This is a genomic window from Streptomyces sp. URMC 129 (assembly GCF_051386415.1).
Taxonomy (GTDB): Bacteria; Actinomycetota; Actinomycetes; order Streptomycetales; family Streptomycetaceae; genus Streptomyces.
In genome coordinates this window covers 1-43,608 of record NZ_JBPQTQ010000036.1, presented here as the reverse complement: position 1 = coordinate 43,608, position 43,608 = coordinate 1, and the positions used below count along the sequence as shown (strand labels likewise).

The window sequence follows — 43,608 nt, the reverse complement described above, 5'->3', positions numbered from 1 at the left end:
CACCCCCGCACCCCCCGCAGCCCCACGCCTCCCGGCTTCCCACGGCCTGGGACGACAATGACAGCGGCGTCACCCGCCGCCGCCACGCCGCCCGGACGACAGGGGGCCACCGACCATGACCAGCCACCCCACCGTGCTCGACGATCTCGACCGGAAGATCGTCGCCGCGCTCATCGCGAACGCCAGGAGCAGCTTCGCCGAGATCGGCGCCGCGATCGGGCTGTCCGCGCCCGCCGTCAAGCGGCGCGTGGACCGGCTGCGGGAGGCGGGGGTGATCACCGGGTTCACCACCATGGTCAGCCCGTCCGCCCTCGGCTGGCGCACCGAGGCGTACGTCGAGGTGTACTGCGACAGCGCCGCCCCGCCCCGGCGGCTGGCCGAGGTCGTGCGGGACTACCCGGAGATCACCGCCGCCATGACCGTCACCGGCGGCGCCGACGCGCTGCTGCACATCAGGACCACCGACATCGAGCACTTCGAGGAGGTGCTCGAACGCATCCGCGCCGAGCCGTTCATCCGCAAGACGATCAGCTTCATCGTCCTCTCCCACCTCATCGCGGGAAGCCCCGAGGCCGGTGCCAGCCCGCCCACCCGTCCGGACGAAACGATCGGCCGCTGAACGGCCCAACGGCGCAACACCGCTGCGCGCACGCGCAATCGTGGTTTCTTGTCGCCCGCCCTGCCCGTTCCTACCGTTGCTCTCATGGCACCCTCACGCGCGCGGCGACCCCGGCGCTACCTGACCTGCGAGCCACGGCACTTCGACGTGCTGTACGCCATCAACCCCTGGATGCGCGCGGGCACCCCCGTCGACACCGCGCGGGCGCTGGCCCAGTGGCGGACGCTCGTCGCCGCCTACCGCGAGCACGGGCACACGGTGGAGACCGTCGCGCCCGTTCCCGGCCTGCCGGACATGGTCTTCGCGGCCAACGCGGCGCTGGTGCTCGGCGGCCGGGTCCTCGGCTCGCGCTTCCACGCGCCGCAGCGGCAGCCGGAGAGCACGGCGTACGAGATGTGGTTCAAGGCGGCGGGCTTCGACGTCCACGAGCCGCTGGCGGTGTGCGAGGGGGAGGGCGACCTGGTGCCGGCCGGCCCGTACGTCCTGGCCGGCACGGGATTCCGCACGGTGCCCGCCGCCCACGAGGAGGTGCGGGAGTTCTTCGGCGTGCCGGTGATCGGCCTGCGGCTCACCGACCCGCGCTTCTACCACCTCGACACCGCGCTGTTCTCCCTGGAGGACGAGGGGGAGCGCGGCGGGAACGTGGCCTACTACCCCGGCGCGTTCTCGCCGGGGAGCCGCGCGGTGCTGGAGCGGCTGTTCCCCCGGGCGGTGATCGCGACCGAGGACGACGCCCTGGCGTTCGGGCTCAACTCCGTCTGCGACGGCCGCCACGTCTTCATCGACCCCGGCGCCCGGGGCCTGATCGGCGAACTCGCGCGCCGCGGTTACGTCCCCGTCCCCGTCGACCTCTCGGAGTTCCGGAAGGCCGGCGGCGGCATCAAGTGCTGCACCCAGGAGATCCGGCCATGACCAGCGCCCCCACCGCCGTGCCCGCCCCCCACCCGGCCCCGCGTTCCTCGGCGGACCTGATCCGCGCGGAGGAGTCGGCGCTCGCGCACAACTACCACCCGCTGCCCGTGGTCGTCGCCCGCGCCGAGGGCGTCTGGTTGGAGGACGTCGAGGGGCGCCGCTACCTCGACATGCTCGCGGGCTACTCGGCCCTCAACTTCGGCCACCGGCACCCCGACCTGGTGGCGGCGGCCCACCGCCAGCTCGACCGGCTCACGCTCACCTCCCGTGCCTTCCACAACGACCGGCTGGCCGGTTTCGCCGAGGGCCTGGCCGAGCTGACCGGGCTGGACATGACGCTGCCGATGAACACCGGGGCCGAGGCGGTCGAGAGCGGCATCAAGGTCGCCCGCAAGTGGGCCTACGAGGTCAAGGGCGTCGCGCCCGACCGGGCGACGATCGTGGTGGCCGCCGACAACTTCCACGGCCGCACCACCACCATCGTCGGCTTCTCCAGCGACCCGGTCGCCCGCGACGGCTTCGGTCCGTTCACGCCCGGCTTCCGCGTCGTCCCCTACAACGACCTCGCCGCGCTGGAGGCCGCCGTCGACGCGACCACGGCGGCCGTGCTGATCGAGCCGATCCAGGGCGAGGCGGGCGTCATCATCCCGGACGACGGCTACCTGGCCGGGGTGCGCGAGCTGACCCGGCGCACCGGCACCCTCTTCGTCGCCGACGAGATCCAGTCCGGGCTGGGCCGCACCGGCACCACGCTCGCCGTCGACCACGAGTCGGTCCTGCCGGACCTGCTGCTGCTCGGCAAGGCCCTGGGCGGCGGCATCGTCCCGGTCTCCGCGGTCGTCGGGCGCCGCGACGTGCTGGGTGTGCTGCGGCCCGGCGAGCACGGCTCGACGTTCGGCGGGAACCCGCTGGCCGCCGCGGTCGGCTCGGCCGTCGTGGACCTGCTGCGGACCGGTGAGTTCCAGCGGCGGGCCGCCGGGCTGGGCCGGGTGCTGGACGCCGGGCTGGCCGCCCTGGTCGGCAAGGGCGTCGTCGGCTACCGGTGCCGGGGGCTGTGGGCGGGCGTCGACGTGGACCCGTCCCTCGGCACCGGCCGCGAGGTCAGCGAGCGGCTCATGGGGCAGGGCGTGCTGGTGAAGGACACCCACGGCTCGACCATCCGGCTGGCGCCGCCGCTGACGATCAGCCGCGAGGAGCTGGAGTGGGCGCTGGACGTGCTGGCGGGCGTCCTCGGCTGAGCCACGACGACACGCGCCGGGCGGGGAGGGGCGGGTCAGGGGCCCGCGTCGCCACCGTTGCCGCTGTCACCGCCGCCGCCACCGCCACCGCCGTCACCGGCCTGTGTCTCGTAGGCGCGCATCGTCCGGACGAACATCGCGCGCTCGGCGGGGGAGAGCGGCGCGAAGGCGCGGCGCCAGGAGTCCGCGCCGTTGGCCAGCCAGGCGTCGATGGCGGCGCGGGTCTCCGGGTCCCGGGTGATGGCGACGATGGTGCGCCTGCCGTCCGAGGGGTCGGGATGCCGTTCCACGACGCCCTGCCGGCTGAGGTCGCTCACCATCAGGCTCACCGTCGTGGGGGCCACCTCCAGCCGGGCGGCGAGGTGGCTGACCGGCATGGGCCCGTCGAACAGCAGGTAGGACAGGAGCGACAGATGACGGGGCGCCAGCTGGAAGGAGCGCAGCGGCTCGGGGAGCGCGGTGCGCTTGAGGCGGGCGACCACGCGCGGCATCAGCAGCAGCATCGCCCGGACCGCGTCGTCGGGGCTGAGGCCCTCCTCCAGCGGTTCGCCCTCTGCCATGCCGCCGCATCCCCTCGTGCCGTGCCGTTCCCTGCCGTTCCGTGTGCCCCGCCCTTCACCGCGCCGGAGGCGACCGCAGGACACGTCCGGGCAGGGTCACGTTATCGGACGGCGTCCCCGGCACCTCGTGTCGCCGGTCCCGGGAAGGGCGCGGTGCGACGGCCGCGCGGAACAGGGCCCCGACCGCCGCCGCCCTGGCCGGGGTCGGCCCGCGTCCCGGAGTCCCGCGCACCCGGCGGGTGTCACCCCGGCCGCGCTCGCGGAGGCCACCGGCGTCTTCGCGAGCAGCCTGTCCCGTCCGGAGGCGGGCCGGGGCCGCCCGTCGGCATCGGGGCGGAGAGATCGCTTTGGGACCAAAAATATCGACTCGTGTGGGTGAACGGCCGCCCCATGGACGGGGGATGGGTGAGCGAACGGGTCCCTCGAACGGGGGGCACTCGGCGTGTGGTCCGTCACGGTGGGTAGCAATGCCAGGACGAAGCGTCGGTCCACAGGAGGGGAAAGCATGCGCATCCGACATGCCGTGGGGACCGCCGTCGCGGCGGTGCTCCTCGCGATCGCCGGGCCGGCCGCCATGGCTCAGGCCGGCACCGGGACCTTCTCCTATCACACGGTAGGGGGGAACGAGGGCGCCCTCGACGGCGTCGAGCCCTACCGTTGCTATGAGTTGGGGGATTCCGACGAGCCGGTGATGAGCGGGTTCAACGGCACGGTGTTCATCGCCGCGCTCTACGGCGACACCCGCTGCGACACCGAGCTGGACCGCATCGACCGGAACACGGGGTTCGAGTCGCCCCCGGTGAGCAGCGTGCAGTTCTTCCCGCCCTGCGCCGCCACCGACTCGGCCACCGAGCCCCCGGAAGAGCCGTCCCCGAGCGGCGATCAGGCCGCGCGCGCCAGCTCCGCCCGGCCGAACAGCAGGGCGTAGCCCGGTGGGAGCGCGCCGATCACCCGGTTCACCAGCTCGTCGTCCGCCGCCCGCGCGACCACGCACAGCACCGAGCTGACGTCCCAGCGGGCGGTGGCCTCGGCGCAGCCGCCCAGCCGCGTGGCCACGTCCCGGACGAACGCGGCGGCGGCCAGCGGGCGTTCCGCCGGTGCCCCGCCGGTCAGCAGCGCCGCCGCCTCGGTCGGCAGCGAGCGGGCCAGATCGGCCCGCTCGTCGCCCGTCAGATGGCAGCCGAGTTCGGTCAGGACGACGCGGGTGACCCGCTCGGCCTCCGATCCGGACGCGTACTGCCCGTACTGCCTCACCTGGTTCACAAGTTCATTCCAGCCCATGTGGGCCAGTTACCCCCATCCGGGAGTTCTATGGAAAATGCGGCCCGCGCCACACTCCGCCCCGCCGCGGGCCCGCGCGGACCGGGCCCGGTGTCACGGCACCAGGATCAGGCGGACCGGGTCGCCGGTCTTGTGCTCCAGGCGGGACACCGCCTCGGCCGCCTCGGTCAGCGGCAGGTGGCCGCTGACCGAGGGCGCGAGGTCGAGCCGTCCGGTCGACGCCAGCCGGACGAGCTGTTCGACGTGCTCGGGGTCCGAGCCGTAGTGGCCGCGCACCTGGTTGCCCCGGTAGCTGAACAGGGTGCCGTTGGCCAGGGACAGCGGCTGCGGGGTGAGCCCCACCAGCACCAGGACGCCCCCGGTGGCCAGGGCGCGGGCGGCCTGCTCGCGCACGGCCGGGACGCCCGCGAAGTCGAACGCGACGTCCAGGCCCGCCCCTTCGGTCGCCCGGCGCAGCTCGTCACCGAAGTCCGGGGCGGCCGGGTCGAGGGCCAGGTCGGCGCCGAACGCCAGGGCGCGCTCGCGGGCCCCGGGCAGCGGGTCGATCGCGATCACGGGCGCGGCCCCGGCCAGCCGCGCGGCGCGCACGCCGTGCGCGCCGAGGCCGCCCACGCCCCAGACGCCGACGGCCTGCGCGGGCCGGACCCCACCGGTGGCGACGACGGCGGCGTAGGGCGTCGAGACGGCGTCGGGGATGATCGCGGCCTGGTCGAACGGCAGGCCGTCGGGGATGCGCAGCAGCGTGTCCTCGCGGGCCAGCGCGTACTGGGCCCAGCCGCCGTCGTAGTCCACGCCCCGGGTGAGGGTGCGCGGGCAGGGGCCGCGCCGGCGGCGGCAGGCGGCGCACGCGCCGCAGCTCTGCCCGGCGACGAGGACCACCCGCGTGCCCGGGCTCCACTCCGCGTCGACCCCGGGGCCCGGGGTGTGCACGACGCCCGCGACCTCGTGCCCGAGGGTGACGGCGTCGTCCGGGTTGAACATCGGGCGCAGCGTGCCGTCGATGAGGTGCGCGTCGGACAGGCAGACCCCCGCGGCCCGCACCTCGACCAGCACCTCCCCGGGCCCGGGCTCCGGCACGGGCACCTCCTCCACGGCGAACCGCCTCGTCGCCAGGTGCAGGCGGCCGGCGAGCATGGTCTCCACGAGCGGATCCCTCCTGTGGGCCGATACTCCGGTGTATCCGTGCGGCATCGTAGGGCGCCGCGCTTCCGGCAGTCGAGCAATGCTCAACGGGCTAGGGTTCTCGCATGACCGCCGAGCCCGCCCGCCCCCGCGTGCGCCGCACCGCCGAGGAGCGCCGGCGGCAGCTCATCGGCATCGGGCTGCGGCTGCTGGCGACCCGCCCCATCCACGAGCTGTCGATCGACGAGGTGGCCGCGGAGGCGGGCATCTCGCGCGGGCTTCTCTTCCATTACTTCCCCACCAAGCGCGACTACTACGTCGCCGTGGCCCGGGCCGCCGGGCGGCGGTTGCTCAAGCACGCGACCGCTCCCGACAGCGACGACCCGGCCGAGCGGCTGAGCGGCATCATCGAGGGATTCGTCGGCTTCGTGCGGCGCCGCCACGACAACTACGTGGCGCTGGCCCGGGCCGGGGCGGGCGCGGACGACCAGGTGCTGGAGGCGTTCGGCGGTGTCCGTGCCGAGCTGACCGACCGTGTCTTCGCGGCGATGGGGGAGCCGGCCGCGCCGCCCCCGGTGCGGTACGCCGTCCGGGGCTGGCTGGCGATGGTGGAGGAGATGGCGATCGAGACGCCCGCCGACGTCATGTCCACCGAGGAGCTGACCGCCTTCCTCGTCGGCAGTCTCGACCGGATCCTCTCCGCCCTGGCGCCCCGCTGACCTCGCGCCGCCCCCGCTCCCGCCGGGCTCGTCCCGGCCGGTCTGCCCATTGAGCAAAGGTCAGCAGGGCGCTAGCCTCCCTATCGAGCAACAGTCAATAAGGCGAGGGGTTCGGTCATGGACTTCGCACACTCCGCCCGCGGGCGGGAGTACCTCACCTCGGTCGGCGGTTTCATCGAAACCGAGATCCTGCCGCGCGAGCGTGAGTACTTCACGGAGCTGTCCCGGCAGACCGACCGCTGGCAGGTGCCGCCGCTGATCGGTGAGCTGAAGGCCAAGGCCCGCGCCGCCGGCCTCTGGAACCTCTTCCTCCCCGACGAGCGCTACGGCCCCGGCCTCACCATGACCGAGTACGCCCCGCTGGCCGAGCTGATGGGCCGCTCGCCCATGGCTCCCGAGATCTTCAACTGCAACGCCCCCGACACCGGCAACGCCGAGGTCCTCCACCTCTACGGCAGCGACGAGCAGCGCGCCCGCTGGCTGGAGCCCCTGCTCGCCGGCGAGATCCGCTCCGCGTTCTGCATGACCGAGCCCGCCGTCGCCTCCTCCGACGCCACCAACATGCAGGCCACCGCCGTCCTCGACGGCGACGACGTGGTGATCAACGGCCGCAAGTGGTGGTCCACCGGCGTCGGGCACCCGGACTGCGAGTTCGTCATCTTCATGGGCCTCACCGACCCCGGCGCCCACCGCCACCACCGGCACTCGATGGTCCTCGTCCCCATGGACACCCCCGGCGTACGGGTCGAGCGGATGCTGCCCGTCTTCGGCCACTACGACGAGCCCTACGGCCACGGCGAGGTGACGTTCACCGACGTCCGGCTGCCCCGGGACGCCATCATCGCCGGCCCCGGCCGCGGCTTCGAGATCGCCCAGGGGCGGCTCGGCCCCGGCCGCATCCACCACTGCATGCGCCTGATCGGCCTGGCCGAACGCGCCCTGGAGCTGGCCTGCCGCCGCGCCGCCGAGCGCACCGCGTTCGGCAAGCCCCTCGCCAACCTCGGCGGCAACCGCGAGCGCATCGCCAAGGCCCGCATCGCCATCAACCAGGCCCGCCTCCACGTCCTGCACACCGCCTGGCTGCTGGAGACCTCCGGGCCGCTCGGCGCGCTCAGCGAGCTGTCCCAGGTCAAGGCCTCCGTGCCCACCATGGCCTGCGAGGTCGTCGACATGGCCATCCAGCTCCACGGCGGCGCGGGCCTCTCCGACGACTTCCCGCTGGCCGCCGGCCTCGCCACGGCCCGCGCGCTGCGCCTGGCCGACGGCCCCGACGAGGTCCACCTCGGTGTCGTCGCCAGGATGGAGCTCGCCGCCCACCGGGACCCCGCGTGAGCGCCCGCCCCGGCCGCCGCGATCGGCCGACGAGCGCCCCGAAGCCCGCCGCCGGCAAGGTCCGCGACGAGGACGCCTTCGACGTTCCCCGGCTCGACGCCTGGCTCAAGGAGCGGCTGGACGGCCTGACCGGCACGCCCGAGATCAGCCAGTTCACCGGCGGCGCCTCCAACCTCACCTACCTGCTGCGCTATCCCGGCACCGACCTGATCCTGCGCCGGCCGCCCGCGGGGCGGAAGGCGTCGTCGGCCCACGACATGGCCCGCGAGTACCGGGTGCAGCGCCAGCTCAAGCCCGTCTTCGGCCACGTCCCCACCGTCCGCGCCCTGTGCCAGGACCCCGGCGTCATCGGCGGCGACTTCTACGTCATGGACCGCGTGCCCGGCCTCATCCTGCGCCGCGACCCGCCGCCCGGGCTGTCCCTCGGCCCCGCCCGCGCCCGCGCGCTCGCCGAGACCTACGTCGACACCCTCACCGAGCTGCACGGCATCGACCCCGTCGCCGCCGGGCTCGCCGACCTCGGCAAGGGCGCGGGCTACGTGCGCCGCCAGGTCGAGGGCTGGACCCGCCGCTACGAGCAGGCCCGCACCCGCAATGTGCCGCGCTTCACGCGCGTGACGGCCTGGCTCGCCGACCACCGGCCCGACGACGTCGCCACCCGCGTCATCCACAACGACTGGCGGCTGGACAACATCGTGCTCGACGAGGAGGACCTCGGCGTCCGGGGCGTCCTGGACTGGGAGATGGCCACCCTGGGCGACCCGCTGATGGACCTCGGCGGCGCGCTGGCCTACTGGGTGGAGCCCGGCGACGGCGTCCTCGCCCGCCGCACCCGCCGCCAGCCCAGCGACCTGCCCGGGATGCTCACGCGGGCCGAGATCGTCGAACGCTACTGCGACCGGATGGGCCTGGCCACCGACAACTGGGCCTTCTACGAAGTGTTCGGCCTCTTCCGGCTCGCCGCGATCGCCCAGCAGATCTACTACCGCTACCACCACAAACAGACCCGGAACCCGGCGTTCAAGAACCTCTGGATCTTCGTGCACCACCTCCACGGGCGCTGCCGCGCCACGATCCGCCGGACCGGCCGCCGAGAGGGCTGAAGAAGACACCCCATGCCCGTCATCCACCTACTCCGCCACGGCCAGGCGTCCTTCGGCAGTCCCGCCTACGACGAGCTGTCCGACCTCGGCCGCCGCCAGGCGGTCATAGCCGGCCGGGAGCTGGCCCGCCGTGAGCCGCGCCGCCCGCTCATCGTGAGCGGCACGCTCACCCGCCAGCTCGACACGGCCGGCATCGTCGTCGGCAGCGGCGGCTTCGCCATGGAGCCGCAAATCGACGCCCGCTGGGACGAGTACGACTTCCTGGCGGTGCTGGAACGTTACGCCGTGCCCGAGGAGCCCATCGGCTCCGTGGGCGTGCAGGACGTCCTGGACCTGGCGCTGCTCGCCTGGATACAGGACCCCGCCGAGGACGGCTGGCCCGCGTTCTCGGGCGGCGCGATCGCCGCGCTGCAGGACCTCGCGGGGACGCTGACCGCCGAGCGCCGCGACGCCGTCGTCGTCACCTCCGCCGGCGTCGTCGCGGCGCTGTGCGGCTGGCTCCTCGACCTGCCGCCGTCCGGGGTCGTGGCCCTGCACCGGGTCGCGGTCAACGCGGCCATCACCACCGTCGCCGTGGGCCGGTCCGGCACCAGCCTCCTGGCGTTCAACGACCACGCGCACTTCGCCGGCCAGGGCCGCGAGCTGCTCACCTACCGCTGACGCGGACCCACGGGACCACGCGAGAAAGAGAGACATCACCATGCGCGCCGTACACGTGACCCGGCTCGACGGGCCCAAGGCCGTGCGGATCGTGGATCTGCCCGAGCCGGAGCCCGGCGACGGCCAGGTGCTCATCGACGTCCACGCCGCCGGGGTCTCCTTCCCCGACGTGCTGCTGACCCGCGGCCTGTACCAGATCAAGCCGGAGCTGCCGTTCGTGCCCGGCTCCGAGGTGGCCGGCGTGGTGCGCTCCGCGGCCGAGGGCACCGGGTTCGCGCCGGGCGACCGGGTCGCGGCGTTCCCCGCGTTCGGCGGCTTCGCCGAGCGGGTCGCGGTGGACGCCCGGCTGGTCTTCCCGCTGCCCGGGCGGCTGTCCTTCGAGGCGGGCGCCGCCCTGCCGATGAACTACCTGACCGTCCACTTCGCCCTCAGCCGCCGCGGCGGGCTGCGCGCGGACGAGACCGTCCTGGTGCACGGGGCGGCCGGCGGCGTCGGCACCGCGGCCGTCCAGTACGCCCGCGCCCTCGGCGCGCGGGTGATCGCCGTCGTCTCCAGCGAGGCCAAGGGCGAGGTCGCCCGCCGGGCCGGCGCGCACGACGTGGTGCCGGTCGACGGCTTCCGGCAGGCCGTCGCCGAGCTGACCGGCGGCCGGGGCGCCGACCTGGTGGTCGACCCGGTCGGCGGCGACCGCTTCACCGACTCGCTGCGCAGCCTCGCACCCGAGGGCCGCCTGCTGGTGATCGGCTTCACCGGCGGCGAGATCCCCACCGTGAAGGTCAACCGGCTGCTGCTGAACAACATCGCCGTGATCGGCGTCAGTTGGGGAGGCTTCTGGCTGCCCCGGCCCGCCTACCTGCGCGAGCAGTGGGCCGAGCTGACGCCGCACCTGGAGGCCGGCCGCCTCGACCCGCTGCTCGGGGCCTCGTACGACCTGGCCGGGACGGCCGAGGCCCTGGCCGAGCTCGACGAGCGCCGCGCGCTGGGCAAGGTCGTCGTCCGCGTGCGGTGAACCCGGTGAGCCGGTGAACCAGCAGGTGAACGCGGCGCGGGCACGAAGTTGTCACGATCGTGACAGGGCTGACCGCGCCGTGCGCGTCCCCGGCAGGAATAACGGCGGCACCCCTTTTCGCGTGCTCCGACCGCCGGACACACTCCGAACCCTGTCGAGTGGGCGCAGACGCCCAGAAGGAGTGCAGCCCGATGCCACCCCGCCTCACCCCCCGCTCGCCCCGCGTCTCCAGGACGCGGCTGAAGATGGCCCTGACCTCGGTCGTCGCCGGTGGTCTCGCGCTCGGTGCCCTCGGTGTCACGGACGTCACCGCGACGGCCGCCCCCACCGCCGCCTCCAGCACCCAGGTCGCGGCCGAGACCGAGTACCGGCGCGGCCCCAACCCCACGGCGCAGAGCGTCGACGCCGCCACCGGCCCCTTCGCCATCCAGCAGACGGCCGTCCCCGCCGGCAACGGGTTCGCGGGCGGCACGATCTACTACCCGACCGACACCAGCCAGGGCACGTTCGGCGCCGTCGCCATCTCGCCCGGCTTCACGGAGAACCAGTCGGCGATCTCCTGGTACGGACCGAAGCTCGCCTCCAACGGCTTCGTCGTCATCACCATCAACACCAACAACATCTTCGACTTCCCCGACGCCCGCGGCACCCAACTGCTCGCGGCGCTGGACTACCTGACCACCAAGAGCCCGGTCGCCAACCGCGTCGACAAGAACCGGCTGGCCGTGGCCGGGCACTCGATGGGCGGCGGCGGCACCCTGCGCGCCGCGGCGGCCCGCCCGGAGACCATCCAGGCGGCCGTCCCGCTCGCCCCGTGGGACGCCAGCAAGGACTGGTTCTCCGTCCGGGTCCCCACCCTGATCGTGGGCGCCGAGAACGACTTGATCGCCCCGGTGGGCTCGCACGCCGAGCCGTTCTACGAGAGCCTCACCAACGCGCCCGAGCGGGCGTACCTGGAGCTGGAGTCGGCCGGGCACATGGCGACCAACTCCGCGAACACGACCACCGGCCGGTACGTGCTGTCCTGGCTGAAGCGCTACGTCGACAACGACACCCGGTACGAGCAGTTCCTCTGCCCCGCGCCCGCGCCCAGCAGCACCATCTCGGAGTACCGGAACTCCTGCCCCGGATCCTGACGAAATGAGACGCGGGCCACACTTCCCGGTCCGCATGTCACACTCCGGGGGGCGCGGCCCCTCTAAAGGGGGAACGCGCACACAGGAGGTCCACCATGATCGACGGTTCGGCGAGGAGCCTCGCGGGCGGCCGGGGCGACGCCGCTGCCGGGGAGTCCGCCGGTCACCGGCGCTCGCTGGAACCCGGCGCGTTCCTCCCGGGCAATCCGGGAACCGGAGGCCGCACGGCCCCGCCACGCGGCGGCGCCCCTCGTCGCCGCCGACGCGCCGTCATGGTCCGTTCCGCCGGACCGTCCGGGTGACCGCGCGGGCGGCGTAGTCAGCTCGGGGCGGCAGCCGCCGGGCGGTGGTCGTGCCCGCTCTGCCTGCCATCCGCGTCAATCAAGGGGGGATTCCCCCGCCCTCCTGAGCGCGGATGGCAGGCGGAGCACCACATCACAGTGATTGCACCCTGCAATGGAGGTTTATTCCCGGGGCGGCCGGGATTCGGACGACGAAGCCGCGAGAAGTTCCATCAGTTCGTCGAGATCGTATTGGGCTCTGTTGGGACTGCCGTAACGTGTGATCTTCCCGCGGCTGGCCCATTTCCGTATGGTCGCCTGGGACACGCCCGCGGCGAGTGCCGCGAGTTCCGTGGGAACGAGCCTGGCGCCGTTTCTCGGTCCCTCACTCATGCGGCACCCTCGGACGGGTGCGAACGATTCGTGGTCCTTCCGTTTCTCGACTGCTGAATCTGCCGGGACAGGTGGAGCCACTGATGCGGCGCCCACGTGTGGCCGGCGGTACAGCGCACCTCCCGTATGCGCTTACCGTCGCGGCCGGATGTCGCCGGGCTCATCGGCGCCGTGCAGCCCGGGTGTATGCATTGGCCGAGCTCGATGCGGAGCCCGGGCTGGGTGTAGGCCGAACGCTGGGCGTGGCTCGTGATCTGGGCCATTTCCTCGACGAAGTCCGCCGCGGCCGGGTGGTCGACCAGCCAGTGCAGGTGACTGACGAGGAAGGACGCCAATTCGGCCGGCTGTCTTCGGGCCGGTCTGGCGACCGATCGCTCGTCGGCCACCAGGGCCGACCAGGAGGCGAGGAAGCCGATGATGCGCGAGCGGGTGGTGATCACTTCCTCGTCCAGCAGGATTCCGGTGGCGCCGCGGCTGCCGCTGACCCGCTGCAGCGCGGGATTGCGGCGGGGCAGCAGCGCCGACTCGCAGTCCTCGTAGATCTGGGGAAGCTCCAGCAGGTCGGCGCGCAGGGTGTGATGGCAGGTGGCGCACAGCCGCGGAGGCGAGCCCGCGGACCGATGGGGACGTGGTGCCTGCGGACGGCTGCCGCAGGTTTTTCCCAAACACAGCGAAGTGTTCATTTCCTCACCTGATGGTCAATCATGGCGGAAAGAGGTTGTCGCGTCGCGGGATATAGCGGTCACTCGTGATGACCTCGGAGTTTTCTGCCTGTATCCGGGCATGCCGAAAGACGCCATGTGTTCTGCGGTGGGACACCTGGCCGTTGCCTGCCCGTTATCGGCTGCTCGTCGCGGTTTTCGTCACTGGTCACCGCGGAATCCGCGCCGAAGGTTAAACACCGGGGCGAACATGATCGTTCTGTTTCTGGCGCGTTAAATCGGTGTCATAATGATCCGGAACCCCCGCTCCCGAGTCATGGCCTGGCCGTGTATGGCGATCTCCAGGTTTTGAGGTGGAAGGCTACTCACAAACCACGCCGCCCGTCCATACCTGTCCGACCTCCGGAGAAATCGGGGAAGGATGGTGTCAGAGTCGCGCTCTGTCCTCCCGTGGGCCGCTCCACCCCATGTGCGAGTCTTGTCCGATTCCGGGGTGGAATAACGGAGTTCCGGATTCCGTTCGCGGTTGCGTGGCCGCGGCGCTGCGGCGCGCGCAAACATGTTCTGACATTAGGTCAGCGGACCTGCATGCGCTCTCCGATGGTTCGCATCTGCGAAAGTTATCGCTCCGTTACCTTTTCTCGATCCCGCGCAGGTTCCCATGCCCAGGCGTACGGAAGCCAACCGTCCGGCGGCACATAGCCATGAACTGCGTAAATGCTGTGGAGGAGGAGCGCGCGGTTGACATCGGCGGTGTGAAGCTGTCACGATGTTTTTGGCGGCAGGCTTATGCCCGGATTCGGTTTCCGTGGATTGACCCCGAATCGGGTGCCTGCCCTTCTTCATGTCCGGAAGTCCGCCGGCGCGCCGGCGCGCGGACACCGGGCATGCCCGGCGCCGCACGACAAGCGCCCGTGTGTTCCAGATCACATGAATTCCCGTGCTGCCCGCTCGCACGACGCCGGGCGGCACTCCGGGAACCGACTCCGCCGACGCGAGCGACTCGGCCGCGCACCTGACCGCGCGCGGGCCGGAAGGAGCCTTTGAGGCGTATGGACAGAATCGGCTTCGTCTTCCCCGGGCAGGGCTCCCAGCGCGTGGGCATGGGGCAGGACCTCGCCCACGAGCGCCCGGAACTGGTCGGACGGTACTACCGTCCGGCCGAGGACATCCTCGGCCTCCCCCTCTCCCGGCTCTGCTGGGAGGGTCCGGCGGAAGCCCTGAAGGACACCTCGATCACCCAGCCCGCCGTCTTCCTCACCAGCCTGTGCGTGCTCGACACTCTGCGTGAGCGCGGCCCGGCCCCCGATGTCGTCGCCGGGCACAGCCTCGGCGAGTACACCGCGCTCGTCGCGGCCGGAGTCCTGGAGTGGACCGACGCGCTCCGCCTGGTCCGGCTGCGCGGACAGCTCATGGCCGGCGTCAACGAGCGCGTGCCCGGCGCGATGGCCGCGATCGTCGGCCTGACCCTGGAGGACGTCGAGAAGATGTGCCTCCAGGCCGGCGACGCCACCGGCCAGGTGGTCGAGATCGCCAACGACAACGAGCCCGGCCAGACCGTGGTGTCGGGTCAGGTGGACGCCGTCGGCGCGGTCATGACCGCCGCCCGGGAGGCCGGCGCCCGCCGCGCGGTGCCGCTGGAGGTCGGCGCCCCGTTCCACTGCTCGCTGATGGGCGCGATCGAGGAGCGGTTCGCCGCCGCCCTCGCGGAGGTGGAGTTCCGTGAGCCCGCCGTCGGCATGATCTCCTCCGTGACGGCCGAGCCCGTGACGAGCGCCGCGGGTGCCCGGGAAGTCCTCACCCGCCAGCTCGCCGGACGCGTCCGCTGGACCGGCACGGTGACCCGCATGTCCGGGGACGGCGTGGGGCGGTTCGTCGAGGTCGGGCCGGGCAAGGTGCTGGCCGGACTGTGCCGCCGGATCGCACCCGGAGCCGCCGTGCACACCACCTACGACACGCGGCAGATGGCCGCGACCCTGGACGCGCTCAACCCCGCGGGCTGACCCGCCCCACCACGCGCCCCGGGGGCGCGCGGCGTTGCGCCGGGGGCCCGTCCGTGTGGTCGTCTACGCGCGGAGCGCGCCCGTGGCGGGCCGTGGCGCGCGGGGCCGCGCCGGGCCGGGAGACCGGGGCGGAGATGCCTTCCCGGTGTTTCCCGGCGGAATCCGGCGTTCCACGGAATGGCGTTCCGCGCTGCATCACCAGGGATTTCCCCGGATTTCACCGCATGCGCGCGCCGACCGCCCGGCCACCTGTTGACACGAGCCGCGAAGACGTGTCACGCTTTTCCCGGCGGTCGAACTGTGCCCAAATCCAGGATGGGGCCGCCCGCCTCCCCGGTGAGGCCTCCGATTCCCTTCATTGTCCTTCGCGACAGGCTCTGCCACGCCCTTTTGCGGCGGCCGAGCCTTTTTTCATGCCATTTTCCCGCGGGCGCTCACGCACTGTTTTCCCAGGTCAAGGAGAGAAGCATGGACGTTCCGGTCATCGTCGTGGGCGCCGGGCCTTCGGGGCTCGTGCTGGCGGCCGAATTGCGGCTGGGTGGCGTCGAGGTCATCGTCCTCGACAAGCTGGCGAAGCCCTCGGGAGAATCCCGCGGCCTCGGCTTCACGGCCCGCGCGGTCGAATTGTTCGACCAGCGCGGCCTGCTGCCCGGATTCGGGGAGAACCTGGAGCTGGCCCCCATCGGGCACTTCGGAGGCATCCCCATGGACTACACCCAGCTCGACGGCGCCCACTTCGGCGCCCGCGGCATTCCCCAGGCGAAGACCGAGGAGGTCCTCATCGCCTGGGCCACCGACCTCGGCGCCGACATCCGGCGCGGCTGGGAGGTCGTCGGCGTGACCGACGACGGCGAGGGCGTCGACGTCGAGGCCGAGACGCCCGACGGCCGCACGACGCTGCGCGCCCGCTACCTGGTGGCCTGCGACGGTGGCCGCAGCACGGTCCGCAAGCTGGTCGGCTTCGACTTCCCCGGCACCCCCTCGACCATCGAGATGTACCTCGCGGACGTCTCCGGCCTCGACCTGCCCGCCCGCCACATCGGCGAGAAGGTGCCCGGCGGCATGATCATGAACGCCCCGCTGGGCGACGGCGTCGAGCGCATCATCGCCGCCGAGCGCGGCAACGGACCGCGCGAGCGCACCGGGCCGCCCACGTACGAGGAGGTCGCGGCCTGCTGGGAGCGCCTGTCCGGCCAGTCCATCGCCCACGGCGAGGCGTCCTGGGTCAGCTCCTTCGGCGACGCGACCCACCAGGTCACCGAGTACCGCAAGGGCAACGTCCTGATCGCCGGCGACGCCGCCCACACCCACCTCCCGGCCGGCGGCCAGGGCCTGAGCGTCAGCGTGCAGGACTCCTTCAACCTGGGCTGGAAGCTCGCCGCCACCGTGCGCGGCTGGGCCCCGCCCGGCCTGCTGGACACCTACCACGCCGAGCGCCACCCGGTGGGCCGGCGGCTGCTGATGGCGACCCGCGCGCAGGGCATGCTCTACCTCGGCGGGTCCGAGATCGAGCCGCTGCGCAACGTCTTCGCGGAACTGCTGGAGTTCCCCGAGGCCGCCCGGCACCTCATCGGCATGGTCAGCGGCTTCGAGGTCCACTACGACGTCGGCTCCGGCGGCCACCCGCTGCTCGGCCGCCGCGTCCCCAAGCAGGACCTGGTCGGCACCGGGGGCAAGACCACGACGGCCGAGCTGCTGCACTCCGGCCGCGGCGTGCTGCTGGACTTCACCGACCACGCCGACCTGCGCGCCGTCGCGGCGCCCTGGTCGGACCGGATCGACATCGTCACCGCCCTCCCGCACGCACTGCCGGAGACCAGCCCGCTCGCCGGGGTGACCGCGCTGCTGGTCCGCCCCGACGGCTACGCGGCCTGGGTGGAGCCGGACGGCGGGGGCGAGGCCCTGTCGGCGGCGCTGAACCGCTGGTTCGGCGCGCCCCGGTAGACCGTGTCGACGCCCGGTCACGGGCACGGACTTTTGTGAGCGATTGGGGAGCAGGGGGCGGGCGGGTGTCCGCGCGGAATTCCGGCCGTTCGGAAACCGCCCGTCCCCTGCCGATCGATCGAGAAGGCACGGTCTGAGCAGACAACCTCAGAAAAAGGAGAAACCCGATGCACAGCACGTTGATCGTGGCACGGATGGCGCCCGACGTCAGTGGTGACGTCGCGCGGATCTTCGGGGAATTCGACAAGACCGAGATGCCCGGTCTGATGGGCACCAGGCGCCGCCAGCTCTTCTCCTACCGGGGCCTGTACTTCCACCTTCAGGACTTCGACGACGACCACGGCGGCACCGTCATCGAGGAAACGAAGACCCACCCGCTGTTCGTGAAGGTCAGCGACGACCTCAAGCCGTTCATCGAGGCCTATGACCCGGCGACCTGGCGTTCGCCCGCCGACGCCATGGCCACGCGTTTCTACCACTGGTCCACGTCTTCGTGACGCATTTCTGCCCGAAGGGGGCGACGTCCACATGCGACGGCGAGTAGTGATAACCGGCATCGGGGTCGTGGCGCCCGGCGGTATCGGCGTCAAGAACTTCTGGGGCCTGCTGAGCGAGGGCCGGACGGCCACCAGAGGGATCACGTTCTTCGATCCCACCCCATTCCGTTCCCGCGTGGCGGCCGAGGTCGACTTCGACCCCGAGGCCCACGGGCTCAGCCCGCAGGAGATCCGGCGGATGGACCGCGCGGCGCAGTTCGCCGTGGTCTCGGCCGCCGAGGCCGTGGCCGACAGCGGCCTCGAACCGTCCGACCTCGACCCGTACCGCACGGGGGTGACCGTCGGCAGCGCCGTCGGCGCCACCATGGGGCTCGACCAGGAGTACCGCGTCGTCAGCGACGGCGGCCGGCTCGACCTCGTGGACCACGAGTACGCGGTCCCGCACCTCTACGACTACTTCGTGCCCAGCTCGTTCGCGCGCGAGGTGGCCTGGTCGGTGGGCGCCGAGGGCCCCGCGACCGTGGTCTCGACCGGCTGCACCTCCGGTCTGGACTCGGTCGGCTACGCGACCGAACTCATCCGCGAGGGCAGCGCCGACGTGATGATCGCCGGCGCCTCCGACGCGCCGATCTCCCCGATCACCGTGGCCTGCTTCGACGCCATCAAGGCGACCACGCCGCGCAACGACGACCCGGAGCACGCCTCCCGGCCGTTCGACAACTCCCGCAACGGCTTCGTCCTCGGCGAGGGCGCGGCGGTCTTCGTGCTGGAGGAGTACGAGCGGGCCAAGCGGCGCGGCGCGCACATCTACGCGGAGATCGCCGGGTTCGCCAGCCGGTGCAACGCCTTCCACATGACGGGGCTGCGCCCCGACGGCCTGGAGATGGCCGAGGCCATCCGCACCGCCATGGACGAGGCCCGCATGAACCCGGACGAGATCGACTACATCAACGCCCACGGTTCGGGCACCAAGCAGAACGACCGCCACGAGACGGCGGCCATGAAGCGCAGCCTGGGCGACCACGCCTACCGCACCCCGGTCAGCTCCATCAAGTCGATGGTGGGGCACTCGCTGGGCGCGATCGGCTCCATCGAGATTGCGGCCTCGGCGCTGGCCATCGAGAACAACCTGGTGCCCCCCACCGCCAACCTGCACACCGCCGACCCCGAGTGCGACCTGGACTACGTCCCGCTCCGGGCCAGGGAGTGGCAGACGGACGCGGTGCTGACGGTCGGCAGCGGCTTCGGCGGCTTCCAGAGCGCGATGGTCCTGCGGAGGACGGCGTGAGCACTTCGGTAGTGGTGACCGGCGTCGGCGTCACGGCCCCCAACGGGCTCGGCACCGACGCGTACTGGGCGGCGACCCGGAGCGGGAAGAGCGGCATCGAGCCGGTCAAGCGGTTCGACGCGACGGCCTACCCGGCCGTGCTGGCGGGCGAGGTCCCCGGCTTCGTCGCCGAGGACTACCTGCCCAGCAGGCTGATGCCGCAGACCGACCACATGACGCGGCTGGCGCTCGTCGCGGCCGACTGGGCGCTGGCCGACGCCGGCGTCCAGCCGTCCGAGTGGCCCGCGTTCGACATGGGCGTCATCACCGCCAGCTCCTCCGGCGGCTTCGAGTTCGGCCAGAACGAGCTGCAGGCGCTGTGGAGCAAGGGCGGCCAGTACGTCAGCGCGTACCAGTCGTTCGCCTGGTTCTACGCGGTGAACACCGGTCAGATCTCCATCCGCACCGGCATGAAGGGCCCCAGCGGGGTCGTGGTGTCGGACCAGGCGGGTGGCCTGGACGCCGTCGCCCAGGCCCGCCGCCAGATCCGCAAGGGCAGCCGGCTGATCGTCACCGGCGGCGTGGACGGCTCGATCTGCCCCTGGGGCTGGGCCGCCCAGCTCGCCGGCGGCCGGCTGAGCACCAGCGCCGACCCCGGCCGGGCGTACCTGCCGTTCGACCCGGACGCCGCGGGCCACGTGCCCGGCGAGGGAGGCGCCCTCGTCATCCTGGAGGACGCCGACTCCGCGCGGGAGCGCGGCGCCCGTGTCTACGGCGAGGTCGCCGGCTACGGCGCGACGTTCGACCCGAAGCCGGGCAGCGGGCGCGAGCCCGGCCTGCGGCGGGCGATCGAGCTCGCGCTCGACGAGGCGGGCCTGCGGCCCGGCGAACTCGACGTCGTGTTCGCCGACGCCGCCGCCGTGCCCGAGCTGGACCGTGCCGAGGCCGAGGCGATCCGCGCGGTCTTCGGGCCGCGCGGCGTCCCGGTCACCGCGCCCAAGACGATGACCGGCCGGCTGCTGTCCGGCGCCGCCTCGCTGGACCTGGCCGCCGCGCTGCTGTCCATCCGGGACGGCGTCATCCCGCCCACCACCAACGTCTCGCCGCTCCCCGCGTACGAGCTGGACCTCGTCGTCGGCGAGCCGAGGACCGCCGACGTCGCCTCGGCGCTCGTCCTCGCCCGGGGAGAGGGCGGCTTCAACTCCGCCATGGTCGTGCGCCGGGTCGCCGGCTGACCACCGGCCCCGCCACCAGGCTCGCGCGGCCCGCCGGGCCCGCGAGGCTTACGAGAACGAAGGATTGAGATGGCCTTTCAGGAACTCACCATCGAAGACCTCCGGCGCATCCTGCGGGAGGCCGCCGGCGAGGTCGAGAGCGTCGACCTCGACGGCGACATCCTCGACGTGACCTTCGAGGAGCTGGGCTACGACTCGCTCGCCCTGCTGGAGACCGGCAGCCGCATCGAGCGCGAGTACGGCATCGCGCTGGAGGAGACCTCGGTCGCCGACGTCGAGACGCCCGGCGCGCTGCTGACCGTCGTCAACAAGCAGCTCGCCCAGGAAGCAGCGGCCTGACCGTCCCACCCCACCGGCTTGCGCCGCCGGGCGCTCCGCACGCGCCCGGCGGCGGAGCCGTGTCCCGGGCCGCCGGCCCACGCCGGCACCCGGGCACCACCCATTCCCATCTGGAGAGACTTAAGGAGCAGGCATGGCCGTTGAGGGGCAGCGGGTCGCTCTCGTCACGGGGGCCACCAGCGGTATCGGGCTCGCCGTCACCAGGGCTCTGGCCACGCAGGGGCACGCGGTGTTCATCTGCGCGCGCAGCGCGGACAGCGTCGAGGTGACCGTGAAGGAACTGCGCGACGAGGGCCTCGAGGTGAACGGCACCGCGTGCGATGTCACCTCCAAGGACGACATCAAGGCGTTCGTCCGGGCCGCCGTCGACACCTACGGCCAGGTCGACGTCCTGGTGAACAACGCGGGCCGCAGCGGCGGCGGCGTGACCGCCGACATCGAGGACGACCTCTGGTTCGACGTCGTCAACACCAACCTCAACAGCGTCTTCCTGATGACGCGCGAGGTGCTCAACACCGGCGGCATGCGGCACCGCGACCGCGGCCGGATCATCAACATCGCGTCGACGGCCGGCAAGCAGGGCGTCGTCCTGGGCGCCCCCTACTCGGCGTCCAAGCACGGCGTCGTCGGCTTCACCAAGGCCCTCGGCAACGAACTGGCCCCGACCGGCATCACGGTCAACGCGGTCTGCCCCGGCTACGTCGAGACGCCGATGGCCGCGAAGGTGCGCGCGGGCTACGCCGCCGCGTTCGACACCACCGAGGACCAGATCATGCAGAAGTTCACGGCCAAGATCCCGCTCGGCCGCTACTCCACCCCCGAGGAGGTGGCCGGCCTGGTGGGCTACCTCGCCACGGACACCGCCGCCTCCATCACCGCCCAGGCGATCAACGTCTGCGGCGGTCTCGGCAACTTCTGAGGCCACCGCGCCCTGGGCCGAAACAACGTGGCACCCGAATCATTCGAGGGATTGGGAGACTTGACCATGACGGAGTCCGGCCACCGCGAGGTGGAGCACGAGATCACGGTGGACGCCCCGGCCGCCGACGTCTACCGGCTGATCGCCGAGGTGGTGAACTGGCCGCGGATCTTCCCGCCGACCGTGTTCGTCGACCACGTCGAGCGCTCCGGGAACACCGAGCGCATCCGCATCTGGGCCACCGCCAACGGCGAGGCCAAGAACTGGACCTCGCGCCGCGTGCTCGACCCCGGGAAGCTGCGCATCGAGTTCCGCCAGGAGGTCTCCACGCCGCCGGTGGCCGCGATGGGCGGGGCCTGGCTGATCGAGTCCATCTCCGCCACCCGGTCGCGGGTGCGGCTGCTGCACGACTACCGGGCCATCGACGACGACCCGGACAGCCTGGCCTGGATCGACCAGGCCGTGGACCGCAACAGCCGCTCCGAGCTGGCCGCGCTGAAGCGGAACGTCGAACTCGCCACCGGCGCCGACGAGCTGTACCTGGCCTTCGAGGACACCGTGCAGATCAACGGCTCCGCGAAGGACGTGTACGACTTCCTCAACGAGGCGCAGCTGTGGGAGGAGCGGCTGGCGCACGTCGCCCGCGTCGAGCTGACCGAGGACACCCCGGGCCTGCAGATCCTGGAGATGGACACCCGCACCAAGGACGGCTCCACGCACACCACCAAGTCGGTGCGCGTGTGCTTCCCGCACAGCAGGATCGTCTACAAGCAGATCACCCTGCCCGCGCTGATGACCCTGCACACCGGCTACTGGAAGCTGGAGGAGAACGCCGACGGCGTCGCCGCCACCTCCCAGCACGCGGTGGTCATCAACACCGAGAACATCACCAAGATCCTGGGCGAGGACGCCGGCCTGGCCGAGGCCAGGACGTTCGTCAAGAACGCCCTGAGCACCAACAGCACCGCCACCCTCGGGTACGCCAAGGCGTACGCGGAGGGCAAGCGCTGACATGGACGCCCAGGTCATCATCGTCGGCGCGGGGCCGGTCGGCCTGATGCTGGCCGGTGAACTGCGGCTCGGCGGCGCCGGGGTGATTGTGCTGGAACGCCTGGCGACGCCGACCACCGAGTCCCGCGCCTCCACGCTCCACGCCCGCACCATGGAGATCCTGGACCAGCGGGGCCTGCTGGCCCCCCTGGGAACCCCGCCGCACGACCCGGTGAGCCACTTCGGCGGCCTGCCGCTGGACCTCGGCGGGCAGCCGTCCCGCTACCGGGGCCAGTGGAAGGTGCCGCAGGCGCGGGTCGAGGCCCTGCTCGCGGAGTGGGCCGGCGGCCTCGGCGCGGACATCCGGCGCGCGTACGAGGTCACCGGCCTGGTCGCCGGCGAGGACGGCGTCGAGGTCGAGGCCGCCGGCCCCGGCGGCCCGGTCCGGCTGACCGCCGCCTACGTCGTCGGCTGCGACGGGGAGGACAGCGTCGTGCGCCGCCTCGGCGGCTTCGGCTTCCCCGGCCACGACGCCACCCGCGAGCTGGTGCGGTCGGACGTCACCGGACTCGGCATCCGCAACCGCCGCTTCGAGCGGACCCCGAACGGGCTGGCCATCGCCGCCACCCGGGACGGCGTCACGCGCGTCATGGTGCACGAGTTCGGCCGCCCGCCCGGAGTGCGCGACGGCGAGCCCGAGTTCGCGGAGGTCGCCGGGATCTGGTCCCGGGTCACCGGCGAGGACATCAGCGGCGGCACCCCGATCTGGGTCAACGCCTTCGGCAACACCACCCGCCTGGCGGCCCGTTACCGCCAGGGCAGGCTGCTGCTGGCCGGCGACGCCGCGCACCGGCAGATGCCGGTCGGCGGCCAGGCCCTCAACCTGGGCCTGCAGGACGCGGTGAACCTGGGCTGGAAACTGGCCGCCGAGGTGACCGGCCGCGCCTCCGCCGGGCTGCTGGACACCTACCACACCGAGCGGCACGCCGTCGGTGAGCGGGTCCTGGGCAACATCGAGGCCCAGGCGCTGCTGCTGCTCGGCGGCGGCGAGGTCGACGCGCTGCGCGCCGTCACCGGCGAGCTGATGGGCCACGCGGCCGTCCGCGACCGCCTGGGCGCCATGATCAGCGGCCTCGACATCCGCTACGACATCGGCGGCGGACCCCTCGTCGGGGCCCGCCTGCCGCACCTGGACCTGGTGACGGACTCCGGGGTGACCAGCACCACCGCGCTGCTGCGCGGCGGCCGGGGCGTGCTGCTCGACCTGTCCGGCGACCCGGCGCGGTCCGCGGCGCTGACCGCGCTCGCCGCCGGCCGGGTGGACACGGTGACGGCCGCCGCCGCGCCCGACGCCCCGCTGGAGGGCCAGGAGACGGTGCTGCTCCGCCCGGACGGATACGTCGCCTGGGCCGGCGACCGCGCGGCCGACCCTTCCGCCGCTCTGGACCGCTGGTTCGGCGCCGCCCGCACGGCCGGCACGTCCCGTTGGCACGAGACACGGAAACGCGATTCCGAAGAGAGAGGCGGGCTGATGCCCAGCAAGATCAAGGCAACGAGTGAGGCCAGGAGCCCCGAACAGGCGCAGACCTGCGACGTGCTGATCCTGGGGTCCGGCCTCGCGGGTTCGGTGGCCGGGGCCTGCCTGGCCCGGCAGGGCGCGAACGTGGTGCTGGTCGACGCCGGGCAGCACCCGCGGTTCGCCATCGGCGAGTCGATGACGCCGCAGCTCGTGGAGTGGCTGCGCATCTGCGAGAAGCGCTTCCAGGTGCCGGAGATCGGCTACCTGCTGGACGCCAAGTCGGTCGCGAAGAACATCGGCCCGCACCACGGGCGCAAGCAGAGCTTCGGGTTCATCAAGCACAACGTGGGGCAGGAGCCCGACCCGGACGAGGCGACGATGTTCGTCATCCCGAAGGTGCTCACCGACGCCAGCCACCTGTTCCGCCAGGACACCGACCAGTTCTTCTTCAACGTCGCCGCCAAGTACGGCTGCACCACGCGCCAGAACTGGCGCGCGGCCGACCTGGACTTCGACGACGACGGGGTGACCGTCACCGGCCAGAACGGTGAGGTCTTCCGCGCCAAGTACCTGATCGACGCCAGCGGTTTCCGTTCCCCGCTGGCCGAGAAGTTCGACCTGCGGGAGAAGCCGGCCCGCTTCAAGCACCACGCCCGCTCGATGTTCACCCACTTCATCGACCTGAAGCCGTTCGACGAGGTGTCCCACCACCCGGTCAGCAAGCGCCCGCCGGCCAAGTGGCACGACGGCACCCTGCACCACCTCATCGACCGCGGCTGGTTCTGGATCATCCCGTTCAACAACCTCAAGGGGTCGGCGAACCCGGTGGTCAGCGTCGGTCTCACCATCGACGAGCGGACCTACCCCAAGCCCAAGGACATGTCGCCCGAGGAGGAGTTCAACAAGTTCCTCGACATGTACCCGGCCGTCAAGCGGCAGTTCGCCGGCGCCAAGCGGGTGCGCGAGTGGATCTCCACCGACCGGCTGCAGTACTCCTCGAAGCGGTCGATCGGCCACCGCTGGTGCCTGATGTCCCACGCGGCCGGCTTCCTCGACCCGCTGTTCTCCCGCGGCCTGTCCAACACCTTCGAGGTCGTGTACTCGCTGTGCACGCGCATCCTCGACGCGCTGGAGGACGACGACTGGTCGGAGGAGCGGTTCGAGTACGTCGAGCGACTGGAGCGGGGTCTGCTCCAGTACAACGACGACCTCGTCAACAGCTCCTACATCTCCTTCTCGCACTTCCGGCTGTGGAACGCCATGTTCCGCGTCTGGGCGGGCTACCTCACGCCGGGCGTCATCCGGCTGGTGCGGGCCGTGGGCGAGTTCGAGCTGACCGGTGACGACAAGTACCTGCGGGACCTGGAACACCCGCCGTACCCGGGCCTGTGGTTCCCCGAGAGCCACAACCTCAAGAAGCTGCTCGACCTGGCCGCCGAGACCTGCGAGAAGTACGAGGTCGGGGAGATCGACGGCGACACCGCCGCCGACATCATCTTCGACCAGATGCGCAAGGACCCGACGATGAACCCGGTCTTCGGCTTCAAGGACCCGGAGTCGACCCGCTTCATCTGGCCGACGTCGGCCGACATCGCCAAGTTCATGTGGTGGGCCAACACCAAGGCCCCCGAGGGCGAGATGCGGCAGATGGCCCGCCAGATGGTCAAGGTCGCCGCGCGCGCCACGGCGAAGGGCAAGCGGCTCATCTAGCCGGTTCCCGCACGGCCTTCGCCCGCACCGCCCTTCCCACGTGAGCAGCACACCGGAGCAGAAAAGGAAATGCGACTCATGGCCGACACCATGGCCTCCGCACCGGACCGGGCGGCCCCGACCGCCCCGCTGTCCATCTCGGACCTGGAACTGAACACCAACCCGTTCATCAAGGCGTTCATCCGGTTCAACGTGTACATGTACTCGAAGCCGCCCCGCAAGGGGCAGCTCGCCTTCAGCAAGCTCGGCCTGAAGATGCACATCGCCCTGTACAAGGCGTCCAAGGGCAAGATCATGGGCAAGTTCGGCGATCTGGACGGGATGCTGATCACCACCCTGGGCCGCAAGTCCGGCCTCAAGCGCACCGTGCCCGTCGGCTACATCTACGACAAGGGCCACTTCTACTCGATGGCCGCGCCCGGCCACTTCGACGTGCCCGGCGGCCCGAAGGGCAAGCACCCCGGCTGGTTCGTGAACCTGCGGGCGACGCCCGAGGCCACCATCAACATCGGCCCGGAGACCATCGAGGTCGTCGCCGAGGAGCTGAAGGGCGAGGAGCGCGACATGATGTGGGAGCGCTTCTGCGAGGTGTTCCCCTTCATGCGGTACTTCCAGTCCCGGTCCAGCCGGCTCATCCCCGTGGTGCGGATGACGCCCAAGGACATGCTCCCCGCGAAGGAGATGTGACGATGCCTCAGGTCGCGCACCTCGACCCGTCGACGCCCATGCCCGCCCAGCTGCGGGAGAAGACCGGGCCCGTCGTCCTGGTCAACACGTTCTTCGTGCCCCGCGAGGTGACGGACGAGTTCCTGGAGCTGTGGGCGCAGGACGCCCGCGTCATGAAGGCCCAGCCCGGCTTCGTCTCCACCCAGATGCACCGGGGCACGGCCGGCAGCCAGCTCCTGGTGAACATCGCGGTCTGGGAGTCCACCGAGGCGCTCGCCGCCGCCCACGCCAACCCGGAGTTCCGCAAGGCCTCCAGCCGGCTGCCCGAGGGCGTGATCGCCCACCCGCACGTCTTCGAGAAGATCGCGGTCGAGGGCGTCTGCGTCGCGTAACACCGCTGACGCACGGGGGGCGGTGCCGCCGGGCACCGCCCCCCGCCGCTGTTGTCGACCGCGCACGATCCATACAGGGAGTCATGGTGTCCGTCAAAAGACGACTGGCGCGCTTCAACCGCCTTGTCGCCAATCGCATCATCGGGCAGGTCATCTCGCGCATGCCGGGCTTCGGCGCCGTGTACCACCGCGGTCGCAAGTCGGGGCGCCAGTACCGCACCCCGGTCAAGGTGTTCCGGGTGGGCGACAAGTTCATCCTCTCGCTGCCCTACGGACCCGATTCCGACTGGGTGAAGAACGTGGTGGCCGCCGGCGAGTGCGAGCTGCTGACCCGCTGGCGGAAGGTGCGCCTGGTCGAGCCCAAGGTGTACGTGGACACCGTGCAGGCCGACATCCCGCGCCCGCTGGCCGCCGCGCTCAAGAAGATCAAGGCGTACGACTTCATCGAGCTCCACGTGGCCGGGGCCGCCGGAAAGCCCTGACCCCGCCACCGCCCCGCGTCCGTCACCGAGCCACGCCCCGCTCCGGGGCCGGGCCCCGCTCCGCGTCCTGCCCGGGGTCACCGGCGAGCCGGACGTGGGCCAGCTTCTCCGGGTTGGTCACGGCGTAGATCTCCTGGACCCGGTCGCCGCCGGGCGCGAGGTCCATGACGACCACCGCGAACGGCGTGTCGCCGGAGAACACCACGGCCGACTCGTCGTCGCCCACCCGCCCGTAGCGGACCGTGAGGTCCGCGGGCGGCCGGGAGGCGTAACCGGCCATGAGCCGGGCCACCTTCTCGGCGCCCCGGACCGGACGCACCGCCGCCGACCGCACCTTGCCGCCGCCGTCGGTCCACATCGTGACGTCCGGCGCGAGCAGGTCGAGCAGCGAGCCGATGTCGCCGCCGAGCGCGGCGGCCACGAAGCGCTCGGTGACCTGCCGCTGCAGCGCCGGGTCGGCCCGGAAGCGCGGCCTGCGGGCGTGGACGTGCTCGCGGGCCCGGCGGGCCAGTTGCCGCACGGCCGGGGAACTGCGGCCCAGGATCTCCGCGACCTCGGCGTGGGCGTAGCCGAACACGTCGTGCAGCACGAACACCGCGCGCTCCAGCGGCGACAGGGTCTCCAGCACCACCAGCAGCGCCATCGACACCGACTCGGTGCGCAGGGCGCGGTCCCCGGCGTCGGAGGTGTCGGCGACCAGCGGCTCGGGCAGCCACGGCCCGACGTACGCCTCGCGCCGCCGGGTGATGGCCGCCTGCCGGGCCAGCGCGTGGTTGACGGCGATGCGCACCAGGTAGGCCCGCGGATTGCCGATCTCCGGTGCCGACGGCCGTGCGTGCGCGCGGGCCCACGACAGCCACGTCTCCTGCAGCACGTCCTCGGTGTCCGCGACGCTGCCCAGCATGTTGTAGACGATCGAGAACAGCAGCTCCCGGTGGCCGACGAAGACGCGCGTCGCCGCGTCGACGGACGTGTCGGCCGGGTCTGCCGCCGGAGTGTCGGACATCGTGCTGCCTTTCCTGCGGCGCGCCCCCGCGCGGGAGGGACGGCGCCCACCGGAGGGTGACGTGCGCTCCGGCGAGCATAGCGGCCCCCCGTGACCTCGGCCGACCGCTTCCCCGCACCCCTTCATCCCCCCACAGCACCCCCAACGGCGGACCTTTTCTCGTACCGGGAGGAACACGACAGCATGAACACAACCACCACGGACTCGCAGGCGCCCGAGCCGTACGACGTCGCGATTCTCGGCGCGGGCATGGCCGGCGGCATGCTGGGCGCGGCGCTGGCCCGCAACGGGGTCAAGGTCCTGCTGATCGACGCGGGCGTCCACCCCCGCTTCGCGGTGGGGGAGTCGACGATTCCGTACACGTCGTCGATGACCCGGATCATCGCCGAGCGCTACCAGGTGCCGGAGATCGAGCCGCTGGCCAGTTTCCAGGGCATCCAGGAGACCGTCGGCCGGATGAGCGGCCGGAAGCAGAACTTCGGCTTCGTGTACCACCAGGAGGGCCGCCCCCAGGATCCGGAGCAGATCAACCAGTTGGTCGTCCCGGAGTGGCAGCGCACCGAGAGCCACCTGTTCCGGCAGGACATCGACAGTTACCTGTTCAACGTCGCCGTCCGCTACGGTGCCGAGCCGCGCACCAACACCCGGATCAAGGACATCCTGATCGAGCCGTCCCTCGGTGTCCTGCTCCGGGCCGACACCGGCGAGGAGTTCCACGCCAAGTACCTGGTGGACGGCAGCGGCTTCCGTTCGCCCGTGGCCGACGCGTTCGGGCTGCGCGAGACCCCGACCCGCGCGCGGACCCACTCCCGCACGATCTTCACCCACATGATCGGCGTCACCCCGTTCGACGACGCCGCGGCGGCCAAGTCCCACGACCAGCCCAGCCCATGGCACCACGGCACCCTGCACCACGTCTTCGACGGCGGCTGGCTGTGGGTGATCCCGTTCGACAACCACGACGGGTCGCTCAACCCGCTGTGCAGCGTCGGCCTGACGCTGGACCCGCGGAAGTTCCCCAAGCGGGAGGGCGTCGGCCCGCAGCAGGAGTTCGACGACTTCCTGCGGCGCTTCCCGGAGATCGCCGAGCAGTTCACCGCGGCCAAGGCCGTCCGCCCGTGGGTGGCCACCGGCCGCCTGCAGTACTCGTCCACCACGACGGTCGGCGACCGGTACGTCCTGACCGCGCACGCCGCCGGCTTCATCGACGCCCTGTACTCGCGCGGCCTGACCAACACGCTGGAGGTCGTCAACGCCCTGGCGTGGCGCCTGATCGAGGCGTCCCGCGACGACGACTGGTCCACCGAGCGGTTCGCGTACGTGGACCGTCTCCAGCAGGGCCTGTTCGACGTCCACGACGACCTGGTCTTCTGCTCCTTCGTCGGCTTCCGGCACTACGACCTGTGGAACGCCGTCCTGCGGGTGTGGGAGTCGACCAGCATCCTGCCGACGGTCACCATCGACCAGGCGTACCGGCGGTACCTGCAGTCCCGCGACGACCAGATCTTCCGCGACCTGGAGAAGCGGGACGTGCCCGGCCTGCCGGCCGCCGTCGGCGCGGACATCAACGGGCTGCTGACGTTCGCCCGGGAGACCTGCCTCGCCGTCGAGGAGGGCTCGCTGGCGCCCGACGAGGCGGCCTCGCGCCTGTTCGCCCGCCTGCAGGAGGCGGCGTTCCTCCCGGCGCCGTTCGAACTGGGCTCGCCGGCCAACAAGTGCTTCAACGCGACGCAGGAGATCGTCGGGAAGGCCGTGCAGTGGGCCGCCACCGACGCTCCGGAGAACATCGCCGCGCTCTTCCGTCCCTGAGGGCGGGCCGTCGTCCGGCCCGCACCCGGGCGGCCCTCGGACCCCGCACCCACCCCTCCCGGGTGCGGGGTCCCTCCGGCGTGTCAGGGGTCCGTACCGGGCACGGGGAGCCCAGGGGCTGAGCCGGGGGAGCGGTGTCCCGTCCGGCGGCCGGCGGCCGGAGCCGACGGCGTAGCATGCTGCCGCAGTCGAGCCGCCTCCCACCTGACTCCCAAGGACACCAGGAGATCTCCCGTGACCGGTTCCGCACCGACCTCGGACCTCACCGGCTGGCGCAGCGCCCCCTTCACCGGGGCCTCACTCACCCACGACGTCTACGAGAAGGGCACCGGGCCGGGCGTCGTGCTGATGCCGGAGATCCCCGGCATCACGCCCCATGTCCTCGGTCTGGCCGACCACTTGGTGGAGCAGGGCTTCACCGTCGCGATGCCCTCCCTGTTCGGCAGGCCGGGCCGGCCCGAGACGCCGCTGTCCTTCATGGGCGCGTTCGCCAGGCTGTGCGTCTCCTCGGAGTTCCGCGCCTTCGCCCTCGACGCGCGTCGCCCGGTGGCGGACTACATCCGCGCGCTGGCCCGCGACCTCAACGCCCGCACCCCCGGACCCGGCGTGGGCGTCATCGGCATGTGCTTCACCGGCGGGTTCGCCCTGGCGGCGGCGGTGGACGACGCGGTCCTGGCCCCCGTCGTGAGCCAGCCGACCGTCCCGTTCCCGTTCGGCGGCGCCCGCAAGGCCGACCCCGGCCTGTCGGAGGAGGAGCTGACCGCCGTCGCGGCCCGCGCCGGCGGCGAGAACCTGTGCGTGCTGGGCCTGCGGTTCAGCGAGGACGGCATCAGCCCGCGGGAACGTTTCACCACCCTGCGCGCGCGCCTGGGGGACGCCTTCGACGTCATCGAGCTGGACTCCCGCAAGGGCAACGCCGCCGGCTTCGCGAAGGGCGCCCACCAGGTCCTGACCGCCGAGGTGCGCGAGGAGCCGGGCCACCCGGCGCTGGCCGCCCGGGAACGCGTCGTCGCGTTCCTGCGCGAAAGGCTCGCGGGAACCGCCGCCTGACACTCGCAACGTCCCGGCAGAGTTCCTGACACGTCGCGTTTATATCCCGTCAGCCAAGCGTGTGACATACGTCTCAGCGGTCGCCGGGATGTCACACGCACCTGGGCCATGGCCCTCTTGGGGGCATGGACCTGAATCCGCGCGGTCGGGAAGCTGACCCCGACGCGCGCGGCGACGAGACCGTGAGCGCCATTGCCGCCCACGGCAAGGAGGATTTGTGTTGAGGAAATGGCACGGCAACCCGTGGGCGATTCTTGCCGTTCTCTGCCTCGGGTTTTTCATGACCCTGCTGGACCTGACGATCGTGAACGTCGCGATCCCGGATCTGACGGATGACCTGGACGCCTCGCTGGACGATGTCCTGTGGGTTGTCAACGCCTACTCTCTCGCCCTGGCAACGCTGATCATCACCGCCGGACGCCTGGGCGACCTGCGCGGAAAGAGGAACATATTCCTCGCCGGCGTGGCCGTGTTCACCATCGCCAGCCTGGCCTGCGGCCTCGCCCAGGACCCCACCCAGCTCATCGCGTTCCGCGCGGTGCAGGGTGTCGGCGCCGCGATGCTGATGCCGCAGACGCTGTCGATCGTCGCCGACGTCTTCCCCCCGGAGAAGCGCGGCGCGGCCCTGGGCATCTGGGGCGCGACCGGCGGTGTCGCCGGCGTCGTCGGCCCCACGCTGGGCGGTGTGCTGACCACCCACCTCGACTGGCGGTGGATCTTCTACATCAACATCCCGCTGGGCCTGCTCGTGCTCTTCATGGGCCTGCGGGTCATGCCGGTGACCGGCCGCATGGTCAAGCACCGGTTCGACATCCCCGGCGTGGCCCTGGCCTCCGCGGCCCTGTTCTGCCTGGCCTTCGGCCTCACCGAGGGCGAGAAGTACGACTGGAACGGCGGCATCTGGGCGCTGATCGGCGCCTCCGGCGTCCTGTTCCTGGTCTTCCTGGCCTACGAGCGCACCCAGCAGGACAACGAGCCGCTGGTCCCGTTCTCCCTGTTCAAGGACCGGAACTTCTCCATCGTCAACTTCATGGGCATCGCCGTCTCGTTCGGCGTCATCGGCTTCTTCCTGCCGACCACCATCTACATGCAGTCGGTGCTCGGCTTCAGCGCCCAGAAGACCGGCCTGGTGCTGCTGCCGCTCGCCCTGGCCACCATGATGGTCGCCGGCCCGGCCGGTGTGCTGTCGGAGAAGTTCGGCGGCAAGTACGTGCTGACCGTCGGCCTCGGCGGCTTCGCGGCCGGCCTGACCTGGCTCGTCGCGTCGGCCGAGACCGACAGCGAATGGACCACCTTCATCGGCCCGCTCCTGGTCATCGGCGTCGGCGTCGGCTGCACCTTCGCCCCCATGGCCTCCGAGGTCATGCGGAACGTCCCGCCGCACCTGACCGGCGCCGCCTCCGGTGTGAACAACGCGCTGCGGCAGGTCGGTTCGGTGCTGGCCGGTGCCGTGATCGGCGCCGTGCTCCAGGCGCAGCTCGCCTCCTCGCTGGTGGAGGAGGCGGAGAAGGGCGCCGAGGCGCTGCCGCCGGAGTTCCGTGACGGCTTCGTCGGCGGCTTCGAGGAGGCCGGCGACGAGGGCCTGGACGTGGGCACCGAGCAGGGCACCGAACTGCCCGACGGCATCCCCGCGGACATCGCCCAGACCATCCAGGAGCTGTCCGGCCAGGTCTTCGGCAACGGCTTCGTGGACGCCTTCGGTCCGACGGTGATGGTCTCCGCCGGCATCCTGCTGGCGGGCGCCCTCGCCACGTTCGTCCTCAAGGGCGGCGCGACCCCCAGCGGTCACGGGCACGGCATGCCCGCCGCCCAGCCGCAGCCGGAGAGCGGCGAGAGCGCGGCCGTTCCCGGCTGACCCCGCCACCGGTCCGGCCGACGCCGGTCCGGCCACCGGCCCCACCCCCAGGCCGTGACCGGGGGACTGGCATTCACCCGCCGGTCCTCCCGGTCACGGCCTGGTCCGCTTGCCGGGAAATCACAGGGTTGACACCGGGCTTGAGAGCGTGTCACGCTTTTTCCGGCGCTCGAAGTATGCCTGTTTGCAGGCCGGTTCGCGCACTTCACTCGAAAAGATCCGCGAAATGGCGCCGCTTCCCGTACAGGCTTCCGATCGCAGGCCGGACGAATTCCCGTTTCCGGCCGCTCACTTGGTATTCATCCGGCGCGCATTCACACGCCGCGTTCTTTCCGCCGCCGCCGGGAGCCGCCGGGCACATTCCCGCATCGCCGCGGCCGGTCCGCTAGCTCGCTCATCAGGAGGGCGTCATGACGGAGAAGGCAGGAAGAGTCATCCACCTGGATGACGTCAGGCCGATCAACTACGGCGGCGGCGAGGAGACGCGCATCCTGCTCCGCGCCGAGGACACCGGCGGCGCCTACTCGTTCTACGAGGTGTTCATGCCGCCCGGCGAGGGCTCGCTCTACCACGTCCACGAGGCCATGGACGAGACGTTCTACGTCATCGAGGGCGAGTTCGAGATCAAGATCGACCAGGAGATCCACAAGGCGCCCGCCGGGACCCTGGTGTACGGGCCGCGCGGCGTGGCCCACTCCTTCTTCTGCGTCTCCGAGCGGCCCGGCAAGATGCTCTGCACCACGACTCCCGGCGGCATCGAGGTGTTCTTCGAGGAGCTGAGCGCGCTGCTGGCCTCGGACACCCGCCCCGCGTGGGAGGACCTGCGCCGCCTGGGCGAGCGGCACGGCATCGTCGCCCACCCGCCGCAGGGCGGCCCGCACGGCGGCCCGCCGGCCGACCCCCGGTAGCGGACACGACGTCGAGCGTGGCCGCGGACCGGACGCCACGGCCCGTCGGCCGCGCTCATTCCCTTCTCTTCTGGAGGTGACATGGCAGCGGCCGACGGCCTGCCCATGGAAGCGATCGTCATGGCCGATGTCGCGATCGTGCTGCTCGCGGGGGCCGTCATGGTCAGGCTGAGCAGACGGCTCCACCAGCCTCCGGTGGTCGCCGAGATCGCCACCGGCATCATGCTGGGGCCGAGCGTGCTGGGGCTGCTGCCGGGCGACCTTCCCGCGCGCATCTTCCCGGACGGCGGCCTGCCCATGCTGTCGGCCATCGCCCAGGTCGGTCTGGTCCTCTTCATGTTCCTCGCCGGGTGGGAGCTCGACCTCACCCGGCTGCGGGGCCAGGGCAGAACGGTGGGCAGCATGGCCGGGCTGGCCATGGCCGTCCCGTTCGTCCTCGGCCTGGGCGCCGCCGCGCTGCTGTTCGGCGCCCACGGGGCCGACGGCGTCAGCGCGCTGTCCTTCGTGCTCTACCTGGCGACGGCCTTCTCCATCACCGCCTTCCCGGTGCTGGCCCGCATCATCAGGGACAGCCGCCTGTCCCGCACCCGGGTCGGCACCATGGCCATGGCCTGCGCGGCCATCGGCGACGTGGTCGCCTGGTGCGTGCTGGTCCTGGTGGTCGCCATCGCGGACGCCAGCGGCGTGGGCCAGTTCGTCACCGTGGTCGCCTGGACCGTCGCCTACGGAACGGGCATGGCGCTGATCGTGCGGCCGGTGCTGCACCGCGTGGTGCGGCGGGCGGCCCGGCGCGGCGACACGGCCTCGCTGCTGATCCTGATCGTCTCCGGGGTGTTCCTCTCCTCGTACGCGACGTCCTGGATCGGCATCCACGCCATCTTCGGCGCCTTCGCGTTCGGGCTGATCATGCCGCACGACCCCGGCGGGGCGGCCGAGTTGCACGAGCACGTCGCCACCCCCCTGGAGCGGGCGGCCGGGATCCTGCTGCCGGTCTTCTTCGTCATCACCGGCCTGTCCGTCGACATCGGCGCGCTCGGCACCGGCGGACTGCTGTCGCTGGCGCTGGTCGTCGGCGCCGCCGTGGTCGGCAAGTTCGCCGGCGCGGCGATCCCGGCCCGGCTGTCGGGGATGAGCTGGCGGGAGGCCGGCGCCTTCGGCGCGCTGATGAACACCCGCGGCCTGACGGAGATCGTCATCCTCGACATCGGGCGCGAACTCGGCCTCATCGACGCCGAGATGTTTACCATGATGGTGGTGATGGCCCTGCTGACCACCACCATGGCCGGGCCCCTGCTGCGCGTCCTGCGCGTCGGCCCCGCGGCGCCCGGGGCCACCGGCCCCCCGGCCGCCCCGGCTCCGGACCTGGCCGCCCACCTGGACGCCGTCGCCTCGGGCACCGGCCGCGTGCCGGAGACCAGGGGCCCCGCCTGATCCGTCGCGCGACCCACCGCGCGACCCGTTCCTCCAGCCAACCGCAACGGACCCCAAGGGGGATGCGCGTGACCACTACGGACCCCGAGGCCCTGCACCGGGCGAAACCGGTCGAGGGAAGGACCCTGCGCGACGTGTGCGGGCACTTCGTCACCGGCGTCACCGTCATCACCGCGGGACGGGGGGAGACGGCGGCCGGTACCACGGTCAACTCGTTCACGTCCGTCTCGCTCGAACCGCCGCTGGTGCTGTTCTGCCTGCACAACGAGTCGCGGCTGCGCCCGGTCGTGCAGGGCGGCGGCGCCTATGTCGTCAACTTCCTCTCCAGCCACCAGGAAAAGCTGGCCCGCGCCTTCGCGGGCAAGTCCACCGCCGCCATCACGGACGTGGCCCACCACGCCTCCGTGACGGGGGTGCCCGTGCTCAGCGAGGCGCTGGCGTTCCTGTCCTGCCGGCTCGTCAACGCCTTCGACGGCGGCGACCACACCATCTTCGTCGGCGAGGTCGTCGAACTGGGCGTCCCGCGGCAGGCCCAGGAGCCGCTGATCTTCTTCCGCGGCTTCCTCGGCGCGCTGGAGGAGGAGCCGCGCGGCGTCCACCCGATCTTCGACGGCTGACCCCGGCCGCCGCCGGCCCCAGTGCCGCGCCGGCCGGGGCCCGCCCCGTCGCGGCGCGCCCGGACGTCGTCCCCGGGGAACGAGAGCGATCCGGCGCCCTGGCGACCGCCCGCACCGCACGCCGCTCCTCGACGGGCACACCCTGACCGACGCGGCACCAGACCATCCACGACCCAGGGGGTACATGTGACCGCAGCGGACACCCAGGCGCCACAGCAGGCGCGGCCCGTCGCGGGCCGCACGCTCCGCGACGTGTGCGGACTCTTCGTCACCGGTGTGACCGTGATCACCAGCGGAACCGGGGAGGCGGCGGCCGGTACCACGGTCAACTCGTTCACGTCCGTCTCGCTCGAACCGCCGCTGGTGCTGTTCTGCCTGCACAACGAGTCGCGGCTGCGCTCGGTGGTGGAGACCACCGGCGCCTACGCCGTCAACTTCCTCGCCAGCCACCAGGAGAAGACGGCCCTCGCCTTCGCGGGCAAGTCCACCGCCGCCATCACGGACGTGGCCCACCACGCGTCGGTGACGGGGGTGCCGGTGCTCAGCGACGCCTTGGCGTTCCTGTCCTGCCGGCTCGTCAACGCCTTCGACGGCGGTGACCACACCATCTTCGTCGGTGAGGTGCTCGAACTCGGCGTGCCACGTCAGTCGCAGGAGCCGCTGATCTTCTTCCGCGGCTTCCTCGGCGCTCTGGAGGAGGAGCCGCGCGGTGTTCACCCGATCTTCGACGGCTGACCGGACCGTTCTCGTCACCGGGGCGACCGGCACGGTGGGGCGCGCCCTCGTGGCGTCCCTGCTGGCCGCCGGCGCCCCGGTCCGGGCCGTGACCCGCGACCCGCTGACCGCGCGGCTGCCGGGCCGGGCCGAGATCGTCGCCGGCGACCCCAACACGCCGGACACGCTGGCCGACGCCCTCGACGGCGTCGCCGCCGTCTTCGTCAACCCGGCCGCCGCCGGTGAGTTCACCGGCCGGCTGCTGGCCCTGGCCCGCGCGCGGGGAGTGCGCCGCGCCGTGCTGCTGTCCTCGGCGGCGGTCCGCGACGAGGCCGCCCAGGACGCCGATCCGCTGGTGTTCTGGCACCGGCTGCTGGAGGAGACGGTCACCGCCTCCGGCCTGGGGTGGACGATCCTGCGGTCCTCCGAGTTCGCCGCCAACGCGCTGACGGCGTGGGGGCCCGGCATCCGCGCCGCGGGCGTGGTCCGCGAGACCCACGCCATGGCCGCCGCGGCACCCGTCCACGAGCGGGACGTCGCGGACGTGGCCGCCCGGCTGCTGCTCTCCGGCGAGCATACGGGACGGACGCTCACGGTGACCGGGCCCGAGTCCCTCACCCGCCGCCGCATGGTCCGTGTCGTCGCCCAGGCGATCGGGCGGCCCGTCCGGTTCGAGCGGATCCCGCGCGAACAGGCCGTCCGGCACCTGATGGCCGTGCGTCACCTGCCCGAGGGCATCGCGGAGTCGGTGCTGCGCCTCCAGGAAGAGGCGGTCGGCCGGCCCGCGTTCGTCACCTCCGAGGCGGAACGGATCACCGGCCGCCCGGCGCTGACGTTCGCCCGGTGGGCGGCCGACCACGCCGCCGACTTCGCCCGCGTTCCCGCGCAGGCCCCCTCGCCCGCGCCGGTGTCCCTGACCGTTCCCGACCGCCCCACCGTGGGCAGTGGAAGGTAGCACCCGATGCAGCTCGAAAGCCTGGACCCCGCGACGCCGTTGCCGGTCCAGCTCCAGGAGAAGACCGGCCCCGTGGTGCTGGTGAACACCTTCGTCGTGCCCGAGGGAAAGATGGACGAGGTCATCGCGGCCTTCCGGGCCGACGCCGCGTTGCTCAGGAGCCGGCCCGGCTTCCTGTCGGCGCAGATCCACCGGGGCACGGCCGGCAGCAACCTGCTGCTGAACGTGGCGGTGTGGGAGTCCACCGAGGCGCTGGCCGACACCCTCGCCGATCCCGCGTTCCAGCGCGGGGCCCACCGGTTCCCTGAGGGGGTGCGCGTCCTGCCGCATGTCTACGAGCGGATCGCGGTGCCCGGCGTCTGCGTGGCCTGAGCGACGGACGTCATACCGGCGTCCGGACGTCCGGTGATCACACAGAATTCTCCGGACAGTTAGTTCCAGGGTCTCCTGTGCTGGCGTTGTGTCCAACTAGACTGCGTCTACCGCTCGTTGAGCGCAGCACGACCACAGCACCATGCCCGCGCACCCAATGACGCCGTGCGTGTGGTTGCCCCCGCACGCGTTGTCGTTCCGCTGTGCCGGGCCTGCGAACCACCGGATGGGCGCGACCCCGGGAATCTGACGTTCCGGATAGCACGTTACGCGGGGATGTCCCCACCGTGCAATACCTCCCGGTCGGCTTCGGGCACGGCTTTCCGCCGGGCAGTGTCCCTTTGGCATGCCCTGGCGGCGGACGGCGACGTCCCGCACTGTGAACGAAAGGACTGATCCGTGACGTTCGCTGCCGCCGCGGTCCCCCCGATCGCGCACCATGAGCTGCTGGTACTGCTCACCCAGGTCGGCGTCCTGCTCCTCCTCGCCATGCTGCTCGGCCGCCTGTCGGAGAGACTGGGCATGCCCGCCATCGTGGGCGAGCTGTCCGCCGGCGTCATCGTCGGCCCCTCCCTGATGTCCAACCTCTTCCCGGACCTGGGAGGCTGGCTCTTCCCGCAGGACCCGGGCCAGATGCACCTGCTCGACGCCCTCGGTCAGCTCGGCGTCATCCTGCTCGTCGGCTTCACCGGCATGCACCTGGACCTGAAACTCGTACGCCGCCAGGGCCGTCGCGCCGCCACGGTGAGCGCGGCCGGACTGGTCCTGCCGCTGGGCCTGGGCATCTGGCTCGGCTTCCTGCTGCCCGGCTCGCTCCGTGAGGACGGTGCCGACCAGGCCGTCTTCGCGTGCTTCGTCGGCGTCGCCATGTGCGTGAGCGCGATCCCGGTCATCGCCAGGACGCTGATGGACCTGAAGCTGATCCACCGCAACATCGGCCAGATGATCCTCGTGGCCGGCACCATCGACGACGCCGTCGGCTGGGTCCTGGTCTCCCTGGTGGCCGCGATGGCGACCGCCTCCGGCCTCAGCGGCGGGGACGTCGCCACCGCGCTCGGCCACCTCGCCATCGTGCTCCTGGTGACGCTCACCGCCGGCCGGATCATCGTCCGCCGCGCCATGCAGTGGGCCATCCGCTCCGGCGTGCGCGGGCTGCCCATCGTGACCGCCGTCGTGCTGACCATCCTGGCCGCGGCCGGCACGCACGCCCTGGAACTGGAGGCCGTCTTCGGCGCCTTCCTGTGTGGCATCCTCATCGGCTCCGCCAAGGACGTGGACGTCAAGCCCCTGGAGCCCCTCAACACCACCGTGGTCACCGTGCTGGCCCCGCTCTTCTTCGCCACCGCCGGTCTGCGCATGGACCTCACGGCGCTCGGCGATCCGGAGATCGCCCTGTGGGCGCTGGCGGTGGTCGCGATCGCCGTCATCGGCAAGTTCGTCGGAGCCTTCATCGGCGGCATGTTCAGCAAGATGGACAAATGGGAGTCCCTCGCCCTCGGCGCCGGGATGAACGCCCGTGGCGTGATCGAAGTCATCATCGCCATGATCGGCGTACGTCTCGGGCTTCTCACCGTCGAGATGTACAGCATCATCGTGCTCGTCGCGGTGCTCACCTCCGTCATGGCCCCGCCGCTGCTGCGGCTGGCCATGTCCCGGGTGGAGCACACCGCGGAGGAGGATCTGCGTGAGCTGAGGGTGCTGGAGCTCCAGGGCATGTCGTCCGACAAGGACCCCACCGCGTAACACCCAGTGGAAGGACGTCACATGTCCGCGACCGAGCGCACCGCTCACCGCCGGGAACCGGCGGCGACCAACCTCGACCAGCCGCAGCTCTCGGTGGTCGCGATCTTCGTGACGGGCCCCGGCACCGTCCAGCGGGCCGGGGAGGCTCCCCGGCGTGAGACGGCACCACCTCAGCAGATCGCCTGGACCGCCGAACAGCAGGCGGAGTACCAGGCGATCCTGACCCAGGTGCGGGACCGGTTCGCCCAGCCGGGCCGGAACCGCTTCCTGGCCCGCGACGGCCGCGCCGGGGTGCTTCCGCTCACGGCCGCCTGACGGCCGCCACCGCCCGGCCCCGAGGGAGTCCCCCCTTCGGGGCCGGGTCATGCGGCCCGTTCCTAGCGGGCGTCCGCCGGGTCCCGGTCCTCCTCGTCCGCCGCCGGGTCCTCGGCCAGGCGGACGCGGGAGAGCTTGTCGGGATTGGTGACGGCGTACACCTCGCGGACCTGGTCCCCTTCAGGGGTCAGGTCCATCACGACCACCGCGTAGGGCGAGTCGCCGGAGAACACCACGGCCGACTGGTCCCCGTTGACGTGCATGTAGCGCACGTCGAAGTTCTTCGGCGGCCGGGAGGCGTACCCCGCCATCAGGCGGGCCACCTTCGCGCGGCCCTTCACCGGCCGCAGCCCCGCCGAACGGGTCTTGCCGCCGCCGTCCGTCCAGAACGTGACCTCCGGCGCCAGCATCTGCATCAGCGCCGCGATGTCACCGCCCAGCGCGGCCTCCACGAACCGCTCGGTGATCCGCCGCTGGAGATCCGGGTCGGCCTGGTAGCGGGGCCGCCGGGCCTGGACGTGCTCCCGCGCCCGGTGCGCGAGCTGCCGCACCGCCGAGGGCGTGCGGCCGAGGATCTCCGCGATCTCCGTGTGCGCGTACCCGAACACCTCGTGCAGCACGAACACCGCCCGCTCCAGCGGCGTCAGCGTCTCCAGCACCACCAGCAGCGCCATCGACACCGACTCGGTGCGCACGGCCTGCTCGGCGGCGTCGTCGGCGTCGGAGGCGTCGGTGATCAGCGGCTCGGGCAGCCACGGGCCGACGTAGGTCTCGCGGCGGCGGCTGATCGTCGCCTGGCGCGCCAGCGCGTGGTTGACGGCGATGCGGATCAGGTAGGCGCGGGGATTGCCGATCTCCGGCGCCGTGGACTGCCCCGACTTGCGGGCCCAGGACAGCCAGGTCTCCTGGAGGACGTCCTCGGTGTCCGCGACGCTGCCCAGCATGTTGTAGACGATGGAGAACAGCAGTTCACGGTGGCCGACGAACACGCTGGTCGCGGTCTCGACGGACGGATCGGCCGGGTCTGCTGCCGGTGTGTCGGACATGGTGTGCCTCCCCTGTGACGTGCTCCGCAGATGAGAGGGCCACCGGACACCCGGATGTGACATCGCGACGGCGGATCGCGGGAAATGTGGCCTGCGTCTCACCCCGGGCCGCCGATGTCACATCCACGACGTCAGCTTCCTCTTGGCAGGAGGGAGCCGAGCGTGAGTATGCGGACCGCCAACTGTGAACGGTCCCCGTACACCCGCGGGTTCCGCCGCCGCAGAACCGATGAACCGATGTCCACAGAAGGGACAGCGCGCATGATGGCTGACGCGCAGCAGGACCACATCAACTTCGACGTCATGTTCGCGACGCACAACGCCTTCCGTCGCGACCTGGAGCGCCTGGAGGCCGCCGCCGTCGCGGGCAAGACCGACACCCCCGAAGTCCGCGCCGGCTGGGAGAACTTCAAGCACCAGCTCCACATCCACCACACCGTCGAGGACGAGCGCCTGTGGCCGACGGTCCAGAGCAAGGTGGGCGACAAGCCCGAACCCAACGAGCTGCTGCGGGAGATGGAGGCCGAGCACGGCCAGCTCGACCCCGTCCTCACCGCCGTCGACCAGGCGCTGGCGACCAAGTCCCCCGACCTCATCGACAGGATCAAGGAACTCGGGGCCGTGCTCGGCGACCACATGAAGCACGAGGAGGAGGCGGCGCTCCCGCTCATCCAGGAGACGTGCACCAACGCCGACTGGAAGAACTTCGCGGCGGGCATGGCCCGCGCCCAGGGGATCAAGGGCGCCGCGGTCTACATCCCGTGGATCCTCGACAGCATCTCGCCGGCCGAGCGCCAGAAGTTCCTGGTCAACATGCCCCCGCCCGCCCGCGCTCTCAACAAGCTCTTCTGGGAGTCCCGTTACCACAAGAAGCAGCTCTGGAAGTTCTGACCGGAGCCGGTGCCGGAGCCGCCACCGATACCGACACCGGCACCCCACGGATCCCACCACTGAGCCTGCGGGGCGCGTTCACGTAATACCGGCCCCGTCGTGTCCCCGGATACCTTGTCCCCACCGGGGGCCGGCGCGGGCCGGACGGCCGTACCCACCCCATGCGACAAGGAGCAGTGACCCGCGGATGACCACGCCCACTCTCGACGCCTCGCCCGGTGTACGACACATCACCCTCGACGCCGGGAGCGTGACCCTCTCCGGCCTCCTCATCGAGCCCGACGGCCCGCCCCGCGCGACCGTCGTCGCCCTGCACGGCGGCGGCATGAGCGCCGGCTACTTCGACGGCCAGGCCCACCCCAGCACCTCCCTCCTCGCCCTCGGCGCGAGCCTCGGCTACACCGTCCTCGCCGTGGACCGCCCCGGCTACGGCCACTCCGCCGCCCAGCTCCCGGAGGGCGCCACCCTCGCCGAGCAGTCCGCGGTGCTGCACGCCGCCCTGGACGACTTCGCCGCCCGGTACGACACCGGCGCCGGGCTGTTCGTCCTGGCCCACTCCTACGGCGGCAAGCTCGCGCTGACGGCCGCCGCCGACGACGCCGACGACCGCTGGCTCGGCATCGACATCTCCGGCTGCGGCCACCGCTACGCCGCCCGCCTGGACCAGCTCCCCACCGACCGGCGCCACCCCGGCCACTGGACCCTCAACTGGGGCAAGCTCAGCCTCTACCCGCCCAACACCTTCCGCTTCAGCACCCACCTGGTGAAGCCCATGCCGCCCCGCGAGCGGCAGGAAGTCGCCCGCTGGGCCGAGCTCTTCCCCGGCGTCGCCGCCCGCGTCCGCGTCCCGGTCCGGCTCACCTTCGCCGAGCACGAGACCTGGTGGCACCACGACGAGGAGACCGTCGCCGACCTCACCGCCCGGCTCGCCGCCCCCCGCGTCCTCGTCGACCGCCAGCCGGACACCGGCCACAACATCAGCCTCGGCTGGGCCGCCCGCGCCTACCACCTGCGCGCCCTGGGCTTCCTGGAGGAGTGCATCGCCCAGCGCGAGTCGGCCGTTCCCGTCCCCGCCCGGGTGTGACCGAAAGCGCCATGAAGAAGATCCTCACCACCACGTTCCGCTCCCTGTCCGTCCGCAACTTCCGGCTCTTCGCGGGCGGACAGGTCGTCTCCGTCGCGGGCACCTGGATGATGGTCGTCTCCCAGGACTGGCTCGTGCTCGGCATGACCGACGACTCGGGAACGGCACTGGGCCTGGTGACGGCACTCCAGTTCACCCCGCTGCTCCTGCTGACGCTCTACGGCGGGAAGCTCGCGGACCGGTACGACAAGCGGCTGCTGCTCACCGTCGCCAACGTGGTTTCCGGCGTCCTCGCCCTCGCGCTGGGCCTGCTGGTGGTCGCCGGTGCGGTCGAGCTCTGGCACGTCTACCTCTTCGCCCTCGGGCTGGGCACCGTCAACGCCGTCGAGGTGCCCACCCGCATGGCGTTCGTCAGCGAGATGGTCGGCGCCGACCTCCTGCCCAACGCGTCGGCGCTGTCCGCGGCGTACTTCAACGTCGCCCGCGTCGTCGGCCCCGCGATCGCCGGCCTCCTCATCACCGCCTGGGGCACGGGCCCGGTGATGCTGATCAACGCCGTCAGCTACCTCGCCACGGTGACCGGCCTGCGGATGATGCGCACCGAGGAACTGCTGCGCGACGGCCGCGCCGCCGCCCGCGCCGGCGTCGTCGACGGCCTGCGCTACATGCGCGGCCGACCCGACCTGATGCTGCCGATCTCGCTCGTCGCCGTGATCGGCCTGTTCGGCCTCAACTTCCAGCTCACCGTGCCGCTCCTCGCCAAGACGGTCTTCGACGCCGACGCCACCTCCTTCGGCCTGCTGACCACCTCCCTGGCCGCCG

The 43,608-nt window shown here is 71.9% G+C and carries 42 protein-coding genes; 36 read left to right on the top strand and 6 right to left on the bottom strand.

The window, feature by feature from the left end; genetic code table 11:
- The first annotated feature begins 115 nt into the window (after positions 1-115).
- The 3 genes from ACSNOC_RS10445 to rocD all read left to right on the top strand — a co-directional run bounded on the left by ACSNOC_RS10445 (position 116) and on the right by rocD (position 2,769).
- The gene (locus ACSNOC_RS10445; protein WP_436747042.1) at positions 116-619 is read left to right on the top strand and encodes an Lrp/AsnC family transcriptional regulator; all 504 of its coding nucleotides are present in this window, start codon (positions 116-118) and stop codon (positions 617-619) included.
- An 84-nt stretch (positions 620-703) separates the two neighbouring features.
- Positions 704-1,531, top strand: coding sequence for a dimethylargininase (ddaH, locus tag ACSNOC_RS10440; protein WP_436747041.1), 828 nt, complete (start codon positions 704-706; stop codon positions 1,529-1,531).
- Complete coding sequence (rocD, locus tag ACSNOC_RS10435) at positions 1,528-2,769, top strand: ornithine--oxo-acid transaminase (protein ID WP_436747040.1); 1,242 nt, start codon at positions 1,528-1,530, stop codon at positions 2,767-2,769. The genes ddaH and rocD overlap by 4 nt, the downstream gene beginning before the upstream one ends.
- Before the next feature lie 35 nt (positions 2,770-2,804).
- Here the strand turns inward: rocD and ACSNOC_RS10430 are convergent, their stop codons facing one another.
- On the bottom strand, positions 2,805-3,329 hold the full coding sequence (locus ACSNOC_RS10430) for a MarR family winged helix-turn-helix transcriptional regulator (RefSeq protein WP_436747039.1): 525 nt from the start codon (positions 3,327-3,329) through the stop codon (positions 2,805-2,807).
- Positions 3,330-3,834: 505 nt separating this feature from the next.
- On the opposite strand from ACSNOC_RS10430, the gene ACSNOC_RS10425 reads away from it, so the two are divergent.
- A complete protein-coding gene (locus ACSNOC_RS10425) occupies positions 3,835-4,257 on the top strand; it encodes a hypothetical protein (RefSeq protein WP_436747038.1) in 423 nt (140 codons plus the stop codon).
- On the opposite strand, the gene ACSNOC_RS10420 is transcribed toward ACSNOC_RS10425, so the two are convergent.
- Together ACSNOC_RS10420 and ACSNOC_RS10415 are read right to left on the bottom strand one after the other, a co-directional pair.
- On the bottom strand, positions 4,212-4,592 hold the full coding sequence (locus ACSNOC_RS10420; RefSeq protein ID WP_436747037.1) for a DUF2267 domain-containing protein: 381 nt from the start codon (positions 4,590-4,592) through the stop codon (positions 4,212-4,214). The genes ACSNOC_RS10425 and ACSNOC_RS10420 overlap by 46 nt on opposite strands.
- A 111-nt stretch (positions 4,593-4,703) precedes the next feature.
- On the bottom strand, positions 4,704-5,753 hold the full coding sequence (locus ACSNOC_RS10415; protein ID WP_436747036.1) for a zinc-binding dehydrogenase: 1,050 nt from the start codon (positions 5,751-5,753) through the stop codon (positions 4,704-4,706).
- Between the two features lie 104 nt (positions 5,754-5,857).
- On the opposite strand from ACSNOC_RS10415, the gene ACSNOC_RS10410 reads away from it, so the two are divergent.
- The 6 genes from ACSNOC_RS10410 (at position 5,858) to ACSNOC_RS10385 (ending at position 11,691) form a co-directional block, all read left to right on the top strand.
- The gene (locus tag ACSNOC_RS10410) at positions 5,858-6,451 is read left to right on the top strand and encodes a TetR/AcrR family transcriptional regulator (RefSeq protein ID WP_436747035.1); all 594 of its coding nucleotides are present in this window, start codon (positions 5,858-5,860) and stop codon (positions 6,449-6,451) included.
- Between the two features lie 117 nt (positions 6,452-6,568).
- Positions 6,569-7,783 carry an acyl-CoA dehydrogenase family protein gene (locus tag ACSNOC_RS10405; RefSeq protein ID WP_436747034.1) on the top strand — a complete coding sequence of 405 codons (1,215 nt, stop codon included), beginning with the start codon at positions 6,569-6,571 and terminating at the stop codon, positions 7,781-7,783.
- On the top strand, positions 7,780-8,886 hold the full coding sequence (locus ACSNOC_RS10400; protein WP_436747033.1) for a phosphotransferase family protein: 1,107 nt from the start codon (positions 7,780-7,782) through the stop codon (positions 8,884-8,886). Before ACSNOC_RS10405 ends, ACSNOC_RS10400 begins: the two co-directional genes overlap by 4 nt.
- A 12-nt stretch (positions 8,887-8,898) precedes the next feature.
- Positions 8,899-9,546, top strand: coding sequence for a histidine phosphatase family protein (locus tag ACSNOC_RS10395; protein WP_436747032.1), 648 nt, complete (start codon positions 8,899-8,901; stop codon positions 9,544-9,546).
- Between the two features lie 40 nt (positions 9,547-9,586).
- Entirely contained in the window at positions 9,587-10,555 is a 969-nt protein-coding gene (locus ACSNOC_RS10390; protein ID WP_436747031.1) for an NADPH:quinone oxidoreductase family protein, read from the top strand.
- Positions 10,556-10,746: 191 nt separating this feature from the next.
- Entirely contained in the window at positions 10,747-11,691 is a 945-nt protein-coding gene (locus ACSNOC_RS10385) for an alpha/beta hydrolase family protein (RefSeq protein ID WP_436747030.1), read from the top strand.
- Positions 11,692-12,361: 670 nt separating this feature from the next.
- On the opposite strand, the gene ACSNOC_RS10380 is transcribed toward ACSNOC_RS10385, so the two are convergent.
- The gene (locus ACSNOC_RS10380; RefSeq protein WP_436747029.1) at positions 12,362-13,048 is read right to left on the bottom strand and encodes a hypothetical protein; all 687 of its coding nucleotides are present in this window, start codon (positions 13,046-13,048) and stop codon (positions 12,362-12,364) included.
- A 1,031-nt stretch (positions 13,049-14,079) separates the two neighbouring features.
- On the opposite strand from ACSNOC_RS10380, the gene fabD reads away from it, so the two are divergent.
- From fabD to ACSNOC_RS10320, 12 genes are all read left to right on the top strand, one after another.
- On the top strand, positions 14,080-15,030 hold the full coding sequence (gene fabD / locus ACSNOC_RS10375; protein ID WP_436747028.1) for an ACP S-malonyltransferase: 951 nt from the start codon (positions 14,080-14,082) through the stop codon (positions 15,028-15,030).
- Positions 15,031-15,498: 468 nt separating this feature from the next.
- Complete coding sequence (locus ACSNOC_RS10370) at positions 15,499-16,974, top strand: FAD-dependent monooxygenase (RefSeq protein WP_436747027.1); 1,476 nt, start codon at positions 15,499-15,501, stop codon at positions 16,972-16,974.
- A 167-nt stretch (positions 16,975-17,141) separates the two neighbouring features.
- A complete protein-coding gene (locus ACSNOC_RS10365; protein WP_436747026.1) occupies positions 17,142-17,471 on the top strand; it encodes a TcmI family type II polyketide cyclase in 330 nt (109 codons plus the stop codon).
- Between the two features lie 31 nt (positions 17,472-17,502).
- On the top strand, positions 17,503-18,759 hold the full coding sequence (locus ACSNOC_RS10360) for a beta-ketoacyl-[acyl-carrier-protein] synthase family protein (RefSeq protein ID WP_436747025.1): 1,257 nt from the start codon (positions 17,503-17,505) through the stop codon (positions 18,757-18,759).
- Positions 18,756-19,973 carry a ketosynthase chain-length factor gene (locus tag ACSNOC_RS10355; RefSeq protein ID WP_436747024.1) on the top strand — a complete coding sequence of 406 codons (1,218 nt, stop codon included), beginning with the start codon at positions 18,756-18,758 and terminating at the stop codon, positions 19,971-19,973. The genes ACSNOC_RS10360 and ACSNOC_RS10355 overlap by 4 nt, the downstream gene beginning before the upstream one ends.
- 69 nt (positions 19,974-20,042) lie before the next feature.
- Positions 20,043-20,312, top strand: a complete 270-nt coding sequence (locus tag ACSNOC_RS10350; protein WP_436747023.1) for an acyl carrier protein — start codon at positions 20,043-20,045, stop codon at positions 20,310-20,312.
- A 133-nt stretch (positions 20,313-20,445) separates the two neighbouring features.
- A complete protein-coding gene (gene fabG / locus ACSNOC_RS10345; RefSeq protein ID WP_436747022.1) occupies positions 20,446-21,231 on the top strand; it encodes a 3-oxoacyl-ACP reductase FabG in 786 nt (261 codons plus the stop codon).
- Between the two features lie 66 nt (positions 21,232-21,297).
- Complete coding sequence (locus ACSNOC_RS10340; protein ID WP_436747021.1) at positions 21,298-22,242, top strand: aromatase/cyclase; 945 nt, start codon at positions 21,298-21,300, stop codon at positions 22,240-22,242.
- A 1-nt stretch (position 22,243) separates the two neighbouring features.
- Complete coding sequence (locus ACSNOC_RS10335) at positions 22,244-25,450, top strand: FAD-dependent monooxygenase (RefSeq protein WP_436747020.1); 3,207 nt, start codon at positions 22,244-22,246, stop codon at positions 25,448-25,450.
- Between the two features lie 78 nt (positions 25,451-25,528).
- Complete coding sequence (locus ACSNOC_RS10330; RefSeq protein ID WP_436747019.1) at positions 25,529-26,137, top strand: nitroreductase/quinone reductase family protein; 609 nt, start codon at positions 25,529-25,531, stop codon at positions 26,135-26,137.
- Positions 26,138-26,139: 2 nt separating this feature from the next.
- Positions 26,140-26,508 carry an antibiotic biosynthesis monooxygenase family protein gene (locus ACSNOC_RS10325; protein ID WP_436747018.1) on the top strand — a complete coding sequence of 123 codons (369 nt, stop codon included), beginning with the start codon at positions 26,140-26,142 and terminating at the stop codon, positions 26,506-26,508.
- 83 nt (positions 26,509-26,591) lie between these two features.
- Entirely contained in the window at positions 26,592-26,990 is a 399-nt protein-coding gene (locus ACSNOC_RS10320) for a nitroreductase/quinone reductase family protein (protein ID WP_436747017.1), read from the top strand.
- Positions 26,991-27,012: 22 nt separating this feature from the next.
- On the opposite strand, the gene sigJ (ACSNOC_RS10315) is transcribed toward ACSNOC_RS10320, so the two are convergent.
- Positions 27,013-27,996 (bottom strand): RNA polymerase sigma factor SigJ, encoded by a 984-nt coding sequence (gene sigJ / locus ACSNOC_RS10315; protein ID WP_436747016.1) that lies wholly within the window; start codon positions 27,994-27,996, stop codon positions 27,013-27,015.
- A 183-nt stretch (positions 27,997-28,179) separates the two neighbouring features.
- Between sigJ (ACSNOC_RS10315) and ACSNOC_RS10310 the strand changes: the two genes are divergently transcribed.
- From ACSNOC_RS10310 to ACSNOC_RS10260, 11 genes are all read left to right on the top strand, one after another.
- Positions 28,180-29,805 (top strand): NAD(P)/FAD-dependent oxidoreductase, encoded by a 1,626-nt coding sequence (locus ACSNOC_RS10310; protein ID WP_436747015.1) that lies wholly within the window; start codon positions 28,180-28,182, stop codon positions 29,803-29,805.
- 234 nt (positions 29,806-30,039) lie between these two features.
- Positions 30,040-30,855, top strand: a complete 816-nt coding sequence (locus ACSNOC_RS10305) for a dienelactone hydrolase family protein (RefSeq protein ID WP_436747014.1) — start codon at positions 30,040-30,042, stop codon at positions 30,853-30,855.
- Positions 30,856-31,072: 217 nt separating this feature from the next.
- Complete coding sequence (locus ACSNOC_RS10300; RefSeq protein ID WP_436747013.1) at positions 31,073-32,710, top strand: DHA2 family efflux MFS transporter permease subunit; 1,638 nt, start codon at positions 31,073-31,075, stop codon at positions 32,708-32,710.
- 410 nt (positions 32,711-33,120) lie between these two features.
- Positions 33,121-33,618 carry a cupin domain-containing protein gene (locus ACSNOC_RS10295; RefSeq protein WP_436747012.1) on the top strand — a complete coding sequence of 166 codons (498 nt, stop codon included), beginning with the start codon at positions 33,121-33,123 and terminating at the stop codon, positions 33,616-33,618.
- 81 nt (positions 33,619-33,699) lie between these two features.
- A complete protein-coding gene (locus tag ACSNOC_RS10290; RefSeq protein ID WP_436747011.1) occupies positions 33,700-35,049 on the top strand; it encodes a cation:proton antiporter in 1,350 nt (449 codons plus the stop codon).
- A 68-nt stretch (positions 35,050-35,117) separates the two neighbouring features.
- Positions 35,118-35,666 carry a flavin reductase family protein gene (locus ACSNOC_RS10285; protein ID WP_436747010.1) on the top strand — a complete coding sequence of 183 codons (549 nt, stop codon included), beginning with the start codon at positions 35,118-35,120 and terminating at the stop codon, positions 35,664-35,666.
- A 186-nt stretch (positions 35,667-35,852) separates the two neighbouring features.
- Positions 35,853-36,401, top strand: coding sequence for a flavin reductase family protein (locus tag ACSNOC_RS10280; RefSeq protein ID WP_436747009.1), 549 nt, complete (start codon positions 35,853-35,855; stop codon positions 36,399-36,401).
- Positions 36,376-37,335 carry an NAD(P)H-binding protein gene (locus ACSNOC_RS10275; protein WP_436747008.1) on the top strand — a complete coding sequence of 320 codons (960 nt, stop codon included), beginning with the start codon at positions 36,376-36,378 and terminating at the stop codon, positions 37,333-37,335. The genes ACSNOC_RS10280 and ACSNOC_RS10275 overlap by 26 nt, the downstream gene beginning before the upstream one ends.
- 6 nt (positions 37,336-37,341) lie before the next feature.
- Positions 37,342-37,707, top strand: a complete 366-nt coding sequence (locus tag ACSNOC_RS10270) for an antibiotic biosynthesis monooxygenase family protein (protein ID WP_436747007.1) — start codon at positions 37,342-37,344, stop codon at positions 37,705-37,707.
- 399 nt (positions 37,708-38,106) lie between these two features.
- Entirely contained in the window at positions 38,107-39,450 is a 1,344-nt protein-coding gene (locus ACSNOC_RS10265; RefSeq protein WP_436747006.1) for a cation:proton antiporter, read from the top strand.
- Between the two features lie 21 nt (positions 39,451-39,471).
- Positions 39,472-39,765: a hypothetical protein gene (locus tag ACSNOC_RS10260; protein WP_436747005.1), complete on the top strand. Its 294-nt coding sequence runs from the start codon at positions 39,472-39,474 to the stop codon at positions 39,763-39,765.
- Positions 39,766-39,827: 62 nt separating this feature from the next.
- On the opposite strand, the gene sigJ (ACSNOC_RS10255) is transcribed toward ACSNOC_RS10260, so the two are convergent.
- Complete coding sequence (gene sigJ / locus ACSNOC_RS10255) at positions 39,828-40,811, bottom strand: RNA polymerase sigma factor SigJ (RefSeq protein ID WP_436747004.1); 984 nt, start codon at positions 40,809-40,811, stop codon at positions 39,828-39,830.
- Positions 40,812-41,072: 261 nt separating this feature from the next.
- Between sigJ (ACSNOC_RS10255) and ACSNOC_RS10250 the strand changes: the two genes are divergently transcribed.
- The 3 genes from ACSNOC_RS10250 to ACSNOC_RS10240 form a co-directional block, all read left to right on the top strand.
- Positions 41,073-41,702, top strand: a complete 630-nt coding sequence (locus tag ACSNOC_RS10250) for a hemerythrin domain-containing protein (RefSeq protein WP_436747003.1) — start codon at positions 41,073-41,075, stop codon at positions 41,700-41,702.
- A gap of 187 nt (positions 41,703-41,889) precedes the next feature.
- A complete protein-coding gene (locus ACSNOC_RS10245; protein WP_436747002.1) occupies positions 41,890-42,786 on the top strand; it encodes an alpha/beta hydrolase in 897 nt (298 codons plus the stop codon).
- 11 nt (positions 42,787-42,797) lie between these two features.
- On the top strand, positions 42,798-43,608 hold an 811-nt coding region (locus ACSNOC_RS10240), incomplete at its 3' end, for an MFS transporter (RefSeq protein WP_436747001.1).

Excerpts from the sequence above, each read along its gene's own strand:
- ACSNOC_RS10260 (WP_436747005.1), top strand. The coding sequence starts at position 39,472 with ATGTCCGCGACCGAGCGCACCGCTCACCGCCGGGAACCGGCGGCGACC.
- ACSNOC_RS10325 (WP_436747018.1), top strand. The coding sequence starts at position 26,140 with ATGCCTCAGGTCGCGCACCTCGACCCGTCGACGCCCATGCCCGCCCAG.
- ACSNOC_RS10445 (WP_436747042.1), top strand. The coding sequence starts at position 116 with ATGACCAGCCACCCCACCGTGCTCGACGATCTCGACCGGAAGATCGTC.
- fabG (WP_436747022.1), top strand. The coding sequence starts at position 20,446 with ATGGCCGTTGAGGGGCAGCGGGTCGCTCTCGTCACGGGGGCCACCAGC.
- ACSNOC_RS10295 (WP_436747012.1), top strand. The coding sequence starts at position 33,121 with ATGACGGAGAAGGCAGGAAGAGTCATCCACCTGGATGACGTCAGGCCG.
- sigJ (WP_436747004.1), bottom strand. The coding sequence starts at position 40,811 with ATGTCCGACACACCGGCAGCAGACCCGGCCGATCCGTCCGTCGAGACC.
- ACSNOC_RS10290 (WP_436747011.1), top strand. The coding sequence starts at position 33,700 with ATGGCAGCGGCCGACGGCCTGCCCATGGAAGCGATCGTCATGGCCGAT.
- ACSNOC_RS10360 (WP_436747025.1), top strand. The coding sequence starts at position 17,503 with ATGCGACGGCGAGTAGTGATAACCGGCATCGGGGTCGTGGCGCCCGGC.
- ACSNOC_RS10320 (WP_436747017.1), top strand. The coding sequence starts at position 26,592 with ATGGTGTCCGTCAAAAGACGACTGGCGCGCTTCAACCGCCTTGTCGCC.
- ACSNOC_RS10310 (WP_436747015.1), top strand. The coding sequence starts at position 28,180 with ATGAACACAACCACCACGGACTCGCAGGCGCCCGAGCCGTACGACGTC.
- ACSNOC_RS10335 (WP_436747020.1), top strand. The coding sequence starts at position 22,244 with ATGGACGCCCAGGTCATCATCGTCGGCGCGGGGCCGGTCGGCCTGATG.
- sigJ (WP_436747016.1), bottom strand. The coding sequence starts at position 27,996 with ATGTCCGACACTCCGGCGGCAGACCCGGCCGACACGTCCGTCGACGCG.
- ACSNOC_RS10350 (WP_436747023.1), top strand. The coding sequence starts at position 20,043 with ATGGCCTTTCAGGAACTCACCATCGAAGACCTCCGGCGCATCCTGCGG.
- ACSNOC_RS10380 (WP_436747029.1), bottom strand. The coding sequence starts at position 13,048 with ATGAACACTTCGCTGTGTTTGGGAAAAACCTGCGGCAGCCGTCCGCAG.
- ACSNOC_RS10425 (WP_436747038.1), top strand. The coding sequence starts at position 3,835 with ATGCGCATCCGACATGCCGTGGGGACCGCCGTCGCGGCGGTGCTCCTC.
- ddaH (WP_436747041.1), top strand. The coding sequence starts at position 704 with ATGGCACCCTCACGCGCGCGGCGACCCCGGCGCTACCTGACCTGCGAG.
- ACSNOC_RS10270 (WP_436747007.1), top strand. The coding sequence starts at position 37,342 with ATGCAGCTCGAAAGCCTGGACCCCGCGACGCCGTTGCCGGTCCAGCTC.
- ACSNOC_RS10385 (WP_436747030.1), top strand. The coding sequence starts at position 10,747 with ATGCCACCCCGCCTCACCCCCCGCTCGCCCCGCGTCTCCAGGACGCGG.
- ACSNOC_RS10410 (WP_436747035.1), top strand. The coding sequence starts at position 5,858 with ATGACCGCCGAGCCCGCCCGCCCCCGCGTGCGCCGCACCGCCGAGGAG.
- fabD (WP_436747028.1), top strand. The coding sequence starts at position 14,080 with ATGGACAGAATCGGCTTCGTCTTCCCCGGGCAGGGCTCCCAGCGCGTG.
- ACSNOC_RS10340 (WP_436747021.1), top strand. The coding sequence starts at position 21,298 with ATGACGGAGTCCGGCCACCGCGAGGTGGAGCACGAGATCACGGTGGAC.
- ACSNOC_RS10405 (WP_436747034.1), top strand. The coding sequence starts at position 6,569 with ATGGACTTCGCACACTCCGCCCGCGGGCGGGAGTACCTCACCTCGGTC.
- ACSNOC_RS10395 (WP_436747032.1), top strand. The coding sequence starts at position 8,899 with ATGCCCGTCATCCACCTACTCCGCCACGGCCAGGCGTCCTTCGGCAGT.
- ACSNOC_RS10430 (WP_436747039.1), bottom strand. The coding sequence starts at position 3,329 with ATGGCAGAGGGCGAACCGCTGGAGGAGGGCCTCAGCCCCGACGACGCG.
- ACSNOC_RS10330 (WP_436747019.1), top strand. The coding sequence starts at position 25,529 with ATGGCCGACACCATGGCCTCCGCACCGGACCGGGCGGCCCCGACCGCC.
- ACSNOC_RS10370 (WP_436747027.1), top strand. The coding sequence starts at position 15,499 with ATGGACGTTCCGGTCATCGTCGTGGGCGCCGGGCCTTCGGGGCTCGTG.
- ACSNOC_RS10250 (WP_436747003.1), top strand. The coding sequence starts at position 41,073 with ATGATGGCTGACGCGCAGCAGGACCACATCAACTTCGACGTCATGTTC.
- rocD (WP_436747040.1), top strand. The coding sequence starts at position 1,528 with ATGACCAGCGCCCCCACCGCCGTGCCCGCCCCCCACCCGGCCCCGCGT.
- ACSNOC_RS10390 (WP_436747031.1), top strand. The coding sequence starts at position 9,587 with ATGCGCGCCGTACACGTGACCCGGCTCGACGGGCCCAAGGCCGTGCGG.
- ACSNOC_RS10365 (WP_436747026.1), top strand. The coding sequence starts at position 17,142 with ATGCACAGCACGTTGATCGTGGCACGGATGGCGCCCGACGTCAGTGGT.
- ACSNOC_RS10245 (WP_436747002.1), top strand. The coding sequence starts at position 41,890 with ATGACCACGCCCACTCTCGACGCCTCGCCCGGTGTACGACACATCACC.